At 70.7% G+C, this 50,280-nt stretch carries 47 protein-coding genes and 2 pseudogenes; 22 read left to right on the plus strand and 27 right to left on the minus strand.

All coding sequences use genetic code 11. From position 1 onward, the window contains the following. Positions 1-217: 217 nt before the first annotated feature. Together ACVNF4_RS03110 and ACVNF4_RS03115 are read right to left on the minus strand one after the other, a co-directional pair. Positions 218-868, minus strand: coding sequence for a Fic family protein (locus ACVNF4_RS03110; protein WP_461801078.1), 651 nt, complete (start codon positions 866-868; stop codon positions 218-220). Continuing rightward, positions 858-1,568: a hypothetical protein gene (locus tag ACVNF4_RS03115; RefSeq protein ID WP_461801079.1), complete on the minus strand. Its 711-nt coding sequence runs from the start codon at positions 1,566-1,568 to the stop codon at positions 858-860. Before ACVNF4_RS03115 ends, ACVNF4_RS03110 begins: the two co-directional genes overlap by 11 nt. Positions 1,569-1,715: 147 nt before the next feature. On the opposite strand from ACVNF4_RS03115, the gene ACVNF4_RS03120 reads away from it, so the two are divergent. Beyond that, complete coding sequence (locus tag ACVNF4_RS03120; protein WP_461801080.1) at positions 1,716-1,853, plus strand: hypothetical protein; 138 nt, start codon at positions 1,716-1,718, stop codon at positions 1,851-1,853. A gap of 125 nt (positions 1,854-1,978) precedes the next feature. Here the strand turns inward: ACVNF4_RS03120 and ACVNF4_RS03125 are convergent, their stop codons facing one another. Beyond that, positions 1,979-2,116 (minus strand): transposase, encoded by a 138-nt coding sequence (locus tag ACVNF4_RS03125; RefSeq protein ID WP_461801081.1) that lies wholly within the window; start codon positions 2,114-2,116, stop codon positions 1,979-1,981. A gap of 110 nt (positions 2,117-2,226) precedes the next feature. Continuing rightward, positions 2,227-2,658 carry a hypothetical protein gene (locus tag ACVNF4_RS03130; RefSeq protein WP_461801082.1) on the minus strand — a complete coding sequence of 144 codons (432 nt, stop codon included), beginning with the start codon at positions 2,656-2,658 and terminating at the stop codon, positions 2,227-2,229. Here ACVNF4_RS03130 and ACVNF4_RS03135 point away from each other — a divergent pair. Further along, positions 2,657-3,292 (plus strand): TetR/AcrR family transcriptional regulator, encoded by a 636-nt coding sequence (locus ACVNF4_RS03135; protein WP_461801083.1) that lies wholly within the window; start codon positions 2,657-2,659, stop codon positions 3,290-3,292. The genes ACVNF4_RS03130 and ACVNF4_RS03135 overlap by 2 nt on opposite strands. A gap of 149 nt (positions 3,293-3,441) precedes the next feature. Here the strand turns inward: ACVNF4_RS03135 and ACVNF4_RS03140 are convergent, their stop codons facing one another. The 5 genes from ACVNF4_RS03140 to ACVNF4_RS03160 form a co-directional block, all read right to left on the minus strand. Next, positions 3,442-3,744 carry a GntR family transcriptional regulator gene (locus ACVNF4_RS03140; protein ID WP_461801084.1) on the minus strand — a complete coding sequence of 101 codons (303 nt, stop codon included), beginning with the start codon at positions 3,742-3,744 and terminating at the stop codon, positions 3,442-3,444. A gap of 206 nt (positions 3,745-3,950) precedes the next feature. After that, positions 3,951-4,667 (minus strand): hypothetical protein, encoded by a 717-nt coding sequence (locus tag ACVNF4_RS03145; RefSeq protein ID WP_461801085.1) that lies wholly within the window; start codon positions 4,665-4,667, stop codon positions 3,951-3,953. 53 nt (positions 4,668-4,720) lie between these two features. Further along, positions 4,721-8,446, minus strand: a complete 3,726-nt coding sequence (locus tag ACVNF4_RS03150; RefSeq protein WP_461801086.1) for an SGNH/GDSL hydrolase family protein — start codon at positions 8,444-8,446, stop codon at positions 4,721-4,723. Positions 8,447-9,202: 756 nt separating this feature from the next. After that, positions 9,203-9,433 (minus strand): hypothetical protein, encoded by a 231-nt coding sequence (locus ACVNF4_RS03155; protein WP_461801087.1) that lies wholly within the window; start codon positions 9,431-9,433, stop codon positions 9,203-9,205. A gap of 1,786 nt (positions 9,434-11,219) precedes the next feature. Continuing rightward, on the minus strand, positions 11,220-12,215 hold the full coding sequence (locus tag ACVNF4_RS03160) for a hypothetical protein (RefSeq protein WP_461801088.1): 996 nt from the start codon (positions 12,213-12,215) through the stop codon (positions 11,220-11,222). A 118-nt stretch (positions 12,216-12,333) separates the two neighbouring features. Between ACVNF4_RS03160 and ACVNF4_RS03165 the strand changes: the two genes are divergently transcribed. After that, positions 12,334-12,756 (plus strand): IS110 family transposase, encoded by a 423-nt coding sequence (locus tag ACVNF4_RS03165; RefSeq protein ID WP_461801089.1) that lies wholly within the window; start codon positions 12,334-12,336, stop codon positions 12,754-12,756. 11 nt (positions 12,757-12,767) lie between these two features. Then, positions 12,768-12,965: pseudogene (locus ACVNF4_RS03170) on the plus strand (transposase); the annotation flags it as partial. A 98-nt stretch (positions 12,966-13,063) separates the two neighbouring features. Here ACVNF4_RS03170 and ACVNF4_RS03175 read toward each other — a convergent pair. Beyond that, entirely contained in the window at positions 13,064-14,533 is a 1,470-nt protein-coding gene (locus tag ACVNF4_RS03175) for a M48 family metalloprotease (RefSeq protein ID WP_461801090.1), read from the minus strand. Positions 14,534-14,993: 460 nt separating this feature from the next. On the opposite strand from ACVNF4_RS03175, the gene ACVNF4_RS03180 reads away from it, so the two are divergent. After that, positions 14,994-17,828: an NACHT domain-containing protein gene (locus ACVNF4_RS03180; protein ID WP_461801091.1), complete on the plus strand. Its 2,835-nt coding sequence runs from the start codon at positions 14,994-14,996 to the stop codon at positions 17,826-17,828. Positions 17,829-17,892: 64 nt separating this feature from the next. Beyond that, positions 17,893-18,420 (plus strand): SMI1/KNR4 family protein, encoded by a 528-nt coding sequence (locus ACVNF4_RS03185; protein ID WP_461801092.1) that lies wholly within the window; start codon positions 17,893-17,895, stop codon positions 18,418-18,420. Positions 18,421-18,582: 162 nt separating this feature from the next. Here ACVNF4_RS03185 and ACVNF4_RS03190 read toward each other — a convergent pair whose 3' ends face one another. Then, positions 18,583-19,722, minus strand: a complete 1,140-nt coding sequence (locus tag ACVNF4_RS03190) for an oxygenase MpaB family protein (RefSeq protein WP_461801093.1) — start codon at positions 19,720-19,722, stop codon at positions 18,583-18,585. 117 nt (positions 19,723-19,839) lie between these two features. On the opposite strand from ACVNF4_RS03190, the gene ACVNF4_RS03195 reads away from it, so the two are divergent. After that, the gene (locus ACVNF4_RS03195; RefSeq protein ID WP_461801094.1) at positions 19,840-20,526 is read left to right on the plus strand and encodes a TetR/AcrR family transcriptional regulator C-terminal domain-containing protein; all 687 of its coding nucleotides are present in this window, start codon (positions 19,840-19,842) and stop codon (positions 20,524-20,526) included. Positions 20,527-20,570: 44 nt separating this feature from the next. Here the strand turns inward: ACVNF4_RS03195 and ACVNF4_RS03200 are convergent, their stop codons facing one another. Beyond that, complete coding sequence (locus ACVNF4_RS03200) at positions 20,571-21,548, minus strand: Lrp/AsnC family transcriptional regulator (RefSeq protein WP_461801095.1); 978 nt, start codon at positions 21,546-21,548, stop codon at positions 20,571-20,573. Between the two features lie 115 nt (positions 21,549-21,663). Here ACVNF4_RS03200 and ACVNF4_RS03205 point away from each other — a divergent pair, with 115 nt between their 5' ends. Then, on the plus strand, positions 21,664-23,100 hold the full coding sequence (locus ACVNF4_RS03205; RefSeq protein WP_461801096.1) for a carboxylesterase/lipase family protein: 1,437 nt from the start codon (positions 21,664-21,666) through the stop codon (positions 23,098-23,100). A 1,064-nt stretch (positions 23,101-24,164) separates the two neighbouring features. Further along, positions 24,165-24,350: a hypothetical protein gene (locus ACVNF4_RS03210; RefSeq protein ID WP_461801097.1), complete on the plus strand. Its 186-nt coding sequence runs from the start codon at positions 24,165-24,167 to the stop codon at positions 24,348-24,350. Between the two features lie 206 nt (positions 24,351-24,556). On the opposite strand, the gene ACVNF4_RS03215 is transcribed toward ACVNF4_RS03210, so the two are convergent. Further along, positions 24,557-25,012, minus strand: coding sequence for a PASTA domain-containing protein (locus ACVNF4_RS03215; protein WP_461801098.1), 456 nt, complete (start codon positions 25,010-25,012; stop codon positions 24,557-24,559). On the opposite strand from ACVNF4_RS03215, the gene ACVNF4_RS03220 reads away from it, so the two are divergent. Next, positions 25,011-25,256: a hypothetical protein gene (locus ACVNF4_RS03220; protein ID WP_461801099.1), complete on the plus strand. Its 246-nt coding sequence runs from the start codon at positions 25,011-25,013 to the stop codon at positions 25,254-25,256. The two genes, ACVNF4_RS03215 and ACVNF4_RS03220, sit on opposite strands and share 2 nt — an antisense overlap. A gap of 73 nt (positions 25,257-25,329) precedes the next feature. On the opposite strand, the gene ACVNF4_RS03225 is transcribed toward ACVNF4_RS03220, so the two are convergent. The 6 genes from ACVNF4_RS03225 to ACVNF4_RS03250 all read right to left on the minus strand — a co-directional run bounded on the left by ACVNF4_RS03225 (position 25,330) and on the right by ACVNF4_RS03250 (position 30,304). Further along, the gene (locus ACVNF4_RS03225) at positions 25,330-25,755 is read right to left on the minus strand and encodes an ATP-binding protein (protein ID WP_461801100.1); all 426 of its coding nucleotides are present in this window, start codon (positions 25,753-25,755) and stop codon (positions 25,330-25,332) included. Between the two features lie 3 nt (positions 25,756-25,758). Further along, entirely contained in the window at positions 25,759-26,139 is a 381-nt protein-coding gene (locus ACVNF4_RS03230; protein ID WP_461801101.1) for a pyridoxamine 5'-phosphate oxidase family protein, read from the minus strand. 11 nt (positions 26,140-26,150) lie between these two features. Beyond that, positions 26,151-27,830 carry a SulP family inorganic anion transporter gene (locus ACVNF4_RS03235; protein WP_461801102.1) on the minus strand — a complete coding sequence of 560 codons (1,680 nt, stop codon included), beginning with the start codon at positions 27,828-27,830 and terminating at the stop codon, positions 26,151-26,153. A gap of 188 nt (positions 27,831-28,018) precedes the next feature. Next, complete coding sequence (locus tag ACVNF4_RS03240) at positions 28,019-28,369, minus strand: zinc ribbon domain-containing protein YjdM (protein WP_461801103.1); 351 nt, start codon at positions 28,367-28,369, stop codon at positions 28,019-28,021. A 9-nt stretch (positions 28,370-28,378) separates the two neighbouring features. Beyond that, positions 28,379-29,164: a class I SAM-dependent methyltransferase gene (locus ACVNF4_RS03245; RefSeq protein ID WP_461801124.1), complete on the minus strand. Its 786-nt coding sequence runs from the start codon at positions 29,162-29,164 to the stop codon at positions 28,379-28,381. Positions 29,165-29,290: 126 nt separating this feature from the next. Next, positions 29,291-30,304: a LacI family DNA-binding transcriptional regulator gene (locus ACVNF4_RS03250; RefSeq protein WP_461801104.1), complete on the minus strand. Its 1,014-nt coding sequence runs from the start codon at positions 30,302-30,304 to the stop codon at positions 29,291-29,293. A gap of 330 nt (positions 30,305-30,634) precedes the next feature. Here ACVNF4_RS03250 and ACVNF4_RS03255 point away from each other — a divergent pair, with 330 nt between their 5' ends. From ACVNF4_RS03255 to ACVNF4_RS03270, 4 genes are all read left to right on the plus strand, one after another. Next, positions 30,635-31,603 (plus strand): glycoside hydrolase family 6 protein, encoded by a 969-nt coding sequence (locus ACVNF4_RS03255; protein WP_461801105.1) that lies wholly within the window; start codon positions 30,635-30,637, stop codon positions 31,601-31,603. Positions 31,604-31,767: 164 nt separating this feature from the next. After that, positions 31,768-32,952, plus strand: a complete 1,185-nt coding sequence (locus ACVNF4_RS03260) for an NAD(P)/FAD-dependent oxidoreductase (protein ID WP_461801106.1) — start codon at positions 31,768-31,770, stop codon at positions 32,950-32,952. 21 nt (positions 32,953-32,973) lie between these two features. Beyond that, entirely contained in the window at positions 32,974-33,924 is a 951-nt protein-coding gene (locus ACVNF4_RS03265; RefSeq protein WP_461801107.1) for a sigma-70 family RNA polymerase sigma factor, read from the plus strand. 20 nt (positions 33,925-33,944) lie between these two features. Beyond that, the gene (locus ACVNF4_RS03270) at positions 33,945-34,808 is read left to right on the plus strand and encodes an SDR family oxidoreductase (protein ID WP_461801108.1); all 864 of its coding nucleotides are present in this window, start codon (positions 33,945-33,947) and stop codon (positions 34,806-34,808) included. 2 nt (positions 34,809-34,810) lie between these two features. On the opposite strand, the gene ACVNF4_RS03275 is transcribed toward ACVNF4_RS03270, so the two are convergent. Both ACVNF4_RS03275 and ACVNF4_RS03280 read right to left on the minus strand, forming a co-directional pair. Then, on the minus strand, positions 34,811-35,002 hold the full coding sequence (locus tag ACVNF4_RS03275) for a hypothetical protein (RefSeq protein WP_461801109.1): 192 nt from the start codon (positions 35,000-35,002) through the stop codon (positions 34,811-34,813). A 209-nt stretch (positions 35,003-35,211) separates the two neighbouring features. Beyond that, on the minus strand, positions 35,212-35,781 hold the full coding sequence (locus ACVNF4_RS03280; RefSeq protein WP_461801110.1) for a hypothetical protein: 570 nt from the start codon (positions 35,779-35,781) through the stop codon (positions 35,212-35,214). A 302-nt stretch (positions 35,782-36,083) separates the two neighbouring features. Here ACVNF4_RS03280 and ACVNF4_RS03285 point away from each other — a divergent pair, with 302 nt between their 5' ends. Then, entirely contained in the window at positions 36,084-36,938 is an 855-nt protein-coding gene (locus tag ACVNF4_RS03285) for an alpha/beta hydrolase (protein WP_461801111.1), read from the plus strand. A 71-nt stretch (positions 36,939-37,009) separates the two neighbouring features. On the opposite strand, the gene ACVNF4_RS03290 is transcribed toward ACVNF4_RS03285, so the two are convergent. Next, the gene (locus ACVNF4_RS03290) at positions 37,010-37,924 is read right to left on the minus strand and encodes an alpha/beta hydrolase fold domain-containing protein (RefSeq protein WP_461801112.1); all 915 of its coding nucleotides are present in this window, start codon (positions 37,922-37,924) and stop codon (positions 37,010-37,012) included. 115 nt (positions 37,925-38,039) lie between these two features. Here ACVNF4_RS03290 and ACVNF4_RS03295 point away from each other — a divergent pair, with 115 nt between their 5' ends. Continuing rightward, positions 38,040-38,414: a VOC family protein gene (locus ACVNF4_RS03295; RefSeq protein WP_461801113.1), complete on the plus strand. Its 375-nt coding sequence runs from the start codon at positions 38,040-38,042 to the stop codon at positions 38,412-38,414. A 4-nt stretch (positions 38,415-38,418) separates the two neighbouring features. Then, positions 38,419-38,718 (plus strand): DUF6193 family natural product biosynthesis protein, encoded by a 300-nt coding sequence (locus ACVNF4_RS03300; protein ID WP_461801114.1) that lies wholly within the window; start codon positions 38,419-38,421, stop codon positions 38,716-38,718. Here ACVNF4_RS03300 and ACVNF4_RS03305 read toward each other — a convergent pair. Further along, the gene (locus ACVNF4_RS03305; RefSeq protein ID WP_461801115.1) at positions 38,684-39,562 is read right to left on the minus strand and encodes an exonuclease/endonuclease/phosphatase family protein; all 879 of its coding nucleotides are present in this window, start codon (positions 39,560-39,562) and stop codon (positions 38,684-38,686) included. The two genes, ACVNF4_RS03300 and ACVNF4_RS03305, sit on opposite strands and share 35 nt — an antisense overlap. A gap of 51 nt (positions 39,563-39,613) precedes the next feature. Between ACVNF4_RS03305 and ACVNF4_RS03310 the strand changes: the two are divergent. Next, a pseudogene (locus ACVNF4_RS03310) lies at positions 39,614-39,841 on the plus strand (ArsR/SmtB family transcription factor); the annotation flags it as partial. A gap of 32 nt (positions 39,842-39,873) precedes the next feature. Here the strand turns inward: ACVNF4_RS03310 and ACVNF4_RS03315 are convergent. Together ACVNF4_RS03315 and ACVNF4_RS03320 are read right to left on the minus strand one after the other, a co-directional pair. After that, positions 39,874-40,656 carry a DUF4344 domain-containing metallopeptidase gene (locus tag ACVNF4_RS03315; RefSeq protein WP_461801116.1) on the minus strand — a complete coding sequence of 261 codons (783 nt, stop codon included), beginning with the start codon at positions 40,654-40,656 and terminating at the stop codon, positions 39,874-39,876. A gap of 59 nt (positions 40,657-40,715) precedes the next feature. Next, positions 40,716-41,966 carry a VanZ family protein gene (locus ACVNF4_RS03320; RefSeq protein ID WP_461801117.1) on the minus strand — a complete coding sequence of 417 codons (1,251 nt, stop codon included), beginning with the start codon at positions 41,964-41,966 and terminating at the stop codon, positions 40,716-40,718. A 62-nt stretch (positions 41,967-42,028) separates the two neighbouring features. Between ACVNF4_RS03320 and ACVNF4_RS03325 the strand changes: the two genes are divergently transcribed. Continuing rightward, on the plus strand, positions 42,029-42,817 hold the full coding sequence (locus ACVNF4_RS03325) for a hypothetical protein (protein ID WP_461801118.1): 789 nt from the start codon (positions 42,029-42,031) through the stop codon (positions 42,815-42,817). Between the two features lie 151 nt (positions 42,818-42,968). Here ACVNF4_RS03325 and ACVNF4_RS03330 read toward each other — a convergent pair whose 3' ends face one another. After that, positions 42,969-44,696, minus strand: coding sequence for an amidohydrolase (locus ACVNF4_RS03330; protein WP_461801119.1), 1,728 nt, complete (start codon positions 44,694-44,696; stop codon positions 42,969-42,971). Between the two features lie 198 nt (positions 44,697-44,894). On the opposite strand from ACVNF4_RS03330, the gene ACVNF4_RS03335 reads away from it, so the two are divergent. Together ACVNF4_RS03335 and ACVNF4_RS03340 are read left to right on the plus strand one after the other, a co-directional pair. Then, on the plus strand, positions 44,895-45,845 hold the full coding sequence (locus ACVNF4_RS03335; RefSeq protein WP_461801120.1) for a helix-turn-helix transcriptional regulator: 951 nt from the start codon (positions 44,895-44,897) through the stop codon (positions 45,843-45,845). A gap of 251 nt (positions 45,846-46,096) precedes the next feature. After that, complete coding sequence (locus tag ACVNF4_RS03340) at positions 46,097-49,261, plus strand: family 78 glycoside hydrolase catalytic domain (protein ID WP_461801121.1); 3,165 nt, start codon at positions 46,097-46,099, stop codon at positions 49,259-49,261. 2 nt (positions 49,262-49,263) lie between these two features. Here the strand turns inward: ACVNF4_RS03340 and ACVNF4_RS03345 are convergent, their stop codons facing one another. Beyond that, on the minus strand, positions 49,264-49,587 hold the full coding sequence (locus ACVNF4_RS03345) for an ArsR/SmtB family transcription factor (protein WP_461801122.1): 324 nt from the start codon (positions 49,585-49,587) through the stop codon (positions 49,264-49,266). 140 nt (positions 49,588-49,727) lie between these two features. Here ACVNF4_RS03345 and ACVNF4_RS03350 point away from each other — a divergent pair. Continuing rightward, positions 49,728-50,280: quinone oxidoreductase family protein (locus ACVNF4_RS03350; protein WP_461801123.1), on the plus strand; the 553-nt coding region annotated here is incomplete at its 3' end.

A 50,280-nucleotide genomic window follows, 5' to 3' on the forward strand; every position in this document is an offset into this window, starting at 1 on the left:
AGGAAGCGATCAGGAACACCACAGGTCACACGGCCACACACCGGGAATTCCCGTGGCCATCAGCCTGGACTCGACCGGCCGCACACCTGGACTTTGCCACGGCCGCCGTCACGGCTCTCGAAGGCGATCTGGAACGCGTTCAGGGGTGTCTTCCGGCGCATGGTGTCGGCGTACACCCGAATGTCCCCAGCCGCGTACGGATGAACGTGGCCACCTGTCAGCTTCCGCAGGATCTCTCTCGCCGTGTGGTGGCTCGGCGGTGAGTGGCGCGGATCAGTACGGCGACGAGGGCCGCCAGGTCCAGGGCGCCGTCCGGGTCGTCCGCGTAGCGGGTGGTCTGCAGCGGTCCCACCTCGTCCAGGCGTACCCCTTCCGCCTCCAGGACGTGGGCGAGGACCAGCAGCGCCAGGCGGGCGTTGCCGTCCGGGTAGGGGTGGAAGAAGCAGACGTCGAGGTAGGCCCTGGCCGCGCGGGCGGGCAGCGGGACCGACGGGTCGGTGCTCTGGTGCAGGCAGGCGGCGAAGTCCTGCCAGATGTGAGGCGTAAGCCCGTATCGCTCCCGACCGCCCTTGGCGAAAGCGTCGCTCCGGCGCAGGTTCACCTCGTTCACGCCCAGGACCAGCTTCTGCCAACCGGCGAGAAGGGTCGGGGTGAGCGGCTCTCCCCGGGAGGCGGCGGCGCGGGACAGGCGCATCGCGGCGAGCAACCGATCGGCACGGTCCGGGTCGCGCCGGCGGACCGGACCGTCGAACCAGGTGGTGAGGCCGTCCACGGCCGGACGCGCCGGCACCGGGCTCACGCTCGCGGACGAGGACCAGTCGACCTGCTCCCTGACCTTGCGCCAAGCGGCCAGCGCGTCACCGCTCACGGTAGAACCCGCGGCCGGTCAGGCGAATCGCCAGGTCCTCTCCCACCGCGTCGACCAGGGTCGAGGCAGGGGCGATGTGGCTCTTGAACCGGCCACCGATCGCGGCTTCCACCGCCTTCCGGGCCTTGTCCGGTCCCATGCCGGTGGAGGTCAGGAACCAGGTCAACGTCGTCTCGCAGATCCCGTACCACCCCCCTTCGGCATGGGTGCTGTTGACGACCGCGGTGACCAGGCGGGTCACCGCGCGCTCCAGGTGCCAGCTGCGGTCCTCGGCGTCCGCGCCGGGACGGGGTGCAAGCTGCTCGAACCGCTCGGCGATGTCCTCCAGCCAGTCGCGCCACTCCAGCAGGGAGGTCACGACGCGTTCGGCGGTCTCCGCCGCCTCACCGACCGAGTGCGAATCGCAGCACCAAGTCTCGACGGGACCCCCGAAGTGGGTCGAGTAGTACCAGCCGCAGGCCCACCGGCCATAACGGGACACCAGGAGCACGGTGACCTCGTCGATGAATCGGAAGCCCGCTATCCGCTCGGCACCGCTGGGAGGCACCATCGGAACGACCAGTGCCGTCAGCCGTGCCGCCTCGTCGTCGTCCCAGTCGAAAGCGTTCCGGCCGGGGTCAGCGGCGGACCACGGCAAGTCCCGGGCTCGTTCGCGGTAGATGGACGTGGCGTACCCCCGAAGTCGGATGTGACGGAACAACCGACCGATCATGCCCACCGGGTCAAAACCTGTCACCCCAATTTGTTGGTCCTGCCCCCTGCCGCCACCCGGGCACGTTCACGTGTACCTGCTTGAGCACAACCCCGTGTACGCCGACACATGGTCCACCGCTTGCGGATGCGGCCGTTGACGCTCTCGATCGCGTTGACGACGCAGATGGCCTTGCGCACCTCGACGTCGAAGGAGAGGCAGGACGCGAACTCGGCCCAGGACTCCTGGAACTCCGGGAACCAGCTTCGCCGGGCGCTGCGCAGATGGGCTTGACGGGCCCTGGCGGCCTTGTCCCGGTCCTGCCAACTGGTCTCTACGGCCTCGGGATGGCCCTTGGACCGTCGCGGACCTGCATCAGCACGTCGTCCAGGCCGCGGTTCTTCAGTTCGGTGAACACGCTACTGCGCGCCCTCGGCGCCGTCACCGGCCCAGATGCCGAGAATGTCGCCGGTGCCTTCGGCGGCCACGGCCATCACCACGCGTATCGGACGGTTCGCGACCCGCCCGTCCCTGATCTCGACGTTGACGGCGTCCACGAACAGGACCGGGTGGACGCGGTCGAGCGGGCGGTCCGAGCAGACCGTCTCCGACAGGTGATGGACACCTCCACTCCAGCGACAGCATCATCTCGTCGAGAGATTCGGTGTCAGTGCCCGGAGTCCCTCTCGCGGGTGCCCGAGGCTCGCGGCACGGGGGTGGCGAGCAGCAACAGCGCGGCAAACACAAGGGGAGCGACGGTCTGGTACCCGATCCACACCTCACCCCCGGCGGTGCCGTCCCGCCGTGCCATCAGTAAGCCGGCAAGCGCCGTCAGACCCCAGCCACTGTCGTAGGCGACCATAAGCCGCATGCAGGTGCAGATCGGGCGGCTGCGCGCCAACTTGATCTCGATGCCGCCACCGATCAGCAGGGCGACGCCGGAGACGGCCATCAACCAGGCGGGCACGCCCAGCAGATCGCCGAGCCAGGAAGCGGCGGACAAGTAGGCGATACCGAGCAGCACCTTGAAGACGCCGTCGGCGACGATCCCCGCCAAGTAGCGCGTCGCTGACGGTGTCACAGCCTGAGCCTGTGTCATGAGCGTTCCTCCCTCGCGCCTGACCAAGGAACGCAACCGCCGCGCCCTGCTGGACGCTGCCTTCCAAGTCGTCTCCCGGGATGGGCACCGCGCCAGGCTCGACGAGATCGCCGAGCAGGCCGGACTGACGACCGGCGCTGTCTACTCACTGTTCGGCAGCAAGGGCGGCCTGGTGGCAGCCTTGGTCACCGACTACCTGCGGCCGCACTATGAGGAGATCGAGCAGGCGATTCCCGCAGAAATGGATCTCCTGGAGGCGGTTGACGCCTTCGCCCGGTACTACCGGCGCAGCTGTGACGCCCCGGCCGCGACCTCCGCCCTGTCGTTGCAGATCACCCTGCTGGACATGGCCCTGCACGATCCCGAACTCGGTTCCCGGCTCGCCGTGTCCGTCCAGGCGCAGGAGAGTCACCTGATCGCGTTGTTCACCGGCAGATCGCACAACGGCAGAGTCGTGACGTCGCATCAGGCACAGCGTCTGGTCACCGCGCTCAGGGCACTGTTCGTCGGTCTCACGCAGGGCGTCGTCCTGGGCCTCGTCCCCGGCGCCGACGAGCAGTACTTCGCCGACACCGCGTGCGCCCTGGCGTCCAAGGCAACCCTCGTCGATCAGGACGCCGGCACCCCTGTGTGATTCAGCCGCGTTGGTTCAGGGCTCCGGTCAGGTCTCGGTCGGCCTACTGCCCGCGAGGCCCGGTGAGCAGCCCTTCGGCGATCAGCCGGCGCACGGCAGCGCTGTCTCCTTGGTGCCGATGTCGGAGCGTCGGCCGATGCCGAAGCGGGTCATGAGCCACTCGCCGGGCTCGTAGCCACGGTGGATGGCGGTGCGCAGCAGCCGGTGGGCACGCTCGGTCGGCGCTTGGTACCGACGCTGTAGAGCCGGTAGCCCTCGTACAGGGTCACCATCCCTTCGGCGGCAAGCTGCTCCAGCGCGGAGCGGACCGCGCCCCTCGGCAGCCGGAGGTCCCCGGCGATCTCGGCCGGCGCAGGCAGGTGAGTGCCCGGCTCGGTGCATGAGAGCCGTACCCAGCGGCGCACCGCCTGGACGTCGTCGCCGCTTGCCACCCTGTTGTCCGCCGTCGTCATGCCCGTTCCCCTGTTCTCCGGTGATCCGATGCCGGAGAACAGCGTGGTGGGCGGCGCGGTGCGGGCGCCACGAACTTGCCGGTGTTTGCGGGAACCGGGCCTGAGTGCGGTGGATGCGGGCGGATACGCGTTGTCGATCGTTGAGCCGACACGGACAACAGGCACCCCCGGACGAGGTCACCGTGATTCAGGTACTGGCCGCAGGGTCAGCACGAAGACACCGGAACCGCTGTGGCGGGGCGACCGCCGTCGTCGTCGGGGACGGGCCGGGTGAAGCGGTAGCACTGGTCGACCTCAGCCCCCGCACTCGAGACGAGGATCGAGGCTCTCATCGTCCCTCCCTCCCGCACCACGCTCTTGACGTCGAAGGAACGCCGTCCGGTGGGGTCGAGGGCGTCCTGCATCCCGGGACGCGTCATGTCCTCGGCGTACATGCCGGAGATACGCGTCAGCGCCAGGCGGACCCGGCCGCCGATCTGGTTGCCGGGACCGCACGACGCACGGTCCCGCTCGGCGACCTTCGACGTCCACCCCTGGCCGGAGTGGCGGGCGTAGGTGAAGACGAAACACCGGGTCTCCCGGACGGGCCCACCGCCGAGCACGCCCTCCTCGTCGTACTGGGCGAACTTCTCCGCCGTGGCGGTGAACTCGCGTCGGGACGGGTCGTAGGTGATCACGGGTGCTTCGGAGTGCCGCCAGATCACGGCGGTGACGGCATCGGCATCGGTGGTCCCGCTCGCGTCGAGCGCGCGGGCGGTACCGTCCGCCGTGGCACGAGCCTGCCGCAGGACCGATGCGAGCGCCTTCCGGTCACGTGCGCCATTGGCATTCTCGTCGTGCCAGTTCCGGAACCACAGCCAGGAGACGACGGTGCCGAGAACGATGATCAACGCGATCAGAGCGGTCAGGCAGCCGGTGGTCATGAGACGGCCGGTCCGCCTCATGACCACCGCACCGCCGGTCGTGTCAGGTCCCACTAGCTGCCTTTGTATCCGATGTCGACCAGTGTCTGGTCCATGACCCGGGCGTAGCCGGTGGTGCCGGCGTTCTTCGGGTGGAACGATTCGAGACTGGCACAGACGTTGTCCCCTGGCCAGGGCAGGCAGGGAATCGGATTGGCCGGGTCTCCGTCGTGGAAGTCGCCGTCACCGTTCGGACCTGCGACGATCCGGTTGATCCACTCATCGCTGTCGCAAATCCCGTGTCCCTGGAACGCGGGGATCGGATCGGCGAACGTGACCTTGGTTCCGATCTTGCTCAGCTCCGCCACCTTGGCCTTCTGCTTGTCCCGGACGTAGTCCGCCAGTTGGTTCAGGGCGTCGAAGTCAGCGGTCACACACGGCCGATCACTGACCAGGCGCGGGTAGCCCATGAGAACGATCCGCGCGTTCGGCGCGGCAACCGCGATGGCGTCGATCAGGTCCCCGGTGGCCAGGACCGCGTCATCGACCTTGCCCTTGAAGTCGCCCGGGTCGCAGATCCCGATGATGTAGCACTTCGTGACGGCGTTGGTGAAGTTGTCCCCGTCGTTTCCGCCGATGGTCAGCATGACCAAGGTGGTGTCCGGGCTGAGGACGCCGGAGTCGAGCTGGCTCTTCTCGTGGTAGTTGCCGATCCTTCCCCACGATGTGGGGTTTCCTGAGGTCAGTTGCCAGGTGTGCGCGCCGGAGCAACTGACGTCCAACAAGTCGGCGACGCTGCTCCTGCTGTCCGAGAGTTCGCCGAGGCTGGTGTTCTGGCCGGGCAGTCGGACCTTGCGCGGCCAGGAGTTGCCGCTGCGCCGGCACGCGTTCCAACTGCTCTTCCCGTGGTCCCTGTCGGACTCGGGCGAGTAGGACCCGGCACCCTCACCCGAGGTGTAGGAGTCGCCCATGGTGACGACCATGTGCTTCGGCTTGGCCGACAGCGGCTGGAAGGCGACGGCGTCCCAGGCGACGTCCTCGTCGGCGGTGCCGTCGTCGGCGACGTTCGTCAGCACCACCCGCGGGGTGCCGGTGAAGCGGTAGACGCCGAGCTCCACCCAGGTGTTGGCACCGAAGTGGGTGTTGACGTAGCGGTGGCGGTCACCGCCCGCGACCCCCTTGATCACGTAGTGGGCCTGCTGGGTGTGCGCCCCCGTGTCCGGTTGGTGCGCGAAGACGCGGGCCCACTCGACATTGCGGTCGAGGGTCCAGGTGCCGTCGATGGTCATCCGCCCGCCCGCGCCGCCGAGATGGGCGGTGTCGCGCGTGTGCGCGTACCAGAAGTGGCCGCCGTGGCCACCGCCGATCTGGTAGAGGTCTCCCTTGGCCTCGTACGGTCCGAGACCGGGTCCCGTCGCCGCCGGGTTGGGATAGAAGGTGAACTGGAAGTTCCCGGCGTCGGTACCGGACGATCCGCAGGTGCTGTAGGTGTTGACGCTGTCGGGGACGGACTCCACGACCAGCGCACCGGCCGGCGCGGCGCCGCACTCCGCGGTGCCGTGCTTCAGCCGATATCCGCGGCCCGGCTCCTCCCGCAGTGTGACGTACTTGATGCTCTCGTTGCCGCAGTTGGTGGCGCAGTTCGACTTCCACGTCACGTTCGAGCCTCGCCACCAGTACTTCTCGTAGCACTTGGCGTCGGGACAGTCCGGCGGGTTGGCGACACTGCAGTTGTTGGTGGCGTTGCAGAACGCGCTCAGCGGCGGTTTGACGAGGGTGCGCTGGACCACGTCGATCCACCAGGCGGGCCGGAAACCGGCGCTGGAGAATCCCGACTCGCCGGGCCAGTCCTGTCGTCCGTCGGTGGAGTAGGAGTAACCGGTGTCCATGGACCAGGCCGACCAGCCCATCACCTTCTCCTGATACGGCCAGTTCTGAGGCTTCGCGGCGTCACGCGGGTCGTTCATGAACGGGTTCCGCGAGGGTGGATAGATCGGGTTCGCGGGGTTGTTGTACCAACCCAGACCCCACGGTTTGCCGTCCCCGTTGTTCTTGTTGAAGCCCAGGTTGTAGTTCCACAGCGCGGCGAACCAGTTCTCCGGCTTCGACGGGTCGTCGTTGTTGACGGTGATGGTCTGCCCTGCGGTGTGCAGTTGGTTCCACTTGTCCGCGAGGATGTACATCGACGCGGCGATGTTGACCGAGTAGTCCAGCGCCACGGCCTTCTGCGTCGCCGGCGGCAGAGACGTCTCGCCGGTCTTCTCGTGGCCCGCGAGCCGCATGCCGTCGGTGACCTGGCCGACACCGTAGCCGCAGTCGGACAGGTTCCAGTTGATTCGCCAGTACGCCTCCGCGGTGTCCCCCTTGTGCCCGTAGAAGCCGGAGATCGCCGCCTGCGGGTTGCCCATCTGGCCGGGGACGGCACCGGACTCGGCCTGCCACAGGTTCGACTCCTGCGCGAGCACACCCAACAGCACCTGGGCGGGGATGCGCCCACCCCCCTTCAAGGTGGGAGGCGGGAACAGACCCTGCGGGTCGACGGTGCCCAGTCCTGTCTGAGAGCGCCAGTCTCCCTGCTTGATCCACTTGGCGCGCAGTTCACCGCGGATCGCCATGTCGACGGCCCACTCGACCTGGTTCGAAGTGGGCTGCAACGCCAGTGCCTTGACATCGTTGCGGGGAACAGAGCACCAGCGGTCGGTGTCGACCGGGTTGTTCTCCCGCTCGTCGACACGCACGGCCCGTCCGTTTCGGCCCGACGTCGCCCTGTCGCTCTGGCGGAGGGAGGGGGAGAAGGACTCTCTCCCTGTGTCACCGGTCGGGTCGGCGACCGTCTCGGTGATCTTCTCACCGGTCGCGGTCGCCGTACCGGTGATGGTCAGTGGCGCGGCGTCCTCGTCCGTGGGGTCCTGGGACGGGCGTGTGCGCGGCGAGGGTTCGGCCTTGGTGAAACCCTTTCCCGCGTTCCCGATCCGGTCCAGGCCCGCGCGCACGCCGGGCATGAGCACGGGATCGACAGCGAGTCGGCCGTGGGTGGACACATCCGTGCCCGCCGGAACGTCCAGGCGGGCCACCGCGGTGTCGTCGAGCTTCGTGTTCTCGGCGTCCCCGGTGAGGAATGCCCGGCCCTCGGTGCCCTGTTCGAGCGCCAGGTCTCCGAGCTTTCCCGACGCGAGCGTCACCGGTGTGCCTCGGCCTTTCCACAGTTTGGCGTGAGCCGTGCTGCCGCTGTGGTCGAGGAACGCGATGCCCTTGGCTGTGGGACGGATGTCGAACGGCACACCGTTCGTGGCAGCCAGCTTTTGCAGCTTTCCGTCCGCCGGAGCGACGTGTACCAGGTGTCCACCGTGCGCGCCGACAAGGCCGTCTTTCACGGGGACGGCGGAAGTCACCTGCCCGGTGACTGTGGTGTCGGAGGCTGTCCTGCCGCTGGTGTCGACGGTGACGAGCCGGGTCTTGTCGTCGCGGAACGCGGTGAACGCGGCCGTCCGGGTCCCGGGGTTGCACGACGGGTCGAAGTAGGCCAGCGAACTGGTGAAGGGCAGCTTCGTCACCCGGCCGGACCTCAGGTCGACGACTGCGGTGAAGGCCCCGCCCTGCATCAGATCCGGTTTGTTCGTGAAGGTCCGCGGCGCGTACACGACCGCGGCGTGATCACGGTCCATGACGCAGGAGTTGCCGATCCACGAATCCGCCGGCATCCCGGGTTCCGCCAGCGTGGCGACGGTCCGCCACGTGTACGCGTCCTTGCTGTCCGCCACGAGAACCTTGACGCCTCCGGTGTCCGCGGCGGTGGTCACGGCTCTGTCCGCAGAGGTCTTCCAGTCCTTCCCGAGTGACTTGCCGGGATCCTGCACCCGGGTCGACGGATCGGACGACGGCCTGCCGGACGGCTTCGGATCGGGAGGGCTGGTGCCGGCGAACGCAGGCGCAGCTTGTACAAGCCCGGTCAGGACCGCGGCGGCCGCGAGGCCCGCGATCCCGGCACGAGCCGGTCTGGGTAATCTCAACTGTCCTCCTCCGATGGGAGTTTTCGGGCATGAACGAAAGACCTGTTGGGAGAGAGTGGTGGCCGGCGTCGGCGAAGAACTGGTCCGCTGGAAAGTGGCGTTCTCGTCGTGGACCTTTTCGAATCTGCCGATGGTGTCGTCGGCGGTGCAACCGATGCTCCGGTACGCACCTGCCGGTTCGAGTTCCAGTGGTCGTCACAGGTGGACGGGGAATCGAGGTTGTGGTGGTCGCCGTCCAGCGCCTGTGCGTTCGGGGTCATGGTGAGCGCGGCGGCGAGCGCGGTCTCGGTGACCGCGGCCTGACCGGACAAGTCATGGTCTGCGTTCTCCTCGGACGTTCGGTCGGGACTCCTGTGGATCGCCGACGGCCTGTGGGGGCCGTTGAGTGGCCGACGGTCCGATGACCGTCGGGCATGTCGGTCCCGACCGCGCAGGTGACATCCGCGACCGTGCCTTCCGCACTACGAGTAGCCACCTATCCGGTTGCCCGGAGGGACACAGCGCGGCGAGGTACGCCGCCGTCCACCTCGTCGACGCGGGAGCGCACTACATCGCGGCCGGCCCTACCGGACTGCTCCTGAGCGAGGACGTCGTCGTACGCCTTTCGCGCTCAGGAACAGTCCGCTCGGGGAAGTCCCGCTTGTCCGTGCACGCGTCGATCAGTTGGTCCCGGGCGGCACTGACCATGTGTGTCTGCGCCCTGGTCGGCGCGTACGTCTCCGTCAGCAGTCTCCAGGTGGCCGGATCCTCCAGATCCCCGGCGAACGCTTTCGGCACGGGCGCCGTGGCATCGGACCGCAGCACGGATTCCCCCAGGCGAGGCTCGTTCCGCTGACAGCGGTCATCTTGGCCATGGGTTTCACGTAGTTGTTCCCTTCTTGTCGGGTCGGGACAGATTGCGAGTCGAGCGGGTCTGGTCACGTCTCGGCCAACACGGCGGGTCCTGTTCCAGCGTTCTCCCGGAGGTGCGGCGCCTGCCGATCTCGCTTGCCGCCGTGCCCGGTTGGCCGTCACCGTGCACGGCATCGGCGTGGAGCAGAACTCCGGCCCGCTTGCGGTCGACGTCACCACCGGACGTCGTCTTCGCGGTCGGCGAGGTGTCTCAAAGGATCACGAAATGGTGCGGGAAGAACGCGCCGTGCTGTCCGGAGAGGAAGAAGCCGGGCCGTGTCCACGTCACTGCGGCGGAACTCGTCGTTCTCGCTGGAGGAATCGAGCAGATCGCCAGGAACGGAACGGTCCGGGCGCCGGCCCGCCGTTGTTCCCTGGCTGACGGGCTCTTGTCCGGCCTCGTGATGGCGCGGCATTCGAGGGCACCACGCGTGCGGGACGGTCGTCCATCAGGGCAGAGGTGTCCCGGCGCACAAGAACTGGTCGATGACAGTGGCGACTGACGACATGACGAGATCCCCCTACCCCGTAGCGACGCTGGCCCCCCGGTCGCTGATTGACGCGTCCAGGAGCGAGTGGTCACACCCCTCCGGACACAGCAGCCACCATAGACACAAGCCGACTGCACGCAGCAAGGGGGAGCTTCGGGTTCGCACTCAGATTGGCGTGAAACGCTTCCACGTCGCCGACCGCCGACCGTGAAATTCCTGACCCCTCCCCGCGAGGTCACGATGCGGCCCGACGGAAACCCGCCCGTGAATGCCATCCGACGAGCCGTCGTCCACTTTCCCGACTCGGCGCGAACCACACTTTCAGCTGTGGCGGCACGACCCGATCAGGCCATCAGAGCTTCAGCGGCCCATGCCTCCGCACGCCCTCGGCAGGAAATATCGATCGACGAGCCATTGTCGGCGATAAGTCCGGAATTTCCGTGATCGACCTCGCGGCGGAGAACCGCTCTGGGAGGCGTGGGTCGTACGGACGACTTGGTCGTGGAGCATCAGCCTGGCCGCCACAACGGTCACCCCCTTGGCCAGGGCAGTCGCACACGACGGCGATCAAGATCACACGGCAACGCAAACATCGCACTCACAGCAAAAATGCGTACCGTTCAAGGAAATCCCACGCTAGTTCACTTACTCATTCCCGTCAGTCAAAATTCAGCATCTGTGCAATATTGAAGACGGACGGGACTATTCCGGTCTCGCGATCCGGCCAAGAAAAGTCGATTTCATCGACTGCCACCTCGTACCCGGATTTAACCTTCCGCCAGCACACCCACTGTTGGTAACGCGCCTCGATCGCTCTCAGCGACCGGTTCATATCCGAATAATTTCAGTCCACCGCATCCAGGTCGTTACTTCTTTCCCGAACACACCTCACTCCGATGGTTCTTCAGGATGCCCCCCTTCCCGGCGTCCCTTGCCAGCGCAGGACGGACGACCGTCTCGCGGAGGTAGGGCGTCCTCGGAGGCAGCCCGACGAAGAAGCGGTTCCCTTCAGGTCTGTCGAGCGGCCCGCGCCCTAGGGACGTAGACCTCCCGGCGGCGGGGGAACCACCGGCACCGACCGGGCATGTCACTCCTGGCGAGAGGAGGCTGCGGGAGTTCGTCGAGCAGCGTGCCGTCTTTCTTCGTCGGATGCACGGGGACGTCACGGGTTGCCGCTCTGTCTAGGGTTGCGGCCCGGACAACGCCCACAGGGACGGGAGCAAGGTCGCCAGGAGCAGTCCGTATCCCACGACCGCCGTGACGGTGGGGCCGCCGCTCGTGAGGAGCAGCGCAACCGGGACGCCCACGGCGGTGCCGAGTGCGGTGAGTCCGGCCGGCATCCGCCACCACGGGCGGACAGGCAGGTGGCGGCCGGACGGCGGGAGGAAGGTGTCGCGCGGGTCGAGGCGGGTCGTCCGGTCCGCGGGGAACGGGGCGTGGCGGGGTGGATGTCGGCGCAGGCGGCCGAGTGGCACCGGGCGGGATCCGCCGGGCAGGACGATCACCGCGGTCCTCGTCCACCGGGCGGGCCCGTGGACCACCACCTCGGCCCCGTCCTCCATGTCGTCGAGCGCCGGATGCCACATCACTCGCTGCCAGCGGCTCTTGCCCGCCCGTGAAGCGGACACGACGAGCCAGATCGCGGTGGCCGCTCCTCGCGGGCCGCGCCGGACAGTCGCCGTCAGGGTGGTGCCCGGGCGGCGCGACAGCAGGAGGAAACGCAGGCCGCGCCAGACCCAGACGGCGCACAGGACTGCCGCGACCGCCCCCGCCAGCAGTGTGGGGATGAGGAGGTCGTCCTCGGCGGCGGTCTCGTCAAGGTCGCCGGGGAAACCCTGGGAGTCGGTGCGGGACGGGTCGTAGGCGACCGGGAAGGGCTTGCCCTGGCTGTAGCGGCCGGTCTCGTAGACCGTGAACAGCTGGAGACGGGTGCGGCCGGCGTCGTCGGTCCACCGTACCCGGATGTCCTCGCTGTCTCCGATGCCGTCCTCGACGACGACTCCCACGGCCGTGGCCACCGCTCGGTCCCGTTCGTTCTCGTAGCGGTGGAGGTGGAACAGCAGCCAGCCGGCGAGGAGAGCGTAGCCGGTGACCGTGGCGACGAGGCCCAGGAGGGCAACGCGCAGGGCGGGGCGGGCGGCCGGTGGTGGCGTGTGGGAGTGTGTGCCGGTCTTCATGCGGACCTGCCTTCTTGAGTGCGTCCCGTGAGTTGGCGGGTGGTGGGGCAGGGATGGTTCTCATGCCGGCCGCCCTTGCCGGCGCAGGCCGCTGATCCGCCTGGAGGGGCCCGGGACCGTGAGCGCCGAGGCATACCTCGACATCGCCAAGGACATGTACCGGCTCGCGGTCACCGACGACCTCAACGGCATCGCCGCCCTGCTGATCACCATGCTCCTGACCGCCGGCTTCCGCGTCGTCCACGTCCCCGGCCCGGCCGTCGACCGCGCCCGCCGCACCACCCCGGCCGAGGAGGCCACCGCCCGCACCGCACGGCTGCGCGACCTGCTCACCGGCATCCACCCCGGCCCGAAGCGGGCCGTCGACCCGCCGCTCATCCTGCTGGGCCACTGCGTCACCCCGGCCGAGATCCGCCACACGGACACCGCCGGGCTCGCCCAGCGTGCCGTCCTGCCCGGCTCATGCGTGAACTCGCCGACGAACTGCCGGTCGGCAAACACCACTTCAGGGCCCTGGGAGCCGGGAGCGAAGGACTGCTGACCGGCCCCCTCATGCGCAGCCTGCCGGGGACGGGGGCCACCCGCACCGCCGAGTTCATCGCGGCCGTCGGCGACGTCCACCGCTTCACCAGTGACGACGCGCCGGCCGCCGCCTCCGGGCTGTCCCCGCCGCTCTCCCCGTCCGGCGAAGTCCGCTGCTCGCGCAGCGCGACCAGCGGCGGCAAGGCCCTCGAACGCGCCTTCCGCCAGGCCGCGTTCCGCCGGGCGCTGATCGCATCGGCCCGACGCGGAATCAACGTCCTGCGCGACCCCCACCCCTGCGAGGCCCGTCCACCCCCGCGTCCGCATCAGGCGGCATCCTGCGTCTGCACACCCGCCAGCAGATCCCGGAGTCCTGACGCGTCGGCGCTGTCGACCGCTTCGGTCACGAGAAGGCTCAGATCGGCGACCGTGCCGTCGGGGGCGGTGAGGACCGTGCTCAGCCAGCGGACAGTGGAAGTCCACCCGTCGGCCCGCAGGACCGTCTCCAGGGCGGATGTCACAGCGGTGCGGAACGCGTCCCGGCGCAGTGCCGGGCGGACGGCAGCAGGCGCTGTGCGTATCTGACGGTCGATCAGGTCGGCGAGGGAGGGCCAGGTGCCGTCGTCCACGGCGTCCAGGGCTGCGGCCAGGGCCTCGGCGGGAGTGTTCCGGTGCGTCGCCGTCCGCAGGTCCGGTTCTTCGATCAGGTCGTCCACGAGGCGGCGCAGTTCATCGGGATCGATGTCCAGGAGGTGTACAGGGGTGGGGGCGGATGCGCGGGTGATCTCGGAGCGGTGTTCCTCCCAGAGGCCGTCCAGGGTCACCTGGGGGTCCGAGCCGAGACGGTCCAGGCACCAGCGTTCGACCTCGGGGGCGGTGCGCAGGGTGAGGGGGACGGAGCGGAGGTCACCGGGGGGGTCGGCGGGCGGGAGGGCGGCGATGCGGGACAGGTGGGGCGGGTGGCTGTCGGTGGCGTACGGGTCGAAGGCGTCGTCCTCCGCGATCCACATCGCGGCGCGGCGGGCCACGTGTGGGTCCCGCTGAGCGGCGTCGAGGGCGTCGTAGAAGTCCTGGGGGCGGCGGCCCGCCTGTTCCAGGGCGCACCACCAGGTGGCGCCCAGGCCATGGAAGACGACGCCTGTGGCGTGAACGCGTTCCAGTGCCTCGGCCGCCGCGGTGGTGCCGGCGACGTGTGCCGCGTCGGCGTCGGCCGCGGTCTCGGCTCGCCACGCCTGGAGCTGGGAGGCCCGCAGGAGTCGGGGCGCGTACGGGGTCAGGAAGCGCAGGGGGCCGGAGAGCCGGTTCTCCAGGGCGTCTCGGGCGATGCGGAGCGCAGTCTCGCGGGGGTGGCGGCTGTGGCGCCGGTGGGCGAGTTCGTGGGCGACGACCGCGGCGAGCTGGGCCTCGGTGAGGGTGCGCAGCAGGGGCAGGCCCAGGAGCAGGACATAGGTCCGGACACCGCGGACCCTCAGGCGGGTGAGAGCCGCGGTCGGGTCGGGAGCGATCCGGACGAGCAGCGGACCCTCGAAAGCGAGACGCCGGGCGACCGTCCTCACCAGTGCGGCCAGTTCGGGTTCGTCGTCGGGGCGTACCGCGCGCCCGGGAAACTCCGTCGGGCCCCTGACGGCTTCGACCACCCAGGCCGCCAGACCCACCAGCGGAGCACCGAGCACCCACCACTCCCCCTGGGCGGCGACGGTCAGGATCACCGCGGCGACCGCCGCATGCGGCCACCAGACCAGGGCCAGCATGCCGATCACCAGCAGCCACTCGCGTCCGGGCAACGGCCGCGCCATCCCCACCCCCGCCGTCCGAAGAAACTCAACGTATCTTCACATGATCGAGAGGGTGCGGGGGCTGCCGGGCTTCGGCAGTCTTCCGCGGAGATCCATTTCGGGATCCGGCCGGTCAGGCTGTCGAAGTCGACCGTCTCATCCACCGCGACCGGTTGTCCTTTCTGTGCGGAGCCAGGACTGCCGTCGAGAAACCCGGAACTTCCTCCACCAAGACGTCGCCGCCGAAGTCACCGATCCCGAGGATCCGTTGCGCGCGATCCGGTATATACGCCGGGCATGCACCTTTGCGCCCCTTTGCGTCTGGTACGTGCTGAACCAGCTGGCCGTTTCCTCGTGAAGGAGGGAAGAGGGAGCAGCTCGGAGACAGGAGTGAGCGGTGCGGGTGGGGTTGCATGATGCACGGACGCGACGACGGGTCGGGCTGGGTATGGTCTCTGCCGTTCTGGTCTCTCTGGCTGTCGTGCTGGCGAGACGGGATCGGGGTACGGAAGCGGCGGCGCTGTGGCTGTCGGCGATCTCCGTGGTGGTGGCGCTTCTCCCCTTCGTGCTCGACACGCTGCGTGAGCCGACGGAGGAACCCGCCGATCCGAGCCGGCGGCAGCGAGCGGCCGACGAACTCGCCGAGGCGGTCGGGAGCCAGTGGGCTCAGGAGGCCCGGCGGCGTCAGTTGCAGGACCCTGGGCCGCTGGATGTCCCTTGGTCACCGGTCGGCCCGCCGCTCGCCGATCACCGGGACGGCGTCCCGCTCGGGTTGCCGTTGCCCGCACCCCGCGACGGCGAACGGCATCTCAGCAGGATCGTCCGGATGTTCCGGGACGTCCCCTCCCGCAGGCTGGTGGTGCTCGGCGGACCAGGTTCAGGCAAGACCGTCCTGGCCGTGCGGTTCGTGCTGGACACGCTCCACGCACGGCAGTCCGGTGACCCGGTCCCGGTCCTGTTCGCTCTGGCAGGGTGGGACCCGCGAACCGCCGGCCTGCGGACGTGGCTGGCCGAGCAGTTGGCAGCGGAGTACCGGCCGCTGGCCGCCGTCCGGAACGGACGCACGCTGGCGCGGGAACTGCTGGACGCGGGACTCGTCCTGCCGGTGCTCGACGGTTTCGACGAACTCCCGAAGGACTCCCGCGGTCAAGCGCTGCGCCGACTGAACACCGGACTCGATGACGGATTCGGGGTTCTGCTCACCTGCCGGTACGCGGACTGGGAACACACCGTGACCGAACAGTGCAGTGACGTGCTGACCGCCGCGCGGGTGGTGCGGCTGTGCCCGCTGGACGCGGCCACCTCCCGCTCCTACCTGGAGAGCACGGCTCGCTGGACCGGACGAACCCTTCCGGACGGCGCACCGGAGACCGTATGGACTCCGGTCTTCGGCGACCTCTCCACCCCGCTGGCCACCGTTCTCACCTCACCTCTGATGGTCACGCTGGCGCGCACGGTGTACCGGGACGCCTCCCGTACCCCGTCCGAACTGACCGACACCGCGCGGTTCCCCTCGACGGCGGACATCGAGCGCCACCTGCTGGACGCTCTCGTCCCGGCGTCCTTCGCGGACACGGAAGGACGCTGGCGGCCGGACCGGGCACACCACTGGCTGACCTGCCTGGCGAAAACCCCCTCCCTGCCGGGTGGAACCTGGCGACTGGGCTGGTGGGAGCTGCCAGGCGTACTGCCTCCCGTGCTGCGCGTGCTCGGACCCGCGTCGCTCGCTGTCCTCACCACGGCGGTGGTCCTGGTGCCGCTCGCCCGGTACGGGGGTGGGGTGGTCGCCGACTGGGACAGCCCCCTGTCGACCGTCTCCAACCTCGCCGGCATCCTGGCCGGTCTGGCCTTCGGCCTGGCCCTGCTGCTGCCTGACACGGCTGAAACGCCGCAGGGGCCGAGGCAGTTGGCGCGTATGGGACTGAAGATGACCGCCGGAGCGACGATCGTCGCCGTGTTCATCGGCCTCCTCGTACCTCCCCTGGCAAGCTCCCGGCTCGGCGCAACGCTCACACCGCGCCCGGCCTGGTTCCTCAACGGATGCTGCTTCGGGCTGGCCCTGTCCATGCTGATCGCGGTCGGCGGACTGCCACGACGTCCCCTGCCGCTCAGCCTGCCGTGGGCGGGCAGTCCGATCGGTCCACGAGTCGTGCGCGCTCTGGGCTGTGCACTCGTCTTCGCCGGCCTCGCGAGCTACGGCTACTTCACGTCCGTCCTTCCCGCGGTGACGTGTCTGGTGACCGGCCTCCTGCTCGTACTGGCCGAGCGGCTGCGGCGCGGCGAGCGGACTGCGGGCCGGTACGCCGGTCCGGGTGCCGTCGTACGCGGGTTCGGCCGGGGTCTGGTGCGCGGCTTCGTGGCCTGCACGCTGATCGGTGTCTGCGGCGGCGCCGTCGTCGGCTGCGTCACGGGAGCGTTCGCGGCGTACGAGATTCACCACCCGGACGGTCCGCGGCCGGCAGTGGGTGACACGGTCGGCGGCTGGCGGCTCGGGAAGACCTCCGACGGTCACCGTTTCGTCGAGTCGGCACTGCCGCAGAAGGCGGTGCTGCTGAGCCGCACGGCGCTCACCAGTCCGTTCGCCGTGTGGGAGGGCGCCCGGATCTCGTACGACGAGGTGCGCGGTAGGTACGAGGGAAGGGTCCGCGTCTGGCAGCGGGACGGCCAGTGGGTGACGATGTGGCGGGGTGAGCCACGGAAATGGCGGGGCCGTCCGGTGGACGCCCATAACTTGGTGGCTGCTCTGCCGCACGCCGCGGAGATCTGGCTCGTGCACCGCCGCACCGCGATCGTCGTCCGTGACGCGGTCGTGCCTCTGGTGGGTTTCGGGCTGCTCATCGGCACCATCGGAGGCTGTGCGTCCGGTGTGTACCGTGCCTTGAACACCCCCTGCGACACGATCCGCGCCGCGAGTCCGCTCAGCACCCTGCGCACCGACCGTGCCGCCACCCTGGCCCGCAGCGCTGTCGCTGTCGTCCTCGCGGGCGGAATGTGCCTGGCGCTGATCTCGGCGAGCGGGCGCGGCAGCACTCTGGGCACCATGCACACCGAGGTGTGGGTCCAGGTCGGCACCAACGCGCTCGCGCTCAGCGCTTCGGGACGGCTGGAGGCGGCCCGGATCTGGTTGGCGTTGACCGGACGCGCGCCGTGGCGGCTGATGGCGTTCCTGAAGGAGGCTCACGACCGGGGTGTGCTGCGCCAGTCGGGAGCGCACTACGAGTTCCGCCACCAGCGGCTCCAGGAAAGGCTGGCCGCGCACGGCACGCCTGAACCTTCGGCGATGAATCCCCGGGCGGATCAGTCACAGCCGGCGTGACACCTCACACCGGGCTCCCGGACACCAGCGCGGCGGGGTGGGGAATCAATGAAACGATCACTTGATGCATCCCTCCCTCACCCGCCTCACGGAACTGGTGCCGCCCCCGGACACGACCCTGAAGGACTGGGCCGTGGTGGAGGCGCAGTTGGGCACCGAACTGCCACAGGACTACAAGGACTTGGTCGACACCTACGGCGGCGGACTGTTCGACGACAGTGTCTGGCTCCTGGAGCCCGGCTGCGCACGCCCACGCCACGACCTGATCTCCATGGACGCCGAGTGCAGCGAGACGCTGCGACTCCTGTGGGGCCGAGGAGAACCCCGCCCCGCCGAACTCGCCCAGGAAGGCGCCCGCCTGATCCCCTGGGCCTACGAAGACGAAGGCGGCGAAGTCCTCTACCTCCTCTCCGCCCCCGGCCGGAAACCCGAGAACTGGTCCGTCTGGATCAACGAAGGCCGCGGGCCGGAATGGGAACACCACCCCGGACCCTGCACCTCGTTCCTGCTCGCGCTGCTGACCGGAGAGATCCGGTCCGAGTACTTCCCCGACCTGCCCACGGACGAGCACCTCTTCGAACCCGACGGATAGGCGAGACGCCGCCGAGCCGGACAGGATCTGCCGCATCCGAAGCACGTCCGCGGTCGCGCTGCACGGCGCATCACACATCGCCCCGTGGCCCCGCCGGTGCTCGGCCATCAGCGTCAGATCCACCGGCATGCTCACCGGACTGTCCGCGGTGCGGCGGGAAGTTCACCCCCCGCCGGCAGCCGCGCCCGCGCCCAGCCGGTCCACGGCGCGTTCGGCGAGGGTCTGTTCGTGGAGGCGGCGGGCGGATTCGAGGAGGCGGATGCTGTCGGGGCCCCACATGCGGCGCAGCATGTAGCGCTCGTAGGGGCCTTGCTGCATGAGCCAGGCGATGGGGAGGAAGAGTTTCGCGGCCAGGACGGCGGCCTTGTCCTTGCGCGGGGACAGGCCCATCGACTTGCGCATCTTGGCGGGGAGGGTGCCCATGACGGGGAGTTCGATGAGGGGGGACTGGAGCGCGTAGGGGATCGCGGCGCGCAGGTGGGAGATGTGGAAGTTCTTCGCCACCGTCTTCGCCACCAGCTTGAGCCAGTGCTCGCCGGTGTCGGGCATGTCGTAGACCGTCTCGCTGGGTTCGAAGAGGTCGGCGTACTTCTCGTAGAGGGCTCCCAGTTCGGCCATCGTGGTGGGGATGTCCTCCTCGGGTGCGCCGACGAGCCTCAGATACGCCCCCGTCTCGGCGATGAACCGGTCGCGCTGTTCGGGGGAGAGCCGGTGGGGGAGCTTGCCGTCGCGGAAGGCGAACGCCTCGTAGACGCGCAGCATGGGATGCATCTCGGTGAGCGCCGCCCACATGGCGTCGCGGGGTCCGCTCGCGTCGTAGCCGCCGAGTTCGGGACGGCCGGTGTCGATGACGTCTCCGACGACCTTCTTGTGGATGTTGTGCAGGTGCTTGGCCATGAGGGCGGCGGTCTTGGAGTCGCCGAGCCACATGGGCGCGTGCATGCCCGAGTTGCGTGACAGCCGGTCGAAGACGTCCATCATGGTCAGCGTGCCCTCGCGGGCCTTGCGGGACATGGGGTCGCGGTCGCGCAGGCCCGCGTTGACCGGGTTGTAGCCCTTGACCTGGACCGCGCTCTGGGCGGCGTTGAGGAAGACGATGGTCGCCGGGTGCAGGAGAACCTCCCAGGCGACGCTGCCGGGGCCGAAGAGGCCGTGGTCCGGGGTGCCGTCCTCGTTGAGCGAGCCGCCCGCGGGGGTCGGCTCGCCGAAGCGCCGCCAGCGCTTCTCGGTGCCGAGGAGGTCCTCCCTGGTGATCTTCACTTTGGCCGGCTTCCCGCCGTGGCCCGCGGCGACTGCGCTCATCACGGTCTCCTTCGATCGGCTCCGATTCAATTCCCGCCCGGGAATTAAGATGGACAGCAAGCTATGCTCGGGGCCACGCCACGTCAACCCCGGCGGGGCGGGAGAGGGCAGAAGGTCATGAGTGTCACGGAACGGGCATCGTCGTCCGGCGCCCGCAGAACTCGCGGCCGGCGGGCCGGCATCGACCTGCCGCGCATCATCGAGGCGGCCCGTTCCCTGGACAGCGACGCGGTCACCATGCAGGCCGTCGCCGACAAGCTCGGCGTCGACCGCAAGGCGGTCAACCACCACGTCAGCGACCGCGCGTCGCTGCTGCGCCTGCTGGCCCTCGACTCGCTCTCCCGCAGCTCGTCCGCGATCGAGATCCCCGCCGAGGCATCCTGGCAGGAAGCGTGCCGGAGCTACGCCACGGCCTTCACCGAGAGCCTGATCGCCGCCGACGCCCTCGCCGAGCACCTCATGCCGGACGACTCCCTCTACGCGCCGTTCATCGAGCCCGCGGAGGCCCTCGCGGGCAAGCTCACCGAAGCCGGTTTCGACGACGAGGCCGCCGTACGCTCACTCGCCCTGCTCACCAACCTCTGCTGGGCCCACGCCCGGGACGTCATCCACGTCTCCCGCAGCGGGGAACGCCTCCGGCCACGGCTCACCCGCGAACTGGTCGCGGGGCGCGATCCCGAGGCGTTCGAGCATCTCTCCCGCATCGTCGAACGGGGGGTCGACACCTACGACGGGCGCCAACTGGAGCTCAGCGTCGAGGTGTTCGTCCGGGGGATCGAGGCGACTCTCCTCGGGCCGGTGTGACGGCGACGCCGCCGAGGCCACTCGCACGGATCACCGCGATCGGCTCAGAGACTGCCGGAGCGGACCAGGCCGGTTCTCTTGACACCGGTCAGGATGGGGGCGACCTCCACAGTGGCGATGTGCCCGAGCGCGCCGACGGTGCCGCTCAGGAACTCGTACAGCGCGTCGAGGTCGGTCGCCGCGACGGCGACGAGGAGGTTGGCGGGGCCGGTGACGGCGGAGGCGAAGCGGACTTGTGGGTGACGGCTGAGCCGCTGCCCGGTCTCCTCCAGCCCACCGGGTGCGACGGTGATCCACAGCAAAGCCTCGGCGCGGATCCCCAGCCGGGCGAGGTCGACTTCCGCCGCGAGCCTGATGACCTGGCCGTTCAGCAGTGACTCCACCCGGCGGCGGGCGGTGAGGGCGGTGGTGTCCGCGCGGCGTGCGAGGTCGGTGTAGGAGGCCCGGCCGTCCTGGACCAGCGCGGTGATCAGCCGGTGGTCGAGAGGCTGGAGGACGGACGCGCCGGACCGCTCGGTCGTCCCGGGCCGCAGGCCGGCCAGCTCCGACGGTGTCAGCAGACCGCCGCTCCAGTCGAAGGCCGCCGGGAAGACGCGGAGCATGACGTGGGACGTCCAGGACAGGACCGCGGGGGTGGCGGGCAGATCGCGCAGCAGCAGGTCGTTGCGGGCGTCCGGCCCGTCGAGGTGCAGGACGGCGCAGATCTCGTCGCCGCCGCCGAGGACGTCCACCCAGACGGTGTCGGAGCGGCGGGCGAGGGTGGCGGCGACGGCACGGATCCGGTTGGGCTTGCAGCGGATGCGCAGGGCCAGCGGAACGAGCTCGGGAAAGTGCACGGGGTTGCGGACGGCCGTGGCCCGCAGGGTGCCGCCGCCGAACAGCGGCGCCGCACGGCGTACGACGGTGCGCTCGGAGATGCCCAGGACGCGGCCGACCGTGCGCCAGGAAGCGCGCGGGGCAGCCAGCATCGCCGCGGTGATCCGGCTGTCTGTCTCATCCAGTGGTTGGCACACTTTCTCCATAAATCGAGATCGTATGTCCTTCTTTGCCGATTGACGAAGCTTCTTGTGTTCAAAGCTCTCACCTCGGCCTAGAAATGTCTCAACGCATCCGAGACGAGAAAGAGCAGGTGGGGACATGGTGGTGGACACGGACCGAGGCAAGGTCGGTGGAGTCGCGGAGAGCGGGACGGTCTCCTTCCGGGGAATCCCGTACGCCGCGTCGCCGGTCGGCGAGCTGCGTTTCGCCGCGCCGCAGACTCACCCGGGCTGGACGGACGTACGGGACGCGGCCACGGCCGGCCCGTCCGTGCCGCAGGCGGCCTCACGGCTGGAGAAGGTGCAGGGACGGCGCGTGCCGGACTGGAACGAGGACGGCAGCCTGACCGTGAACGTCTTCACCCCGCGCCGGGCGCTGGAGGACGGCCGACCCCGGCCGGTCCTGCTGTGGTGGCACGGCGGCGGCTTCACCAGCGGCTCCGGCGGCTGGGACTGGTACGACGGCGGGCGCCTCGCCGCGCTGGGTGACATCGTGGTCGTCACCGCCAACTACCGTGTGGGGCCGCTGGGTTACCTCTATCTCCCGGAGATCGGCGCGGCCAACCTCGGCGCCCAGGACCAGGCCGCCGCGCTGCGCTGGGTGGGGCACAACATCGCCGCCTTCGGAGGCGACCCGCGCACGGTCACCGTCGGCGGGCAGTCCGCCGGGGCGTACTCGGCCCTGTCGCTCGCGCTCGACCCCGCGACGAGCGGATCCGTCCGCCGACTGCTGCTGCAGAGCGGCCCGTTCGGCCTGGAACCGCAGGATCCGCAGCAGGCCGCCGAGAACGCCGGCACCTATCTGCGCCTGCTGGACATCCCGACCGGCGCGGACACCGCGAAGGCCCTGCGCGCCCTGCCGGCCGAACAGTTGCTGGACGCCTACGGCCGGCTCTCCGTCCAGCTCGCCACTCCGGGCAACGTCGCCCCGCCGATGTACCCGGTCCTCGGCGCCCCGGGCATGCCTCGCACCCGGCAACAGGCCCTTGCCGACGGCGCGTTGGAGGGCAAGGAACTACTGATCGGCACCACCCGCGACGAGGCGACGGCGTTCTTCGCCTTCAACCCCCGAGTCCAGGACCTCACCGCTGACACCGCCCTGGAGATCCTCACCGCCCAGGTCGGCCGCCGGACAGCCCTCGACGTCTACCAGCGGTACACCACCCGGCTCCCCCGGGCGACACCGGCGCAGATCTTCACCGCGGTACAGACCGACGGCCTTTTCCTCGACGGCTCCCTCCAGATCGCCGACCACCACGCGGCCGGCGGCAACACCACCTACGTCTACCGTTTCGACCACTCCCCCACCCACGACCCCAACGGCCTGGGCGCCACCCACTGCGCCGAACTCCCCTTCCTCTTCAACACCTTCGACGCGTTCCCCGACAGCCCCGTACTGACCGGCGCGGGCGCCACCGAGCGCGCTCTCGGCCACGAATTCGCCTCCGCTCTCGCCGAGTTCGTCGCCACCGGAACGGTGGGGGACTGGCTGCCTTACGCTCCCGCGACCGCCGCCCGCGTGCGGCGCTTCGGCTGAGGGGGACTGTCTCGACGCACGTCTTCCGTCCGCCGGGAGAACAACGCCGTTCACAGGGGTTCCGATTTCCGCAAGGCAGGCGACGGTGATCTCGTAGAGCCCTCTCTCCATACCGGGCACGGCATTTGCCAGCGGGCGCCCGAAGCCACCGGTCCCGACACCCGATCGGGGTGCAGCGCCGTGGCGCCGGCGGCCGGTGGCATCTGGCGGCGGAACCACGAGACGATCGGTGTACACAGCACCTGCAACTTCACCCCGCGGCCGGGGTGACAGCGAGGACGCCGAACTCGCACGCCTTCTACGCCGTCGAGCAGAGCGGCGGGGCTGAGAACGTGATCGCCCTCCGGTCCGGCGACACCCTGTTCAGCGGCTGGATGCAGTGCCGTTCTCACTTCAGTCGGCGTTCCCGAGGCGGAGATCGGCTGCGAGGGAATTCGGAGTCCGGTCGGCCGGAGTTCGAGGGGATTGCGCGAGCCGGCCCACCCGCGTGGAGCAGGTCTGGCGTGGAAAGCGCCGAAGCCCAGTCCATGGGCCGGGATCACACATTCCACTGCGGTCGACTTCGTGTTGGACCTCTGTCCCGCCCTACAGGTGGTGTACGCCCCGACCACGAACCTGGGGCGCAAGCCGGTGCGCTACCTCAACCGCCACGGACTCGACAAGACCGTCCCGAACCTCGACCGCCAGGCTCGGGCTCTGAGCTGGGCATCTCCCTTGCACGGCCGGACCATGAGTCGGCGTTCGGTGACACCGTCTGGGACACCGCTCGGGCCGCCTGCCAGGGAATTACACAGCGCGAGAATGCAGGGAGATCGGAGAGTGAGGACGGGGGAGAAATGCTGGACGCTCTCGCATCGGATATTGCCGATCTGCGGCTGGAGTCGTGACGCGGCGCCGATGGCGAGGAGCAGGCGTCTCCCGATGAGGCCATCTGGACCGCCCCCGCCCGCGGCGCCGATCCAGATGGCGACCGCGGGCGAGGGCAAGTGCCAGCGCATCCAACAACACTGACATCAGCAATTGCTAATGTTAGCAACTCAACAGGCCGTGTCGAGGGGGTTCACATGAGAATCACGTCATTGCGTGGAACCGGCGTCACCTGGCTCAAGTGCCCCGCGTGCCGCCTCAAGTGCCGCCCCACCGCAGCGGGTCCCGACCGACAGTGCCCACGCTGCGGGCAGGCCCGCATGCTGAAGCTGTCCTTCGGCGGCGGCACGGCACCGACGGCGGCCGAACGCGAGGACCGTTGAGGACCGCGCACACCGACGCGATGTGCACGACGGCCCGCCACTACGCCAACCACCCGCCCCTGAGCCGCCGTTGACCTCCGCATCGTCCCACCGAACTCACCGGACACCCGACCCCGGTTCGGCCACGCTCCTCAACCGCCCCGGAACCCGCGAGCGCTCACGCCGCTCGGCCCGGGAAACAGCGGGACCCCACCGGCGGACAAGGATCAGCAGGATTCCCCGAACTTCACCGCACCGAACTCGACAGGCTGCCCGTCGAGCTCGGCCCCCGGCTTCGGATCCTGCGTGCACACCTTCCAGTTGGATTCGAGGAGGACCATCCGGCTCTCGCCGGAGACGTCCTTGACGGTGATGCCGGTGGAGGAGTCGAGGGCCCGGCGGGCGACCTTGACCGACTTGCCTCTGAAGTCGGGCATCGTCGCCCCTGCGTCCGGCACGGTGCCTCCGTCCTTGGCAGGGCAGTTCTCGTCCAGCTTGACCGCCCCGAAGTCCACCTTCGTGTCCGTCGGGTGTTCACCGGGGGCCGGGGTCTGCGAGCAGACCTTCCAGTTCCGGTCGAAGGCCTGCATACGCCCCCGCCCGAGGGCGTCGTGCGACGTGAGGCCGTAGAAGCCGGCGGCCTGCGCCTGGTCCTGAGCGGCCTGGAGGCCCTTGCCCTTCATGTCCGGCAGCGTGCCGTTCTTCGCCTTGGTGCCGCCGCCCTTCACCGCGCCCGTCGGCGCCGGAGTGCCGGATGCCGATGCCGATGCCGATGCCGATGCGGTGACGCTGCTCGCCCCGCTGCCGCTGACAGCCGGGTCGCAGGCCGTCAGGGCAAGGAGCCCGGTGGCGGCCAGAACGGTGATGACGGTGCGCTTGCGCATGATCCCCCCACATGTGGTGCTGGACAACCATATTGAGGCATGAATGCCAGATGTGCGGACGGTGTGAACATTCCGTGATGCGGCGTTCGATGACGGTCAGCCGGCAACGAAGGCGATCAGAGGGGCAGGGTGATCCAGACGGACTTGCCCCGGCCGTCGGCGTCCGTGCGGACCCCGACGGCGCCGTCCCCGGCGAGAACCAGATCCATGACGGTGGCCAGCCCGCCGGAGCCGGAGCCGGTGCCGGTGGTCGCTTCGAGCAGCGACGGCCGGCGGGGGTGGCGGTCGTGGACCGAGAAGGCCAGACACCCGGGGCCCGCCGCGTAGGTCACGGTCACCGTCGGGGACGACACGGCGGCGTGCCGTACCGCGTTGGTGACCAGTTCGGCGAGGATCAGCAGGGCCGGACCGGCCACCGGGTGACGCAGCCCTATCCCCCATTCGACCAGGGCCTGTTCGGCCGTCTCACGGGCCACGCGGACGGCGGAGGGCTCGGCGGGCAGAGTGAGGACATGGCGGTGGGGCAGGACCTCCGACCCCACCGCTCACACCTCCGCACGGGCGAGCCGGAACCCCGTCACCGTCTTGGGGTGCAGACGCAACAACGTGTCGTGCGGCCCATGGGCCCAGCCGCTGAGGGTCCTGCGGTAGTGGGCGGCCTCGTCCACGTCGTCCAGCACCTCGGCGGACCCGCTGACGGTGACCGTCCACCCGGTGCCCTGCACGGCACGGATCTCCTCGACGTGGTACGTCACCGTCGCGGGGACGGCCGTCGCCGCGACCGGCGTGCGCACCACCAACCGGCCGCACTCCCACACGTGCCGGGCGGGCCGTACGACGGTCAGGTCGCGCTGCGGATACATCAGGCGTCCGAGGCTGCTGCCCTCCAGCAGCCACACGGCCTCCGCGCCGGAGACCTCGGTCATGCGCGGCGTCCTCATCTCAGGACCTCCCCGGACGCGGGCAGCACGCCGGCCTTCTCCAGATGGTCCCGCGCCCCCTGGATCGCTTCGGGCGTCGTCGCGTACTCACCGGCGCCCAGCAGCTCCAGCGCCCCCACCGAGTCGAGCACCCGGCGCTGACCGGGACGTATCCCGGAGGCCAGCACGGCGATGCCGCGCCGGTGGAGTTTCTCGACGGCGTCCTTGAGGATCAGCGCGCCGGTGGCGTCCACCGTCGAGACCCGCGACATGCGCAGGACGACGACGCGGACGTCGGCGACGTCGGTCAGCTCCAGCAGGAACCGGTGGGCGGCGGCGAAGAAGAGGGGCCCGTCGATGCGGTAGGCGACGATGTGCTCGGCCAGCAGCGCGTGTTCCTCGGCGGAGTGGTCGCCCCGGTCGAGCGGCACCTGGTCGAACCGGGCCTGCTTGGCGACGGCGCGCAGCGCGAGGGCACCGGCGACGACGAGGCCGATGACGACGGCGTAGACGAGGTCCAGGGCGAGGGTGGCGACGGCGGTCAGGACGAGGATCAGCGCGTCGGACCGCGTCGCGCGCGCCATCGCCCGCAGCGAGCCGACCTCCACCATGCGGATCGCGGTGGCCAGCAGCACCCCGGCGAGCGCGGCGAGGGGGATCTTCGAGACCAGCGGGGCCGCCGCGAAGACGATGACGGCGAGGACGGCGGCGTGGACGAGGGAGGCGAGCCGGGAACGCGCGCCGGTACGGACGTTGACGGCCGTCCGCGCTATCGCGCCGGTCGCCGGGACCCCGCCGAACAGCGGGGCGGCGATGTTCGCGAGCCCCTGCCCCAGCAGCTCCCGGTCCGGGTCGTGCCGCCCGCCGACGGTCATTCCGTCGGCGACCGACGCGGACAGCAGCGACTCCAGCGCGGCCAGCGCCGCGACGGCCACGGCGGGGGCGAGGAGCGTGCCGAGCGAACCGGCGTCGAAGAAGGCGAGGGACGGGACGGGCAGCCCGGACGGCAGGTCGCCGATCGGTTTCGCCGCGTCGAGGTGGGCGAGCTGCGCCACGGCCGTCGCGGCGATCACGGCGACGATCGAGAACGGCACGGTCGGCCGCCACCGCGCCCCGGCCAGCATGACGGCGGCCACCGCGCCCGCGAAGGCGAGCGCGGTCCAGTTCGGCGCCTTCGCGAACTCCTCGACGGCCCGCCAGGCCACCACCAGCACCCGGTCACCCTCGGGTTTGGGCACGCCGAGGGCGTTCGGTATCTGCTGGAGGCCGATCACACAGGCGATCCCGAGGGTGAACCCCTCGACGACGGGCGCGGGCACGTACCGCATGTACCGGCCGGCCTTCAGCGCGGCGAGCGCGACGAGCATGACCCCGGCCATCAGCCCCACCATGAGGACACCGGCCGGCCCGTACTCGCCCACGATCGGCACGAGGACGACCGTCATGGCACCGGTCGGCCCCGACACCTGGAGGTCGGAGCCGCCGAACACGGCCGCGACGGCGCCGGCGATCACCGCGGTCGCGAGCCCCGCCTCCGCGCCGAGCCCCGAGGAGACCCCGAAGCCGAGAGCCAGCGGCAGCGCGACGATCGCCACGGTCAGGCCGGCGAGCAGGTCCCGGCGCGGGGCGCGGCGCATACCGGCGAGGTCGGCGCGGCCGGGCAGCAGGGACACGATCCGATCGGACAGGGCGCTCATCGGGTGATCCCGGCCTGGCACAGCGGAACGGACACGGCCCCTCGGCTCTCCTCACAGGCCCCACCAGGGGGCGGACACGAAAGTGCCGCGCCCGCGGCAACCTGCGGACGCAGCGAACATAGCATCTAACCAATTGCCAACTTTAGCAATTCAGCATCAGGTGGACGCCATGCGCAGAACCACCGGGGTCAGGCCTTCTTGACCACGCTCGACTTCAGCTGCATCGCCCCGAAACCGTCGATCTTGCAGTCGATGTCGTGCCCGTCGACCCCGTCGACCAGCCGGATCCCGCGCACCTTCGTCCCGGCCTTGATCCCGGAGGGGCTCCCCTTGACCTTGAGCGCCTTGACGACGACCACGCTGTCGCCGTCGCTCAGCACGTTGCCGACGGCGTCCTTGACGACCCGCTCCCCGGTGCCCCTCGCGGCCTCTTCGGCGGGCGCCCACTCGTGGCCGCACTCCGGGCAGACCACCAAGGCGTTCATCTCGTAGGTGTACTCGCAGGAGCACTTGGGGCAAGGGGGAAGGTTCTCGATCATCCCGCCAGCCTAACCGCCGCTCACCGGCCCCTCCCCCGCGCGCGCCAGGTAGACGGTCGCCGTCATCGGCGCGGTCACGGGTCCGGCGCCGAGGACCTCCGTCATCTTCTCCGTGACGGCGTCCTGGACGGCCTGCGCGTCCTCGCGCGCCCCGACCGTCGCACTCACCGGAGTGCCGGTGAGGAACCCGGCGGCGACGGACGCGGCGGACTCCGCGACGCCGTGCAGGGTGACCTCCTCGGCGCAGGCCAGGGAGAGACCGGCGGCCGTGAGGTGCTCGGCGACGACGGCCCGGTCGGTGTAGCCGTGGGGTACGTCCGTCAGGAACGAGGGGGCGCCGCCCGGCATGGACTCCTCCAGGGCGTTCTGGAAGGCGGCGCCGAAGCCGTGCGAGGCGAGTGGGCCCCAACTGCTGAACAGGAAGCGTCCGTTCGGGGCCAGGACCCGGCGCACCTCGGCGTAGGCGGCGGGCTTGTCGGGGAAGAACATCACCCCGAACTGGCACACGACGAGGTCGAACCCGCCGTCCCCGAACGGCAGTCGCTGGGCGTCCGCCTGCCGCCACTCGGCCCGCGGCTCCCGTGCCGACCCGGCCGCGACCATCGCCTCGTTGAGGTCGGTCGCCACCACCCGGACACCGGGCGCCGCGTCGAGCAGCGCCGAGGTCAACACCCCCGTCCCGGCCGCGAGTTCCAGCACCCTGCCGGAGCCCAGCGCCGCCACCCGCGCGGCCATGTCCTCGGCGAAGGGCCGGAAGAACACCGGCACCAGGTGGCGTTCGTAGGCATCCGGCATGGACCGTGTCCACCGCCGGTTCACGTCGTCTGCGGTCACGCGGCAGAGACTAGCCACGATCACGGCCGATGGCTGGAAATCCGCCGTGTCCGGCGCGCTCCGTGGCGGGGAGCGCCGGTCCGGCCGTCAAGCGCTCGCGCGGATCACCAGCCTCGTCGGCAGGATCAGCGGCGTGGGGTCCTGGCCCTCGACGAGTGCGACCAGCATGCGGGCCATCTCCCGGCCGAGGGCCGTGATGGGCTGGTGGACGGTGGTCAGGGGCGGGTCGGCGATGCGGGCCACGGCGAGGTCGTCGAACCCGACCACGGCGACGCCGGAGGGCACCAGGCGTCCGCGCTCCCGCAGGGTGCGCAGCGCCCCCGCCGCCATGTTGTCGTTGGCGGCGAACACACCGTCCAGATCGGGGTGGTCGGCGAGGAGGGCGGCCATCGCGGCGGCGCCGCTGGGCTCGCCGAAGTCACCCTCCTGCGGGGGCAGCGGAGGCAGGCCGGCGGCCAGCATCGCGTCCCGGTAGCCCCGGTGGCGCGCTCGCCCGGCCTCCGTGTCGAGCCGTCCGCAGATCGCGGCGACGCGGGTGCGGCCCCGGCTGATCAGGTACTCGGTCGCCTCGCGGGCGCCGCCGACGTTGTCGACGTCCACGTACCAGCGGGGGGCCCGGCCCACCGGGCGTCCGCCGTACACGACGGGCAGGTCCGTCTCCTCGGCCATGCGGCCCAGCGGGTCGCCCTCGCGCAGCGCCATCAGCATGACGCCGTCGACGCCCTTGGAGCGCAGCAGCGCCTCCACCCGGGCGCGGCCCCGGTCGGAGGCGGCCAGGCACAGCATCAGGTGCAGGTCGGCCGCCTCCAGCGCGGCCGACGCCCCCACGATCACCTGGCCGAAGAAGGGGTCGGCGAATATCGACGGGTCCTCGCCCGAGACGATCAGTGCGGCCGCTCCCGTCTGGCGGGTGGCCAGCGCGCGGGCTCTCGGGTTGGGGACGTAGCCGAGTTCTCTGACGGCCCGCTCCACGGCCTGGCGTTTGACGCGGCTGACGTACGGGGCGTCGTTCAGGACCCGGGAGGCCACGGAGCGGGACACCCCCGCGAGTTCGGCCACGGCTTCGAGTGTCGGCCTGCTGCGGGCTGCGTCTGCTGCCATGAACCGTGATCCCCGTCTGTCGTCTGGAAGCGCTTCCAGACACGGGACTGTAGGGCCTGGTCATCGCCGTGTGAAGAGTGCGTCGTACGTTCACTCTTGACAGCCTCAGCAGCTCACCACACGATATCGACCACACCCGGAAGGCCTGGACGCCACTGGGAACGCTTCCAGTTGGGAGCGCTCCCACACATCGTCGCCGGTCGGCCGCAGTGTCGTCCCGCCGGAGAGCCGCCGGCATCGAGGGACGTGTACCGCCGCACTTCCTCACTGCGCCGCCCGCCCTGGACGAGGGTGGGCGGCGCACCCCCACCAGGAGACCGAGGTACATCCATGCGCCGAAAGTTCCGCGCCCTGACGGCGGCCCTGCTCGCGCTGCCGCTGGCGCTCGCCGTCGCGCCGTCCAGCCAAGCGGCCGGCCCGGCCCTCAAGGCCAACGGGTTCTACGTCGACCCCAACTCCAGCGCGCGGCAGTGGGTCAACGCCAACTCGGGCGACGGCCGGGCGTCCGCCATCAACTCCTCGCTCGCGAACACCCCCGCCGCCCGCTGGTTCGGTTCCTGGAGCGGCGCCATCGGCACCGCCGCGGGGTCGTACGCGGGGGCGGCGGCGAACGCGAACAAGCTGCCCATCATGGTCGCGTACAACGTCTACAACCGTGACTACTGCGGCGGGCACTCGGCGGGCGGGGCGTCCTCGCCGTCCGCCTACTCCACCTGGATCTCCCAGTTCGCCGGCGGGATCGGCAACCGCGAGGCCGTCGTCATCCTCGAACCCGACTCCCTCGGGGACTACGGCTGCATGAACCAGGCGCAGATCACCGAGCGCCAGAACATGCTCACCGGCGCGCTCTCCACCTTCAGCCGCCAGGCGCCCAGGGCCTTCGTCTACCTCGACTCCGGCAACCCCGGCTGGGCCGACGCCGCGACCATGGCGCAGCGCCTCAACAACGCCGGTCTGCGGCAGGCCCACGGCTTCTCCCTCAACATCTCCAACTACTTCACGACCGCCGAGAACACGAACTACGGCAACGCCGTGAACCGTGAGCTGAGCGCCCGTTACGGCTACACCAAGCCGTTCGTCGTCGACACCAGCCGCAACGGCAACGGCTCCAACGGCCAGTGGTGCAACCCCGCCGGCCGCAAGATCGGCACCCCCACCCAGATGGGCGGCGGCGGCGCCGAGATGCTGCTGTGGATCAAGACCCCCGGCGAGTCCGACGGCAACTGCGGCGTCGGCTCCGGCTCCTCCGCCGGGCAGTTCCTCCCCGAGGTCGCCTACAAGATGATCTACGGCTACTGACCCCCGGACAGCCGTGGCCCGACCCGCCCGCACTGCGGGTTCGGGCCACGGCGGAGGCGCTTGCCGGGTCTATGACCCACATCACACACGCTTCCTGTCAGGAATCGGCGCGCTGCCCCGCTCAAGTCACCGACAGAGCACAGGCGAACCGACAGGAGCATCACATGAAGCACCGCATCGTCGTCCTCGGTGCCGGCTATGCCGGGGCCTACGTGGCCGGGACCCTGGCGCGTCGGCTGGCTCCGGCGGACACCGAGATCACCGTCGTCAACGCGGAGCCGGACTTCGTCCAGCGGATGAGGCTGCACCAGCTCGCGGCCGGGCAGGAGATCGAGGCGCCACGGCTCGCCGAGGTCTTCGCGGGCACGGGGGTACGGGTGCGGGTCGCCCGGGTCACCGCCGTCGACCCCGACCGTCGCACCGTCGCCGTGGCGGACGACGCCGGCGGCGGTGAACTCGGTTACGACACGCTGCTGTACGCGCTCGGCAGCCGAGGCGCCGACCACGGTGTCCCCGGTGTCGCCGAGCACGCCTTCGACGTCTCGGCCCGGCCTTCGGCGCTGCGCCTGAGGGAGCGGCTGGGGAGTCTGGAGGGGCGCGGCGGGAGTGTGCTCGTCGTCGGTGACGGGCTGACCGGCGTCGAAACCGCCACCGAGATCGCCGAGTCCCGGCCCGGACTGTCCGTGACGCTGATCGCCCGCGGTGAGCTGGGGGCCTCGCTCTCGGCCGGCGCCCGCCGTCATCTGCGTGAGGCGTGCGGGCGGCTGGGGGTCACGGTGCTGGAGCACACCCGGGTCGAAGCCGTCGAGGCCACGCGGGTGCTGTGTGCGGACGGCACCGTCCTGGCGTCCGACGCGACCGTGTGGACGGCCGGGTTCGCGGTCGGGCCGGTCGCCGCCGCGAGCGGTCTCACGGTCACCGGCGACGGCCGGATCGTCGTCGATCGCACCATGCGGTCGGTCTCGCACCCGGACGTCCTCGCCGTCGGCGACAGCGTCCACGCCGTCGGGGACAACGGCCGTCCGCTGCCGATGTCCTGCGCTTCGGCGGGCTACACCGGGCGGCAGGCCGTGGAGGCGGTCGTGGGGCGGCTGACCGGCCGTGAGGTCCGGAACACCAAGCTGGAGTACGTGGGCAACCACATCAGCCTCGGGCGCTTGGACGGGATCTTCCAGATGGTCGACGGGGAAGGGCGCGCGAAGCCGAAGTTCCTCGGCGGCCGAAAGGTCGCGCGACTCAAGCACGGCATCATCGGCATGGCCCTGTGGGCCACCTCGCACCCGACCTTCGGCCTGCCCAGGCGCAGGCAGCGCCTGACGGCCCCGCAGAACGCGCCCGCCGCCGCGTAGCCTCTGGTTAGGGTGATCCGCGTGGACAGCACCGCCATCGATCTTTTCGACACCGGTCGGTTCGAGGCCGACCGGAACCGGCTGGCGTCACTGGCGTACCGGCTGCTCGGCTCCGCCGCCGACGCGGAGGACGTCGTGCAGGACGCGTTCCTGCACTGGCAGGGCGCCGACCGGCGGCGGATCAGGGTGCCGGAGGCGTGGCTGGCCAAGGTCGTCACCAACCTGTGCCTCGACCGGCTCCGCTCGGCGCCGGTCCGCCGGGAACGCTCTGTCGGCGCGTGGCTGCCGGAACCGCTCCTCGACGGCGACCCCATGCTCGGCCCTGCCGCGACGTTCGAGCAGCGCGAGTCGGTCTCGCTGGCCGTGCTGACGCTCATGGAGCGCCTGTCACCGCTGGAGCGGGCCGTCTACGTCCTGCGCGAGGCGTTCTCCTACCAGCACGCCGAGATCGCCGAGATCCTCGACATCACTCGGTCCGCGAGCCAGCAGCACCTCCACCGGGCCCGCCACCGCATCACCGCCGCACGCCGCGGCGGCGAAGTGGACCCCTCGGCCGCCCGCAGAATCGTCGAGGAGTTCCTCGCCGCCGCCACGTCCGGCCGCACCGAACGGCTCGTGGCCCTCCTCACCGACGACGCGACGGCGATCTCCGACGGCGCCGGCCTCACCGAGAAGCTCCTCCGGTACGACACCCCACAGCGCGTCGCCGCCGCAGCACGCGCCGGCCTCCGATCCACCTCCGCGAAACAACGTCTCGCCGGCGGCACCTCCGCCGTCCACTACGCCCTCCTCAACGGCTCCCCCGCCCTCCTCTTCATCCCCTCCGGCAAGATCGCCGGCACGATCACCTTCGACCTCACCGCCGACAAAATCACCACCGTACGCGGCATCGCCGCCCCCACCCGCCTCACCCGCCTCACCGAATCCTGGCAGCGGTACACCCCGGACACACCCCTCATCGCCGAGTGGTGACCGGCCTACCGTGTCACTCCATGACGATCCTCATCATCGGCGGCAGCGGTCTGCTGGGCGCGGAGCTGATCCGCCAGGCCGCCACCGCCGGGCACCCGACAGCCGCCACCTTCGCGACGAGGCCCGGCAGCTCCCCTCAGGTCGCCTGGCACGCCCTCGACCTGCGTCGCCCCGAGCAGCTCGAAGCGGTCGTGGCCGAGGTCGCCCCGCGCTTCATCGTCAACGCGTCGAGCGGTGAGGCCGATTGGGCGGTCACGGCCGAAGGGCCGATCCGGCTGGCGACGACGGCGGTGGAGCACGGGTGCCGTCTGGTCCACGTGTCCAGCGACGCGGTGTTCTCCGGCACCCGTGTCCACTACGACGAGTCCTGTCTCCCGGATCCCGTCACCCCCTACGGCGCGGCAAAGGCCGCAGCGGAGACGGGGGTTCGCCTCGTGGCCCCGGATGCCGTCGTCGCTCGCACCTCGCTGATCATCGGTGACCTCCGGTCACCGCATGTGCGGCTGGTGCACGACCTCGCGGCCGGCACCCGGGACGGCGTCCTGTTCTCCGACGACATCCGCTGCCCTGTCCACGTCACCGATCTCGCCGCGGCGCTGCTGGAGCTCGCTTTCGGTGAGGCGCGGGGCGTGTGTCATCTGGCGGGAGCCGACGCTGTGAGCCGTCATGAGCTGGGCGTTCTCATCGCCGAACGTGATGGGCTCGATGCCTCGCGGCTTCCTGTGGGGCTGCGGGCCGGGAGCGGGTTTGCGGGGGCGCTCGATGTGCGCCTCGAAAGTCGCTCCTCCCGGTACGTGTTGCGCGGCGCCCGCCGGTTCCTCTCCCGGGCAGTCGCCCGGTCGGGACCGGCGGATCAGGTTGTCTCGCGGTGCCGTCAGTCGTAGGACTACACGCCCTCCACGGTCACGCGGGTGCCGAGGGGCTCGGCGAATCCCTCGGTGACCGGGTCGGCGGTCCAGGACTTGGGGCCGGCGGGCTTCGGTGCGGCGTCGGCGGTCGGCGCCATGAGGACCGCGCCGGCTGCGAGGGCGCCTACGACGAAGGCGGTGAGGGCGGTCGTCCGGATGCTCATGGTCATGGTTGTCCCCCGTGGGTGAGTGCGTGGATGTGGTGGCCGCCGGGTGGTCGGCCCGGCCCCGGGCGGCACCAAGAGCATCAGCGGTCACAGCGGCCGGGCGCAACGGCCGTCGGCAGGTCAGGGAGGGTGGAACCGTCCCACCCTCCCTGACCTGCTGGTATGTGAGCGTCTGGGATGCCGCCCCCGGCACGCTTCGGGCGGGGACGACCTCAGATGTACGGCAGGACGAAGTCGTACCCGGCCACGGAGTGCGCGTCACCCGCCGGGCAGCGGCCCTTGGTCGGGTAGCCGTTGTAGTAGAGGCCGAAGCACTTGGAGCAGAAACGCCAGTTGCGCTGTGTGCCGGCCGTCTCCGCGATGTCGTGGGGCAGGACGAAGTCGTACCCGGCCGCCGCGTGATCGTTTCCGGCGGGGCAGCGGCCGTTGGTCGGGTAGCCCCAGAAGAACATGCCGAAGCACTTCGTGCAGAAACGCCAGTTGTGCTGGGCGGTCGGTGTCTCGGGGATGTCGTGCGGCAGGTTGAAGTTGAAGCCCGCCGCGTCGTGACCGGAACCCGCGGGGCAGGCGCCGTCGGTGGGGTAGCCGCGGAAGTACATGCCGTAGCACTTCGTGCAGAAACGCCAGTCGGACTGGTTCGCGCGGACCGCCGCGCCCGCCGCCGTACTTGTCAGCGCGGCGCCCGTCAGTGCGACGGCCGTCGCGGTGAGCCCCCGCGTGAGGACCGTCCGCCGGTCCGGCCCGCTCCTGCTCACGCCGTCGTCTCTTGTCGCGGATTCCATGTGTTCACCTCTCGACCCGGTGAATGCCTTCTCGAAGCCCGTCCGAACTTCGTAGCGTTAAGTATTCAAATGACTCCGCTCAGTAGTCAACGGGCGCGGGAGAGTACCCGGAGCACTCCCGGCGAACCGCACGCCCCCGACCTCACCCCGGCCGGGGTAGCCGTGCGGGACGTGCGCCGGGACGCTCCTCGAACTCGTCGTTGTACGGGCCGCGTTCCGGCGTGGCTCCCGCCGGAGCGGCGGACGGGCGCGCACCATCGACCGTCGTCCGGATCGTCCTACGCTTCCAGCAGGAGGTAGCGGTGTCCCTGCCCCGGCACACGTACGAGGTTCTGCCCACCCGGCGGATACAGGGGACGAAGGTGCCCTGGCCGCACGACGTGCGCATCGCGCTCCCCCCGTCGTACGAGGACGGCGACCGCGCCTACCCGGTCCTCTGGGTGACGGACGCGTCCCTCAGCTTCCCGCTGGTCATCGGCCTGCTGAACTGGCTGCGCACCGTGCAGGAGGTCGCCGAACTCGTCGTGGTCGGCGTCGGCGCTCCCGACGAGAGCGATCACACCGAGTTCAGCTCGCGTCGGACCTACGACTTCTATCCGAGGCCCAAGTGGGTCAACGCCGGGCCCGGCGGCGCGCGCATGGCAGCACTGTCGCAGGACACGCCGTCGCGTGGCGGCGGTGCCGATGCCCTGTTGTCGTTCCTGGTCGACGAGTTGCGTCCCCGGCTGGCCGCCGAGTTCCGGTTCGACGACGACCACGGCCTCGTCGGTTTCTCCGGCGGCGGACACTTCGTCGGGTACGCCCTCCTGTCCCGGCCGTCGTCCTTCACCCGCTACCTCGCCGCCGGCCCCGCCCTCAGCGGCTGCGAGGACCTCCTGTTCACCCTGGAAGCCGACTACGCCGCCACCCACGACGACCTCCCCGCGCAGGTGTTCCTCGGCGCGGGCGAGGCGGAACTCACCGACCCCTTCCTGGCCGCCGCCGACATCGTCGGCTCGACGACCCGCATGACCCAGCTCCTGCGCCTGCGCGACTACCCGTCCCTGGACCTCACCACCCGCGTGTACCCCGGCCAGACCCATGGCTCGGCGTTCCCGTACACGCTCACCGAGGGCCTGCGCACGCTGTACCCCTTCAACGCGGCCGGAACGGAGTGACGGGCTGAACGACGACGTCGAAATCCTCGCCCTCCTTTCCGGCCTCGAACGGCTCCCGGTCCCCTCGCTCCTCAGCGGGTCAATGTCTCCGCGAAGAAGTCCAGCGAGCGGTCGACTTCCTTGAGGGACGGTGTGCGGTTGAGGTGGCCGTGGAGCATTCCGGCGGCGAGGCAGGTGCGGACCGGGACGCCTGTCTCCTCCAGTTGGCGGGCGAGGAGGTCGCCGGAGGGGCGGAGGTCGTCGTACTCGGAGAGGAGGATCGCGGTGTCGGGGAGGTCGTGGAGGGGGGCGGCGCCGGGGAGGGCCTCGGGCGGGAGGGCGGTGAGGCGGCCGACGTAGTTGCGGACCATGTGCTCGATGTCGGCGGTCGAGAAGCGCAGGATCGTCGGCAACTCCCGCATGGCGGCGGCGGTTTCGTCGTCCAGGGCGGGGGTCGGGAAGTGGACGAAGGGGTAGGCGAGGAGGAGCTTGTCCGGGCGGGGTTCGTCACCGTCACGCGCACGCAGGGCCGTGGAGAGCGCGAGAGCGGCGCCGGCGCTGGCTCCGCCGAGGGCACGCGGGCCGTCGTACGTCTCGGCGAACCAGCGCCAGGCCGCGTGCGCGTCGTCGACCGGGACGGGGTGGCGGACGCCGTCCACGGCCAGGCGGTAGTCGACGGAGACGACCGTCGCGTGGGCGCGGGCGGCGAGTTCGGCGGAGACGAGGTGCGCCTCGGGCATCTCCAGATCGCCGCCCATGAAACCGCCGCCGTGCAGCCACAGGAGGGCGCGGCGGGGGTGGGCGGGGGTGTAGACGCGTATGGGGATCTCGCCGTGCGGGCCCGGTACGGTCCGGTCGGTCACGGCGACGTCGGGCATGGTCCACTCGCCGGGGTCGGTGAAGAACTCCTTGAACCCGCGCGCGACTTCGGGGTCGGACTGGACGTCGTCCCAGGTGTGGCCGGACAGGAAGTGGACACGGTCGGCGAGGTACGGGTCGAGCGGCACGGTGGCTCCCAGGTGTGATGTGGCGGGTGCTCGCGATCATGCCCTCGACGACCGTACCTTCAACCGTCGACGATCCAAGTGGCGCCCGGAGCCGATTTCGTACAAGCTCACGCCCATGGTCTCGGTATTGCAGAATGTGGCGATCGACTGTGCGGACGCCTACCGACTCGCCCGGTTCTGGAGCGAGGTGACAGGCAGCCCCCTCCACCCGGAGGACCGCCCCGGCGACCCTGAAATCCAGGTCCTCCTCCCGGAAGGCCCGGTCCTCTACTTCAACGAGGTCCCCGAACCCAAGACCACCAAGAACCGCCTCCACCTCTGCCTGCGCCCCGACACCTCCCGCGACCAGGAAGTGGAACGCCTCCTCACCCTCGGCGCCACCCTCCTGACCGACCGCCGAAACCCGGACGGCACCGGTTGGGCGGTCCTCACGGACCCCGAGGGCAACGAATTCTGCGTTCTGCGCAGCGCGTCGGAACGAGCGGGGTGAAGACGTGCAGGGTCGTTGGCAGATGATGCGCGAGTCCGCCGCGCGTCGGCAGGACGCCGACTGGCGGGAACTCGTCGAAGCCGCGTTCAGGCAGCCGCGGTTGCGGGCGCTGTCTCCCGGAAGGTCCATGTTCTGGCTGACGTTCAGCCGCCGGGCCGCGCCGCCGGTCTGTCGCGACTTCCCCCGGACCAGACCGCTCGGCGACGGGCGGTACCAGGTGACCTTCGCCGACGGCCGGGTCGAGGAGGCGGACGGCGCGGCGGCGGCGGTCAAGTCGATGCTGAGCGGCCTGCCCGACATGTGACGCGGGGTGGTCGCCCCGGCTCGGTCCGGACCGTGACCGTGACCGTCAGACCGTGGTCGAAGTGGGTGGTGGCGAAGTAGTCCAGCTCATGGCCATGAATGTGGGTCGCCAGACCCCCGCGGTTGCCATGGAGCCGCATGGTCGGCGGGAAGCTGTCGCGCTCCCTGAGGATCTGCGGCTCGACGTTGAAGTCACCGCCTACCGTCGCGTTGTAGGTCACTCCGCGCTCGGTCGCGAGCACGTCGATCCGGTCGTCGATGGCGTTCAGCATCGCCCCGGAGTCACCGCCGCCACCGGACAGACCGTGGAAAGTGAAGTACCACTCGTTGCCGAACCGCGCACCGAGCGCGTTCCGCCCGGCGTCGACCGGGTTGCCGACGACGATCAGCTCGTCGGGCCGCTCCATCAGGACGAGCGCGGTGTTGACCCGGCCGCCGAGCCGGCGCGGGTTGGTCGCGTCGTCGGCGGTCGGCAGGAAGTAGACCTGCCGGTCCGGTTCGTCGGAGCGGCTGCTGCTGGCGACCCGCCAGGTGTTGTGCAGCACCGTGTGCCGATGTGTGACGTTCTGACTGTCGGTCGTGGTGAAGGTCAGGCTGGGCTGTGCGCTGCTGTTGTTGGGCGGCTGCGGGCCGACCTCCTGAAGCATCAGGATCGGCACCTGCAACGCCATCCCCTGGACCCTGCTCCACTTGCTGCCGTTCGGGTCGCCGTTGTTGGCCCCCTGCATGTTCCAGGAGACCAAGGGCGTGGTGGCCGCAGGGAAGTCGGTGGCGGAGGCCGGGACGACGAGCGCCGCTGTCAGCCCGGCCATCACCACCACTGCGGCGATCAATCGGCGGAACAAAAGTTCTCCTCGCTTCTCGTATCCGTCAGATATGGGGCCGTTGTGGTGAGCATGTGCCGCCTGCTCGGTCCCACCCGTGCGGCTGTTCTGCGCGCGGCCGCGTCCGGCTCCACCACGACCGAGGCCGCCCGGCGCGCGGGGGTCACCCCCACGACGGCCGGCCACCACACCACGTTGTTGCGCGACGCCGGGCTGATCACCAGTCACCGGCATGCCAACACGGTCCTGCACACACTGACCCCGCTCGGCGCCGCCTTGCTCCAGCACGGCAGGCGAGACCGGGCGTCCGCACCGACACGTCGGGCACCTGATCATCTCGCGCGCAGCGCCGGTCCCAGTGCGGTCCGCCAGGTGTCGCGCAGGGTGGCCCATTCCCGGGCGCAGCCTGCCGCGCGGGCGGCGGGGAGGGTGTCCGGGCCGATGAGGTCACGGTGGCGTGCGGGAGTGGAGCCGTAGGTCCAGCAGAGTTCGTCGACGTACCGGTCCTGGTCCGAGGAGTGCTCGTCGCCGGGGCTGTCGTCCGACTCCGCCCACAGTCGCCACGCCTGTGCCGCCGCGAGCAACTGCCGTTCGCCGGCCGTGCCCTTGTCCAGCAGCATCAGCGCCGCGAACCGGTCCGCGACGTCCTCCTCTCGGCCGGTGAACCGCAGAGCGAGGGCGTCGATCAGGGCGTGGGCGGTCTCGTGGAAGACGGTCTCCAGGAACACCGCTTCGACGTCGTCGTCGCTCCGCGAGCGCCCGGCCTGCCGGAACAGGTCCCGTGTCTCGGAGACCTCCTCGTAGCACAGCTCGATCGTCCGGGTCTCCGGATCGTAGGAGGCCCCCTCACCGCCGCAGGACCGTACGACGACGTCCACCGGCCGCTGCACCTCCACCAGTCCGGCGACGTCCGCAGCGGCATCCTCGACCGGGCTCCGCCTCCGCAGGAACGCGGCGTCCCCCTGATCCTCGTCCGCCGGCTCCTCGTACCGGGCCACGAGCACCGGACCCTGTCCGCCGGACCGCTCGCGCTCCCCGGCGTCCTGGCACCCGGCACCCCCGATGACCGCCACCAGCACCACGGCCACCGCCGTCCTCACCGCCCCGTCCCGCACGAGCCCCCCTCTCCGCCGACCTCGACCGTACCCAGCCCCACGCCGACGCGCGTCCTCCCTCAACCGGTGACACGACGCCCGGTCACGGCGTCGACGGCTACCCCCTGCTCTGCGCTCCCGATGAGCCAGACGGGCCGCCATACGCCGCCCACCTTCTGCGCGAGGAGCAGTGCGGGTCCTGGTGCCCGGCCTTCCGGTTGCCCGTGGGCGATGCTGCGGGCCTGGGGCTCGTCGATGGTGACGGTGGGAAGCTGGGGGTCGGCTGTGTGCCGGGCGGTGAATCCGGTGATCCTCTTCGCGGGGGTGACGGTGATGTTCAGGCGCATCGGCATCATGACGCCGTCCCGGTACCGTCGGTACGTCACGAGATAGGTCTGTCCCGGTGTTTCACCGAGGGTGCGGATCTGGCGTCGGCTGTCCTTCACGCTGTCGGGAAACCAGGTGCGCGCGAACCGCTCGGCGTGGGCAGCGGCTTCGTCCTGGCCGACGTCGCCGTCATCGGCGCGGTTGTTCTTCGCCCGCGCCTGTTCGAGGTGCTTCTCCGGCCACCACCCCACGATGTCGCCACGGTCGGTGTCGGCGGTGACCTTGACGCGTTTCCCCGACGTCTCCGCGGCGCTGCCGAGGATCCGGGTGCCGGCACCGAAGGTGGCCGTGGCCGCATCAGTGATCCACACGATGGCTTCCTCGGCCGTCTGCCCACGGGCCTGCCGGGCATCGTCCATCGCCACGATGTCGACGTGGTCGATCCGGGTCTGGAAGAACACGGTGAAGGCGGCGCCGACGGCAAGCACACTCACGCCCCAGAGAAGATCGCGCGCCGGGCGCCGGGGCGTCCTCCGGCGGAAGCGCAGCCACAGAACCCCGGCGAAGGCGCCGATCACAGAGCCCGTGGCGTTGGCGGCGACATCGGAGACGCTGCATGAGCGGCCTAGATTCGTCATGGCCTGAATGAGTTCGACGCCGACGCTGAGGCACACGAACGAAGCCACGGCGGTCGCCGGACGGCGGAACACGAGCACGGCCAAGAGGGCGCCCGGGGCGAAGAGAGCGATGTTCAGCAGGGAGCTGGTGTCGGTGAGGATGTGCACCGGAGCACCGACGTCGCACTGCGCCGCCTCCAGCCCCGCGTTTCCCGGCAGCAGGGTGACGGACAGAATTCCGGCGACATAGGCGGAGAATGTCACACTCAGCCGCCACGGCTTTCCTCGGGATTTCATCAGAAAGGCCACCGGGACGGCTAAAAGAGCACCTGAAACCAGGAAAGTTGCCACAAGGCCCGGAACAGCCGATATTGACGCTTCGATCACAAATGGCCCTTGAAGTCGAGAAGGGCTCTTCGGCCCCGGCCCAGCAGAATAGATGAGGGACCATGAACGTGTCGTTCGACGGAGGCCGGCGTGCGACGGTGACGGACGATCCGCTGCGCATCACCCCCCGCTTCACCACCGGCTCGGTGTGTATCGCGCCGTACACGGATGTGAGGGAGCGTGAGCAGTTCCTCGCGGACACCTTCGGCAGCCAGGACTTCCTGTGGGACTTTCCCGACGTCTTCCGGTTCACCCCGGACAGCGGGAACCTCGTCGGGGTCGAGCTCCAGCTGCCGTACACGTCGTGGCTCAGCGAGGTCTCCACCCGGCTTCCCGACCTGCCCGCCGTACGCCCGGGAGGGCTCCGCACGGACGAAGTCCAGGGGTTCCGGCACGAGATGTGCGCGGTGCTGTGCCGCGCTCCCGAGGACGCCGCGCTGATCTGTCTGCGGGATCCGGACGTCCTGGAGAGGCCGCTCGACGCCCGTATCGGCATCGCCCCCGACGTGACGCTCCTCGTGCAGCACGACACCGTCGTCGGCTGGACCGTCTCCGACCCCGTGCGGTACCTGACCACCGGGTTCGCTGCCCCCGACCCCGGCCCGCCGGCACCTGCCACCCGCCGGCTGTTCACCGAATGCCTGGACCTGATCACCACGCCAGTGATCGACGACCTGGTGGACGGCGAACCGGCCGCCCTGGCCCGCCTCCACGCGGCCGACAAGTCCTTGCGCGCCCAGCAGGACGACCGCCACCGTGCCGACGCGCTGCTGGAGATGATCGCCACCTATGTCGAGGACTACGGTCGCCTCGACATCACCGCTGACCCGCCGTCGAGGCGCCTGCGGTGAATGCCGGCACGGTCGTTGCGGCGGGCGCCGACCACGGGACGGTGCGCGCGGCTGTGGCCGCCGGCGGACGTTCCGGGAAGGCCGGCCGTGGTCGGGGAACTCTGCCACGCTCAAGGCGTCGTCCGAACGAAGTTCCGTGCCGACGCCCCCGTCACGGCCGTTCGTACACCACCTCCCCGTCGAACACCGTGAGATCGACCTCCACCTGTGTGATGTCGTGCGGGTCGAGCCCGAGGAGCGGTCGGTCGAGGACGCAGAGGTCGGCCGCCTTGCCGGGCTCGACGGTGCCTTTCCAGTCGTCGGCGAAGTCCTGCCGGGCGGGGTTGGAGGTGTAGGCGCGGAGGGCGGTGGGGAGGGAGACGCACTGGTCGGGGCCGCTGGGGCGACCGCTGGCCTTGGATTCGCGCAGGAGCATGGAGGCGACGCCCTGGCGCCAGTCGGGGGTGGTGATGGGGGCGTCGGAGCTGGCGCAGACGGTGACGCCGGCGTCGGCGGCGGAGCGGACGGGCCATTGGTAGGCGGAGCGTCGGGGGCCGACGACCTCGTCCATGTGGTCGGAGACGGTCCATTTGATCGCGGGGTTCATGTTGACGCCGTAGCCGTGGGCGGCGAGTTTGGTGAGGCTGCCGGGGCTGATGAAGTCGCCGTGGATGACGTAGTGGCGGGCGTCGGGGCGGGGAGCGGCCCGGTCGGCGTCGATCAGGGCGTCGACGACGGTGTCGATGGCCCGGTCGCCCGTGACGTGGATGCCGAGCTGGAAGCCGGCCTCGTGGGCGATCCGCGTCATCTCGCGGAGTTCCTCGACCTGGAGGGCGGGGGTGTCGCCGTGGACGCAGAGTGCGCCGTGGCTGCCGTCGGAGTAGGGCTCGTTCATCCAGGCGGTGCGGTTCGGCGGGACGCCGTCGGCGAAGATCTTGACGCCGATGATGTTCAGCACGCGGGGGTCGGGGGAAGAGGGCCGACTCAGACCACCGGCCACTTCCCCGTCCCGACCCGCCGCCAACCCCCCGCACAACTCCGCCAACCCCTCCCGCACATCCCCCGCCCCACCCCCCATCGGAGCCGGCAGCAACAGCACGCTCACCCGTGCCCGCAACACCCCCTCAGCCGCAAGCTCCGCGTACACGGTCAAGTTGTCCGTACTGAGCGCCCCGCCGCCCCCCGGCCCGAGCCCCGGCTCGGTGTAACTGGTGATCCCCCGCGAGTGCAGCTCCCGGACCACCCCCTCGACGGCCGCCCGCCGCTGAGCGGGCGTCGGCCGGGGCAACGTCTCCTGCACCAGCCGAGCGGCGCCCTCACGCAGGATGCCGGTCGGCTCGCCGTCGGCGTCGGTGTCGATGACTCCGCCCGCCGGCGCCACCGTCCCGGCATCGACGCCGCAGCGGCGCAGCGCGGCCGTGTTGACCCACACCATGTGCTGGGAGAAGTCGGTGAGGCAGACCGGGTTGTCGGGGGCGACGGCGTCGAGGTCGCGCCGGTGCGGGAAGCGGCCCGGGTCGGCGAGGCACTCCGCCAGGTACCCGGCATCCCAGCCGAGCCCGACGATCCACTCCCCCGGCGTCGCGGTGCGCACCGCGTCGCCCACGAGGGCCGTGATGCCGGAGACCGACCCCAGGCCGACGTCGAGGGCGAACGGAGGTCGCGTCATCCCGTAGGCGGCGCCGTGGAGGTGGGAGTCGTTGATGCCGGGCAGGACGGTCCGTCCGTCGAGTTCGACGATCCGGGTGCCGGGCCCGGCCAGCGCGCGGATCTCCGTGTCGGTGCCCACGGCGACGATGTCCCGGCCGCGCACGGCAACCGCTTCGGCGACGGTGAACTCACGGTCGACGGTGAGGACTTGTCCACCGGTGAGGATGAGGGTCGGGGCGCTGTCGGCCATGGGAGACCTCTCTCGTGCGAGCGGCAGGAAGGTGTGCCGAACAGGAAATCCCCACGCCGGTGACACCGCCATCCGTAGATGTACCGAGCGCCTTGTCGTCCGAAAGCGCCCCTCATATCGTTAGGCGTCAAACAACCCGGCGTCCGGGAGGCTCCCCTGCCCAGCCACCACCAGCTCGCGGCGGCCACCCGTATCGGCATGCTCACCCGCGAACGCGACACGGCGGCGGCCTGCGCCCAGGCGCTCGCCGAGCTCTCCGCCGCGCTCCCCCTGGACGCCGCGACCCTCCTGACCCGAAACCCCCTCACCGGCGACCACGTCCAGCTCGCCGGCATCGGCTACACCGCCGCCCTCTCCCAGTCCCTGGCCGGGGAGTTCGTCGCCACCCCGTGGTACGACACCGTCGTCCGGCAGGACCTCCCGCCGTCCATCTCCCAGGACACGGGCCGCTTCCGGCAGGGCCGGTTCTACACCGAGCGGGTCCGCCCCGCCGGGTTCCGGGACGGGGTGACGGGGGCCCTGCGGCACGAGGAGCGGCTCGTCGGGCTCGTCCACCTGTCGACCGTGGACGCACACGCGTACGACACCGACGCGCGCCGCCTGCTCGCGGCGGTGCTGCCGGCCCTCGCGGCGCTCGCCGACCCGCTGCCCCGTACGGACGAACCGCTGGAGCCGCAGGACGGCGCGGCGACGCTGGTGACCGGCGCGGGCATCGTCGGCGTACCCGGGCGGGACCGCGTACGGGCCCTGGACGACGAGGAGTTCCGGACGCTGGTGCGGGCCTTCGCGGAGTCGGGCGGGCGGCGGCTGCGGCTGCTGTGGCCGTGGGACGGCGGCTGGCACAGGGTCGTCCTGCACCGGCACCGCCTCCCCGGCACGGACGCGGTGCTCGTGGTCGAGACGCCGGGAGAACCCCCGTACCGGCTGAGCCCGCGCGAGCTGGAGGTACTCACTCTGGCCACTCTGGGGCGCACCAACCAAGCCATCGCCGAGGCCCTCTTCCTCTCCCCCCGCACCGTGCACACCCATGTGGAACACGTGTTGCGCAAGACCGGAACCGCCTCCCGCGCCGAGGCCACAGCCCTCGCGGTCCGCGCCGGCCTGCTCCGTCCGGCCCCGGACGACGTCCCCCGCTTCGTCGAACGCTGACCTCGAACAGCCCGCGTCAACACCGGAGTCGGCCTGAACCCGAAGGGTGAAGGAGCGGCGCGTTATTGACGTCGTACGGCGGTGATCCTTGGGTCTTGTGCGCCTCGTGGGTACCGTCACCCCACCGCAGGGTGCGGAGCCGCCCCGACACCTGCGCTCCACGGGAGAACAGAGCCGCAGCAGCCCGGACCGCGCCCTCGTCGAACCGTCGGTTCGAGACGTCCACCACCCCCTGGGTCAGGAGATTTCGCATGCCCGAAGAGGTGACCGGTTCCCCGAGTCGCAGACGTGTGGTCGGCACGATGGCCGCTTCGGCGGCGGGATGGGCGCTGCCCGTGATGCCCGGAATTCCGGCGGCGAGCGCCGACACCGGTACGACGCAGGTCACGGACCTGGCCGTCGACGGACGTGCCGACAACCCGATCGGGGTCGACGACCCCTCACCCCGCCTGAGCTGGCGGGTCGTTCAGGCCCCGGCCGCGTGGACGCAGAGCGCGTACCAGGTCCGGGCGGCGCGTTCCGTGCGGGATCTGGCGGCGGGCCGGTGGCTGTGGGACAGCGGGCGGGTGGCCTCCGCCGCTCAGACCGACATCGTGTGGCGGGGGCCTGCGCCGCGCTCGCGTGACACGGTGGTGTGGCAGGTGCGGGTGTGGGGCGGCACGGGGCGGGTGACGCCGTGGAGCCGTCCCGCGTCGTGGGAGATGGGGCTGCTGCGGCGTGCCGACTGGGGACAGGCCCGCTGGATCGAGCACCCCGGGCGCGCGCTGGAGCAGCCGCTGCCGGTGTTCGCCCGCGCCTTCCGGGTGCCCGGCCGCGTCGCGCGGGCCCGGCTGTACCTCTCCGGCGTCGGCCTGCACGTGGCCCGCGTCAACGGCCGGGCGGTCACCGACGAGGTCCTCGCCCCCGGCAACTCCAACTACCAGCTGTCGGTGGAGTACCGGACCTACGACGTGACCGCCCTGGTGCGGCCCGGCGACAACACGCTCGGTGTCGAACTGGGCCACGGGACGGCGCTGGTGACCCGGTCCGTCACGAACGCGGCGACCGGCAGGAACGCCCCGTACTCCTGGTGGCAGAGCCAGTTCAAGGGCGCCGGCACGCTGGTGGGCGCCGTCGGGCGGAACGCCACCGCCGTCAAGGTGAGCAGCGTCGCGAACTTCCATGTCGGCGGCACCGTCAACATCGACACCGGTGACGGGGGTGTGCGGCTGGAGTCACGGACCATCACCGCCCTGGACACCGGCGGGAGTTCGATCTCCTTCACGCCGGGGCTGTCCTCGGCCCACGCCGACGGGGCGGCCGTCACCGGGTCGGGGAACTCCCTCGCGAGCACCGATCCCAGCGCGGGCGCCGCCGTGTCGCCGAGGCTCATCGCCCGGCTGGAGGTGACGCGGGGGGACGGCACCGTGCAGACCGTCGTCAGCGACCGGTCCTGGCGGACGGCGCTGGGGGCGACGACGACCTCCAACTGGTACTCCGGAGCGGACTACGACGCCCGGCGCGAGCAGCCGGGCTGGACGGCGCCGGGTGCGGATCTGGGTGCGTCGGCGCGGCGGCGTGACGGCAGCGCGGTGGGGTGGACGGACGCCGGGTTCGCGCCGCCGCCGAACCTGACGACCGAGCTGGTGTGGCGCAACGCCGAACCGCTGAGGGTCGTCGACGAGCTGCGTCCCGTCGGCGTGAAGCAGCCCGCACCCGGCGTCTGGGTCTTCGACTTCGGGCAGAACTTCGCCGGCTGGCCCCGCCTCACCCTCGCCCCGCTCCCGGCCGGGACGACGGTGCGGGTGCGGCCGGCCGAGTCCCTGAACGCGGACGGCACCGTCGACCAGACGTCGGTCATGGGCGGCGGCCCGGTGCGCGGGACGGACGTGTTCGCCTCCTACACCGCGTACGGCGCCGGGCGGGGCGAGACCTGGCAGCCGCAGTTCCACTACTTCGGCATGCGGTGGGTCGAGGTCACCGGCCTGCCGGAGGGCTACACGCCCACCGCGGACACCGTCACCGGCCTCCAGATCCACGCGGACGTCCCGGCCGCCGGGGACGTCCGGACGTCGAACGCGCGGATCAACCGGATCCACCGCATGTGCCGGTACTCGGTCATGAGCAACCTCATGTCGACGTTCACGGACTGTCCCGGCCGCGAGAAGCTCGCCTACCCGGCCGACTACCTCCAGCCCTTCGGTTCCCTGCACCGCGTCTTCCGCTACGACGCCTATCTGCGCACCATGCAGCGGCACCTGGTGGAGGGCCAGTCGAGGGCGGGCGACAACATCGGGAACGTGGCCCTCAAGACGCCGGTGTACGACTGGGGTTACACGGGCCGCTACGGCGACGAGATCAACTGGGGTGACGGCATCGTCCTGGTCCCCTGGCACCTGTACGTGACGTACGGCGACACGCAGACGATGGCCCGGTCCTACCCGCAGATGCAGGCGTTCCTCACCTACATCCGCACCCGCAAGGCGGGTACCGGCGCCGACGCGCACATCGTGGACGCGGCTCTCGCGGACTGGTTCTCCAGCGAGGCGACGTCGGGGCGGATCACCGGGACCTGGGGGTACCACCAGGTCGCCGACCGGATGGCGCGGATGGCCGAACTCCTCGGGCGCAGGGCGGACGCCGCCGAGTACCGCAGCCTGGCCGACCGGATCAGGGGCGCCTTCAACGACGCGTTCTACAACCGGGCCCTCGGCCGCTACACCGCGCAGGGCGACGCGGGTCCGGCCGGCGCGACGCAGGCCGCGCAGGCGCTGGCCCTCGACGAGGGGCTCGTCCCCGACGGGGAGCGCGCGCGGGTCCTCGGCTCACTGGTGGAGCTCGTGCGCGGCTACCGTCCGAACGGCGGTGGCGCGCACCTCGGCGGCGGCACGATCGGGCTCGCCCCCATCATCAGGTCCCTGCACGAGGGCGGCCACGACGACGTGCTGTGGGACGTCCTCCAGGAGGACACCCTCCCCAGCTACGGCTACTTCCTGCGGCCGACGACCGCCCAGCCCGACGGCCTCACCACGCTCCCCGAGACCTGGGACCTGCGCTACTCCAACAACCACATGATCCTCAGCCAGATCGAGGAGTGGTTCCACACCGCGCTCGCCGGGATCCGCCAGCCGCGCGGCGGCGTCGCCTACCGCCACCTGGTCATCGACCCGCGTCCGGTCGGCGACCTCACCTCCGCGGAAGGCAGCTACCGCACCCCGTACGGTGTCGCCGCGACCAGCTGGACCCGGCAGCGGGGGACGTTCCGGCTGCGCGTCGAGATCCCGCCCAACACCACGGCGGAGGTCCGGGTGCCCACCGGGGGCCGTGTCCCGCCGAGCGCCTCCGCAGGGGCCCGGTTCGAACGGCTGGAGGGGGACCGGGCGGTGTACGCGGTGCGGTCCGGCGTCCACGAGTTCACCGCCCCCGACCGGCGTTGACGTCAGCCGTCGTCCCGCAGCACCAGGTCCAGCAGCCCCGGGAAGCGGGCGTCGAACTCCTCGCGCCGTAGCCGGTTGACCCGGCGCGGGCCCTCGTCCCGCTGTTCGACGAGGCCCGCGCCGCGCAGGACGGCGAAGTGGTGGCTGAGGGCGGCCTTGCCGACGGAGACGTCGAAGCCGCCGCAACCGCGGGTCCACACGGGGGCGCCGGCGATTTCGCGCAGGAGCTGGATGCGGACGGGGTCGGCGACGGCGGAGAGGGCCGTGAGGAGGTCGACCTCGTCGGGGTGGGTGTGGACGGGGGCGGTGCGGTGGCTCGTGGACACGGTCCCCTCCCGAGAAGCCTGTTGCCGAGTGTTCGACGGATATCTTACAGTCCGAGTGTTCGCCTCCCGTTGAACACTCGGACTGCGGGGCGAGCGCTCCGAGGCATGCCCGCTCCCCCGACCGAAGGATGTGTCCGCCCATGCGCGCGATCGAGATCCACGAGTTCGGCGCCCCCGAGGTCCTCAAGACCGTCGACGCCGAGATCCCCGAACCGGGCCCCGGCCAGGTCACCGTCGACACCGCCTACGCGGGCGTCAACTTCGCGGACCTCAAGGCCCGCGCCGAGGGCTACCGCGTCGAGAAACTGCCGTTCCGCCCGGGGCTCGACGTGTCCGGGCGGATCCGCGCCGTCGGCGAGGGCGTCACCGGGCTCGTCCCCGGCCAGGAGGTCGCCGCGTTCCTGCCGGGCGGCGGGTACGCCGACGTCGTCCGCGCCGAGGCGTACGCCACCGTCGCCCTCCCGCAGGGTCTCGACCTGCGGACGGCCGCCGCACTGCCCACCGTCCTGCCGACCGCCCATGCCGTGCTCCACGAGATCGGCCGGCTGCGCGCCGGCGAGACGGTCCTCGTGCACGGCGCCGCGCTCCCGCCGCTGAGCGATCTCGTCGACGGCCCCTTCCCCGTCTCCCTCCTCCAACACCAACAGCCCCCGCCGCGCCCCGACTTCACGCAACCGCCCCACATCCGCAGGC

The sequence above is a fragment of the Streptomyces sp. S6 genome (assembly GCF_054880855.1).

Excerpts from the sequence above, each read along its gene's own strand:
- ACVNF4_RS03210 (WP_461801097.1), top strand. The coding sequence starts at position 24,165 with ATGAGAATCACGTCATTGCGTGGAACCGGCGTCACCTGGCTCAAGTGC.
- ACVNF4_RS03335 (WP_461801120.1), top strand. The coding sequence starts at position 44,895 with ATGCTCACCCGCGAACGCGACACGGCGGCGGCCTGCGCCCAGGCGCTC.
- ACVNF4_RS03295 (WP_461801113.1), top strand. The coding sequence starts at position 38,040 with ATGGTCTCGGTATTGCAGAATGTGGCGATCGACTGTGCGGACGCCTAC.
- ACVNF4_RS03130 (WP_461801082.1), bottom strand. The coding sequence starts at position 2,658 with ATGACACAGGCTCAGGCTGTGACACCGTCAGCGACGCGCTACTTGGCG.
- ACVNF4_RS03270 (WP_461801108.1), top strand. The coding sequence starts at position 33,945 with ATGACGATCCTCATCATCGGCGGCAGCGGTCTGCTGGGCGCGGAGCTG.
- ACVNF4_RS03255 (WP_461801105.1), top strand. The coding sequence starts at position 30,635 with ATGCGCCGAAAGTTCCGCGCCCTGACGGCGGCCCTGCTCGCGCTGCCG.
- ACVNF4_RS03215 (WP_461801098.1), bottom strand. The coding sequence starts at position 25,012 with ATGAAGGGCAAGGGCCTCCAGGCCGCTCAGGACCAGGCGCAGGCCGCC.
- ACVNF4_RS03205 (WP_461801096.1), top strand. The coding sequence starts at position 21,664 with ATGGTGGTGGACACGGACCGAGGCAAGGTCGGTGGAGTCGCGGAGAGC.
- ACVNF4_RS03140 (WP_461801084.1), bottom strand. The coding sequence starts at position 3,744 with ATGACGACGGCGGACAACAGGGTGGCAAGCGGCGACGACGTCCAGGCG.
- ACVNF4_RS03190 (WP_461801093.1), bottom strand. The coding sequence starts at position 19,722 with ATGAGCGCAGTCGCCGCGGGCCACGGCGGGAAGCCGGCCAAAGTGAAG.
- ACVNF4_RS03245 (WP_461801124.1), bottom strand. The coding sequence starts at position 29,164 with ATGCCGGATGCCTACGAACGCCACCTGGTGCCGGTGTTCTTCCGGCCC.
- ACVNF4_RS03325 (WP_461801118.1), top strand. The coding sequence starts at position 42,029 with ATGAACGTGTCGTTCGACGGAGGCCGGCGTGCGACGGTGACGGACGAT.
- ACVNF4_RS03330 (WP_461801119.1), bottom strand. The coding sequence starts at position 44,696 with ATGGCCGACAGCGCCCCGACCCTCATCCTCACCGGTGGACAAGTCCTC.
- ACVNF4_RS03275 (WP_461801109.1), bottom strand. The coding sequence starts at position 35,002 with ATGACCATGAGCATCCGGACGACCGCCCTCACCGCCTTCGTCGTAGGC.
- ACVNF4_RS03250 (WP_461801104.1), bottom strand. The coding sequence starts at position 30,304 with ATGGCAGCAGACGCAGCCCGCAGCAGGCCGACACTCGAAGCCGTGGCC.
- ACVNF4_RS03185 (WP_461801092.1), top strand. The coding sequence starts at position 17,893 with ATGCATCCCTCCCTCACCCGCCTCACGGAACTGGTGCCGCCCCCGGAC.
- ACVNF4_RS03240 (WP_461801103.1), bottom strand. The coding sequence starts at position 28,369 with ATGATCGAGAACCTTCCCCCTTGCCCCAAGTGCTCCTGCGAGTACACC.
- ACVNF4_RS03175 (WP_461801090.1), bottom strand. The coding sequence starts at position 14,533 with ATGGCGCGGCCGTTGCCCGGACGCGAGTGGCTGCTGGTGATCGGCATG.
- ACVNF4_RS03235 (WP_461801102.1), bottom strand. The coding sequence starts at position 27,830 with ATGAGCGCCCTGTCCGATCGGATCGTGTCCCTGCTGCCCGGCCGCGCC.
- ACVNF4_RS03260 (WP_461801106.1), top strand. The coding sequence starts at position 31,768 with ATGAAGCACCGCATCGTCGTCCTCGGTGCCGGCTATGCCGGGGCCTAC.
- ACVNF4_RS03340 (WP_461801121.1), top strand. The coding sequence starts at position 46,097 with ATGCCCGAAGAGGTGACCGGTTCCCCGAGTCGCAGACGTGTGGTCGGC.
- ACVNF4_RS03220 (WP_461801099.1), top strand. The coding sequence starts at position 25,011 with ATGTCCGGCAGCGTGCCGTTCTTCGCCTTGGTGCCGCCGCCCTTCACC.
- ACVNF4_RS03200 (WP_461801095.1), bottom strand. The coding sequence starts at position 21,548 with ATGGAGAAAGTGTGCCAACCACTGGATGAGACAGACAGCCGGATCACC.
- ACVNF4_RS03160 (WP_461801088.1), bottom strand. The coding sequence starts at position 12,215 with ATGAAGACCGGCACACACTCCCACACGCCACCACCGGCCGCCCGCCCC.
- ACVNF4_RS03280 (WP_461801110.1), bottom strand. The coding sequence starts at position 35,781 with ATGGAATCCGCGACAAGAGACGACGGCGTGAGCAGGAGCGGGCCGGAC.
- ACVNF4_RS03230 (WP_461801101.1), bottom strand. The coding sequence starts at position 26,139 with ATGACCGAGGTCTCCGGCGCGGAGGCCGTGTGGCTGCTGGAGGGCAGC.
- ACVNF4_RS03135 (WP_461801083.1), top strand. The coding sequence starts at position 2,657 with ATGAGCGTTCCTCCCTCGCGCCTGACCAAGGAACGCAACCGCCGCGCC.
- ACVNF4_RS03195 (WP_461801094.1), top strand. The coding sequence starts at position 19,840 with ATGAGTGTCACGGAACGGGCATCGTCGTCCGGCGCCCGCAGAACTCGC.
- ACVNF4_RS03145 (WP_461801085.1), bottom strand. The coding sequence starts at position 4,667 with ATGACCACCGGCTGCCTGACCGCTCTGATCGCGTTGATCATCGTTCTC.